Origin of the sequence: Pseudarthrobacter sp. lyk4-40-TYG-27, assembly GCF_030209295.1 — a bacterium.
Classification (GTDB): Bacteria; Actinomycetota; Actinomycetes; order Actinomycetales; family Micrococcaceae; genus Arthrobacter.
In genome coordinates this window covers 110,983-166,589 of record NZ_JARVSH010000010.1, presented here as the reverse complement: position 1 = coordinate 166,589, position 55,607 = coordinate 110,983, and the positions used below count along the sequence as shown (strand labels likewise).

Sequence of the window (55,607 nt, the reverse complement as noted above, 5' to 3'; positions counted from 1 at the left end):
AGATCACAGCACGTGTCAATGTGGACACTGAGGAGAACCATGAGCGTTGAGCACAGCCAGGCAAACGAAGCCAGGTATGCACCCAAAGGAACCGGACTGAAGAAGATCGTTGCCGCCTCCATGGTGGGCACGGTGGTGGAATGGTACGAGTTCTTCTTGTACGCCACCGCCGCCACCCTGGTCTTTGGCAAGTACTTCTTTCCGTCCACCGGCAATGACCTGGACGGAATCATCCAAGCCTTCCTGACCTACGCGGTGGGCTTCATTGCCCGGCCGCTGGGTGGCATCGTCTTCGGCCAGATCGGCGACAAGCTCGGCCGCAAGCCCACGCTGCAGTTGACCATCGTCATCATCGGCGTGTCCACCTTCCTGATGGGCTGCCTCCCCGGCTTCGCCGACATCGGATATTTGGCTCCAGCCCTGCTGGTGGCGCTGCGGTTCATCCAGGGCTTCGCGCTCGGCGGTGAATGGGGCGGTGCCGTCCTGCTGGTGGCTGAACACAGCCCGAACAAGACCCGCGCCTTCTGGTCCAGCTGGCCCCAGGCGGCCGTCCCCGTGGGCAACCTGCTGGCCACCCTGGTCCTCTACATCATGTCCACCACCCTCAGCAGCGAGGCCTTCCTCGGCTGGGGCTGGCGCGTGGCCTTCTGGCTCTCCGCGGTGATCGTGTTCGTGGGCTACTACATCCGCACCAACGTCAGCGAATCACCCATCTTCCTCGAAGCCAAGGAACTGGTGGAGAAGGAACAGGCCGTCAGCTACGGCGTGTTCGAGGTTGTCCGCAAGTACCCCAAGGGCATCTTCCAGGCCATGGGCCTGCGGTTCGCCGAAAACATCATGTACTACCTGGTGGTCAGCTTCGCGATCGTCTACCTCAAGAGCGTGCACAAGTACGACACCTCTTCGCTGCTGCTGGCACTGCTGATCGCACACGTCATCCACTTCGCGATCATCCCGCAGTACGGCCGCCTGGCGGACCGGATCGGACGCAAACCCGTGTACCTGGCCGGCGCCATCCTCGGTGCCACCTGGCCGTTCTTCGCTTTCCCCATGTTCGATACCCGCAACGCCGTGGTCATCGTCCTCGCCGTCACCATCGGCCTGTGCCTGCACGGCCTGATGTACGCCGGACAGCCTGCCATCATGGCCGAAATGTTCCCCACCCGCATGCGGTACTCCGGTGCATCCCTCGGCTCGCAGGTAACGTCGATCTTCGCCGGCTCGCTGGCGCCGCTCCTGGCCACCCAGTGGCTGAAGGACACCGGCTCGTGGGTGCCGACGGCCATCTACCTGCTCGTCGCCTGTGCCATCACCGCGGTGGCCGTGCTGAGCCTGAAGGAAACCAAGGGCATCGCCCTGGAGGACGTGGACAAGGAAGACGCCACCCGCGAAGGACTGCTCCCAGCCGGCCAACGCTAGGCTGCCGGAGCCGTTGGACCGTTTGGGCGCATGAAGGAGAACTGCAATGGATAACACGTTGAATGGACGCAAGGCACTGGTCACCGGCGGTGCCAGCGGAATCGGTGCCGCCTGCGTGCGCGCACTCGCGGCCCAGGGCGCGAAAGTGGTGGTGGCCGACGTCGACTCCGCCGCAGCTGCCAGGCTCGCCGACGAGGTGGGCGGCACCGCCTGGGCCGTGGACCTCCTGGACGTGGACGCCCTGGCCACCCTCAGCCTGGATGTGGACATCCTGGTGAACAACGCGGGAATCCAGCGCATCAGCCCCATTGAGGACTTTGATCCGGCGGACTTCCGCAGGATCATCAGCCTGATGCTGGAGGCGCCGTTCCTGCTGGTCCGGGCCGCCCTGCCGCACATGTACGCCAACCGCTTTGGCCGCATCATCAACGTGTCGTCGGTGCACGGTATCCGTGCTTCCCCGTTCAAGAGCGCGTACGTATCCGCCAAGCACGGCCTCGAGGGCTTGAGCAAGGTGACGGCGCTGGAGGGCGGGGAGCACGGTGTTACCTCCAACTGCGTGAACCCGGGCTACGTCCGCACGCCCCTGGTGGAGAAGCAGATCGCGGACCAAGCCCAGGTGCACGGGATCGACGAGTCTGAGGTCCTGGCCAGGGTGATGCTCACCGAATCGGCCATCAAACGCTTGGTGGAACCGGAGGAAGTGGCGTCCCTGGTTGCGTGGCTGGCCTCCGACAGTGCCGCTATGGTCACGGGGGCCAGCTACACCATGGACGGCGGCTGGTCTGCCCGGTAGGTTACCCCGCTAGTCCATCGGTTTGACCACGCGGTGATCGTAGAAGAAGACGCCATGGGTGGTCTTCAGCCCCACTGACCGGCGATCATGCCATACGACGACCCCTTCGCGCCTGCCGCTGAAGGGGTCGTCGCCAATCACGGTGTCGCCCACCCGGTAGGGGCATCGTGGGCTGACGGCCCCCTTGGCCCGGCGCCATACTGTCACCAGGGCATCGCGCAGGCTGACGGGCCGGCCCATGCCGGAAAGGTCCCGTACGTAGCCCTTGGCCATGTGAGCCTCCCCTTCAGGCGGCAGCCGGCCGCCTGCTAACGGTGTTGGTCGGCGGAACGCTCCCAGCGGAGGATGGTCCTCCCATTCCGGCCGGCACCGTACGCCTACGCTATGCGCTATTCACATCAGCAACACCAGTAACAAGTACTTGTTTTGTCCAGTGGAACTACTTGCCTGTTGGGTGCGGTACATCCCCCAGCGGTCCGGCGGAGCATCAGCGGCTGCTGTTAATGATGTCCTCCGCGTTCTCGAAGGCCCACGCCACCAGGGGCACCAGCAGCCCGCTCAGCTCGTAGCCACGCTCGGTGAGGCTGTAGTCCACCCGGGGTGGAATGACCGGTTGGGCATTCCTGCTGACAAGGCCGTCCCGCTCGAGGGTCTTCAGGGTCTGGGCCAGCATCTTCTCGCTGATGCCCTCGGCCCGGCGCCGCAAATCACTCCATCGCTGCTCGCCTTCGGACAGGGCGATCAGGATCAGCACTCCCCACTTGCTGGTGATGTGGTCCAGCAGGGTCCTGCTGGGGCATCCGGCGGGGAACACGCCGTCGGCGAAGGCGAGGGGCAGCGGTGCGGCCTGCGGAACAGCTTCCATGTCACTAGCTTACCTAAAGGTCAGTACCTTACTTCAAAGTGCGTACTCTCTTTGAGGAAGTATTCTCCATGGCTCGCGGTTGTGCCCTTCGACAGATCAAATTCCTCGAAAGGATCCATCGTGAGCATTGTTGTTACAGGCGCCACCGGACAGCTGGGCCAGCATGTCATCGAAGCCCTTCTTGAACGTGGGGTGCCCGCAGCCGGAATTGTGGCCGCCGGACGTTCCGTGGAAAAGCTGGCCGGCTTCGCCGCGCGCGGAGTCAACGTCAAGGCCATGGACTACGCCGACGCAGGCTCAGTTGCCGCCGCGCTCAAGGGGGCAACCCGGGTGCTGCTCATCTCCGGCAGCGAAGTGGGCCAGCGCGTCGAACAGCACCGCACCGTCATCGAAGCAGCCCGGGCCGAAGGCGTGGAACTGCTGGCCTACACCAGCATCGCCAACGCGGACACCACCGGCATGCTGCTGGCCGGGGAGCACAAGGCCACGGAGGCCCTGCTGCGGGAGTCAGGTGTTCCCTTCGCCTTGCTCCGCAATGGCTGGTACCTGGAAAACTACACGGAGCAGTTGCCCGGTACCCTCGCCCAGGGTGCGGTCGCAGGCAGCGCCGGGGACGGCAAAGTCAGTGGCGCTGCACGGGTGGACTACGCCCACGCCGCCGCCGCGGTCCTGGTGGCCGAGGACCAGGCCGGCAAGGTGTACGAGCTGGGCGGAGATGAAGCCTTCAGCATGGCGGACCTCGCTGCTGAGATCAGCGCCGCCACTGGCAAGGCCATCACCTACAACGACCTCCCCGCCAAGGACTACGCCGGCCTGCTCACCTCCGTGGGGGTGCCGGAGGATTTCGCCGAGGTCCTGGCGGACTCGGATCTCGGCATCGCCCGCGGTGACCTCCTGGTCAGCACCGGAGACCTCCGGCGCCTCATTGGACGCCCGACGACGTCCCTCGCCCAGGCCGTCCGGTCCGCCGCGGCTGCGGCGTAAGGCAGCGGAAGACAGTACGGCGCCGGACGGCGACAGGTGCCCGGCCCCGGCGGGGCCGGGCACCTGTCGCCGATGACGGGCCTACCCGCTGTGGCGGGCGGTCCCGACCACGGGCAGCGGCGAGGTTTCGTCCTCAAGGTGGGCTCGGCGTCGTCCGTCACCTCTCACCCACAGCCGGTATGCCAGGACCAGCAGGCCCAGCCAGGCGGCGCCCACGTAGAGGGCCACCCGGGTGTCCTCGAAAGCGCCCAGGATGGCGATCACCAGCGCCATGAAGGCAATGGTGAGGACTGACGCGGCCGGCCACCACGGTGAGGGGAATTCCGACGCCGGCAGGCCCTTCCGGGCGATTTCCAGCTTCATTGCCACGTGGGAGGCCAGGATCATCACCCACACCCACACCGTGGCGAAGGTGGCGACCGAGGCGATGACCAGGAACACGTCCTCCGGGATGACCGCGTTGAGGACCACGCCCACCAGCAGGATCCCGGCCATCATGACCACCGTCATCCAAGGGACGCCGTGGCGGGAGACTTTGCCGAACGCCGCCGGTGCGTGGCCCTGATTGGAGAGTCCGAAGAGGATGCGCCCGGCGCCAAAGATATCGCTGTTGATCGCGGAGAGCGCGGCGGTGATCACCACGGCGTTGAGGATGTGGGGCGCCGCGGGAATACCCAGGCCGCTGAAGATCTGGACGAAGGGGCTGCCGTCACTGCCCACCTGGTCCCACGGGAAAAGGCTCATCAGGACGCCCAGCGTCAGGACGTAGAAGAGCAGTACGCGGACCGGGACGGTGTTGACGGCCTTGGGGATGACCTTCTTGGGGTCGGCCGCTTCACCGGCGGTGATGCCAAGGGTCTCGATCCCGCCGAAGGCGAACATCACCACGGCAAAGGATGCCACCAGGCCTTCGAAGCCGTTCGGGAACAGTCCGCCGTGGTCAACGAGGTTGCCAAGGCCCGGTGCCACGGTTGAACCGGCGGCCTGGAACCCGAACGTGATGATCGCGGCACCGCCTGCAATCATGGCGATGATGGCGGCGACCTTGATCAGCGAGAACCAGAATTCGAGTTCGCCGAAGACCTTGACGCTGAGCAGGTTCAACGCCGCCAGGAAGCAGATGACGGCAAGGACCCAGATCCAGCGGTCCACCTGCGGGAACCAGAACCCCATGTAGATACTGAAGGCAGTGACGTCGGCGATGGCCACGATGGCCATCTCGAACACGTACGTCCAGCCGGTCACGAAGCCGGCGAGGGGCCCAAGGTACCGGCCGGCGTATTGGCTGAAGGAACCGGACACAGGGTGCCTCACCGCCATCTCGCCGAGGGCGCGCATCACCATGAACACGGCGGCGCCGCCGATGATGTAGGCGAGCAGGACGGCTGGTCCGGCTTTCTGGATGGCGGAAGCGGAGCCGTAGAAGAGGCCCGTGCCGATCGCCGATCCCAGGGCCATGAAGCGGATGTGCCGCACGTTCAAGCCGCGGTTGAGGACGTGTCCGACGACGGCAGCCGGCTTGTGCGTTTCCGCCGCGGTTTCGGTCCGGGTTGGGGTTGAAGCTGGTTGCATGCAAATACCTTCTCGTCATTGGGAGGGGAGCCGCTAACCAGCAGACCATTTTCGCAGGCATCGTGATGAGGCTCACGGCTGGTTGCTGTCTTCGGTTCCAGACTGTCCGGGAGGTGATCAGTCGAAACCTGGCCGGGTTTGAATGTCGTACCCCCTTGCCATAGTTGGGTCATGGGGAAAGCGGCGGCGGTGAGGGCATTCGAGGAGATCAAGGCTGCCCTTGCCGCGCTGGACACCGAGGTGGACAGAGCTGGACGCGGATCGGTTGCCGCCACGAAGGAGTGTGCTGACCCGTTGGCCACCCTTGTTGATGGGTGCCTCGACATCCTGGCGGGCGTCAGGGCCGTGGAGGCCATGATCGCAGGGCTGAAAGCGAAGGCCGCGGTCGCTTATGCGGAAAGTGCTTCTGCTGTTGCGGGGCCCGACGTGCCGGTGCAGGCCCATGAGATGGCGGTCGCGGCGGAAGTTGGCTGCGTCCTGGCGGTTGGACCGAGGGCGGCATCGACATTCCTGGCTACCTCGCACGCCGTTGTTACCTCGTTGCCGCGGACCCTTGCGGGGCTGCAGGCAGGGACCCTGTCCTGGGGCCACGCGGTGGTGATGGCGGATGAGACGGCGAGCCTGGATGTGAACGGGGCTGCGGCGTTGGAGGCGCATTTCCTGGACCCGGATGCCCCCGATCCGGCGCGGGGCTGTCCCCCCGGGGAGATGCCGGCGCACCGGTTCAGGGTGAAGGCCCGCACGTGGCGGGAGCGTCACCATGCCGGGAGTATCGAAGCCCGTCACTCCAAGGGAGTGGCAGAACGGCGGGTGGAGTACAGGCCGGACCGGGACGGCATGGCCTGGCTGTCCGCATACCTGCCCGCCGGCCAAGCCTCGGCAGTCTGGGACCGGCTCACCTCCGAGGCTCGCAGCATGCAGGGTACTGAGGAAGGTCGCACGCTATCCCAGTTGCGGGCTGACAACTACGCCTCGTCGCTGCTGGCTACCTTCCCCGCAGGCAGCGGGGGATGCCAGGCCGCTGAGCGCCCTTTCTCCGGGATCCGCGCTCAGGTGCTGGTCACTGTCCCGGTGTTCTCGCTGATGGGCTTCACCGATGAACCGGCGGTCCTGGACGGGTACGGTCCCATTCCGCCGTCGATGGCACGGGCCCTGGTGGCCGAGGGGGCGGGGTCGTTCTACCGGGTGCTGGTGGATCCGAGGGACGGTGCACCGCTGGAAATCGGGCGGACCAGCTATCGGCTGACCAAGGCCATGCGGGCTTGGCTGCGGATGCGGGACGGAAAATGCCCGTTTCCCGGGTGCAGCAACCATTCCCTCGACAACGACGCCGACCATCTCCTCAGCTGGGCCAAGGGCGGTGCCACCGGGATCAGCAACCTCGGTCAGCCCTGCCCCAAACACCACAGGCTCCGGCATACCACGGCCTGGAAACCCACGACTGCCGGCAAAAACAAACCACCCGGCTGGATTTCACCCTCCGGTCGTCGCTACAGCAGCGAGCACCAGGACTGGGAACCACCCCACTGGCCAACCCATTGTCCGCCCTCACAGGGAACGTCGTTGGCGCGGGCGGGAACCATCGATATAGTGCGCCACCACGGATCTCCCTGGGAAAACGCGTTGTCCCGCTACCTCGAGGCTCCACCCTGACCAGGCTGGAACCGGCCCCGTGCCTTGCCTCCTCCGAGATCAGTGTGCTCCTCCGTGACCGCAGATTCGGGACCCGTTGCGGTCAGACCCTGCACTTTTCGGGCGCTTCCTCTTCAATACCCTGTGCTCTTCACGCTGGCATCAATTCCGCCAGGTACCGGCTGCGTCCCGCGCTGCACCTTCGATTTCGGCGCGGTGCGCCGCCCACTCTTCGGGTGTCCTGGACGTCAGGTTCGGGTCCCCTGGACGCTGGCCCACGGTCGCGTCAATCAGTTCACGGAGTATGTCCGCGTGGCCCAGATGGTGGGCACGTTCAGCAACCATATGGACGAGAATCTGCTGCAGGGTAACCTGGCGGCGCTCCTCCGGCCACCACGGCACGGAGCCTGGAGCGTCGAGCGGCAGAGCCTCGATGGTCGCGTCGCTGTGCGTTCCTGCGAAGCGGTGGAGTTCGACGATGTCTTCGAATGACTCGCCAGCCGTTACCCACATGTCTGCGTCCGGGCGGCCGCCGTCCTCGAGCCACGGCAGGTGGCGCCCACTGGGCCGGCCGAAGACCACGCCGAAGTAGTCCAACTCCACGCTGGCAACGTGTTTGACCAGTCCCAACAGGTTGGTGCCCGTTGGCGTGAGGGGCCGGCGCATGTCGTAATCGCCCAGTCCGTCCAGCTTGCCCAACAGGTTGTCCCGCCGGATCCGGAGGTACGTGTGCAGGGTTTCTTTCCCGTCCATGGTCCGGACTCTACCGAAACGTGGATGATTCGGCACCGTAAGCTGCGCTGGGCAGGCCAGCGTCTGGTATACCGGACACATTGAATTGCGGCGGTGCCGTAAGCGGAAAGGGCAGCCGTCACACTGAAGTACGGGATACCGGACAGAGCTAGCCAGAAAGACCATTTGAGCCCATGAGCACTGCACTAAGCGCCGCATCACGGGGCGCCGAAAGACCGGGCGCCGAAACACGAGCCGAAGCCCACGCGCCCCGCGCTGCGGTCAAAGCATCCTCAAAAGTCCCTGCTGCGGAAAATACCCTCCGCATCCTCAAGTTGCTGGCCTCCCGGCGCGGGCCAATGGCGGCCTCCCAGATCGCCTCCAGCCTGAACCTTCCCCGGTCGAGTGTTTACCACTTGCTGGGCGTCATGGAGGCGAACGGCTTCGTCCTCCATTTGCATGAGGAGCAACGCTACGGGCTGGGCATCAGCGCCTTCGAACTCAGTTCCGCCTATTCACGGCAGGAACCTTTGTCGCGGCTGGGCCGCCCCCTCCTCGCGAGCCTCGTGGATGCCATCGGTGAGAGCGCCCACCTGGCAGTGCTGCACGGCCGCGATGTCCTGTACATCGTGGAGGAACGGGCCAAGAACCGTCCGTCGCTGGTGACCGACGTCGGCGTCCGCCTTCCCAGCCACCTCACCGCCAGCGGGCGCGCCATCCTTGCCGCGCTGCCCAAATCGCAAGTACGCGCGCTCTACCCGAACGCCGCCGCCTTCACCGCCCGGCATGAGGTGGTGGGGGCCATCATGAAATACTCCGCGTTGTCCTCGCACCTGGACCAGGTCCGCCAGCGGGGGTACGCCACCGAACACGGAGAGGTTACGCCGGGTTTCGGCTCCATTGCCGCTGCCGTGACAGACCACTTGGGATGGCCAACTGCGGCCGTGGCAGTGACCTTCCTCGAGGACAAGCTGCCTGCGCAGGAGTGGCCGGTCCTGGCCGCCCGCGTCCGGAAGGTGGCTGACGAACTGTCGGTCCGGCTCCACGGCCGGCCCGGCAAGTAGTCCAGCCTGCTGCCGCCCGGCAGGCCGGCCAGGCAGCCGCCGCCCGGCAATCCCCAGGCGTTCCCGGGGCCCCGGAGCGCCCCTGTTTGTTCCGCTCCGCAAACCCTTGCAACTGGATGCCGCGCATGTCTGGAATACCGGACAGTACCCCATCAAAACCCCTGTGAAGCCCGTCCGCCAAGGGCTTTAGTTGATACAGAACTTCTTTCCTCCAACAGACACCACCCGAAGGAGCCCACCATGGCACCCGCCGATTTCACCACCGGTGCCCGCCCGGTCAAAGCAGCCCGCGGCACCGAGCTCACCGCAAAGTCATGGCAGACCGAAGCGCCGCTGCGCATGCTCATGAACAACCTGGACCCCGAGGTCGCCGAGCGCCCGGACGACCTGGTGGTCTACGGCGGCACCGGCCGCGCCGTCCGCTCCTGGGCCGCGTTCGACGCCATCACCCGCACGCTGGAAACCATGGAAAAGGATGAGACCCTCCTGGTCCAGTCCGGCAAGCCGGTCGGCGTCTTCCGCACCCACGAATGGGCCCCGCGAGTGCTGCTGGCCAACTCCAACCTCGTCGGCGACTGGGCCAACTGGCCCGAGTTCCGCCGGCTCGAGGCCGAGGGCCTGATGATGTACGGCCAGATGACCGCCGGGTCCTGGATCTACATCGGCACCCAAGGCATCCTGCAGGGCACCTTCGAAACGTTCGCCGCGATTGCCCGCAAGCTCACCGGGGACGAAAACGGAACTCTCGCCGGCACGCTGACCCTCACCGGCGGCTGCGGCGGCATGGGTGGCGCCCAGCCGCTCGCCGTCACCCTGAACGACGGCGCCTGCCTGATTGTCGACGTCGACGAAACCCGCCTGCGCCGGCGGGCCGGCAAGCGCTACCTCGACGAGGTCGAAACCGACCTCGATATCGCCATCGCCAAGGTCCTCAAGGCCAAGGAGGAACGCCGCGGCTGGTCCGTGGGCTATGTTGGCAACGCCGCCGAGGTTTTCCCCGAGATCCTGCGCCGCCACAAGGCTGGCGAGCTCACCGTCGATATCGTCACCGACCAGACCTCCGCGCACGATCCCCTGAGCTACCTGCCCGAAGGAATCACGGTCGAGGAATGGCACCGCGAGGCAGCCGCGGACCCGGAAGGCTTCACCAAGAAGGCCCAGGCCTCCATGGCCCGCCACGTCCAGGCCATGGTCGAATTCCAGGACGCCGGCGCCGAGGTCTTTGACTACGGCAACTCCATCCGTGATGAGGCCCGCAAGGGCGGCTACGCGCGGGCCTTCGAGTTCCCCGGCTTCGTTCCGGCCTATATCCGGCCCCTGTTCTGCGAGGGCCTGGGCCCGTTCCGCTGGGTGGCCCTCTCGGGCGACCCTGAGGACATCCGCGTTACGGACGAGGCCATCAAGGAACTCTTCCCCGAGAACAAGCACCTGCACCGCTGGATCGACGCCGCCCAGGAGCGGGTGGAATTCGAGGGCCTCCCCGCCCGCATCTGCTGGCTCGGCTACGGCGAACGCGCCAAGGCCGGCCTGCTGTTCAACCAGCTGGTCAAGGAGGGCAAGGTCAAGGCGCCCATCGTGATCGGCCGCGACCACCTGGATTCCGGCTCCGTTGCCTCCCCGTACCGCGAGACCGAGGCCATGGCTGACGGCTCGGACGCGATCGCGGACTGGCCGCTGTTGAACGCCCTGCTCAACACTGCCTCCGGAGCCACCTGGGTGTCACTGCACCACGGCGGCGGAGTGGGCATCGGCCGCTCCATCCACGCCGGGCAGGTGTCCGTTGCCGACGGCACCGACCTCGCAGCCGAAAAGCTTGAGCGCCTCCTCACCAACGATCCCGGCATGGGCGTGATCCGCCACGCCGACGCCGGCTACGAACGAGCCCTTGACGTCGCCAAGGAACGCGGCGTCCGAATCCCCATGCAAGAGTCCGCCGACTCCGCAGCAGCAACGAACTAGGACTATCCGATGACCCTAACGACCCACTCACCGCTGACCGTCACCCTCGGCTCCAACGGCGTCACTGCCCAGGACGTGCTCGCCGTCGCCCGCCATGACGCCAAAGTGGCCATCGCTCCGGATGCCCTGGAGGCCGTGGCCCAGGTCCGCGCCCACATCGACAGCCTCGCGTCCAGCGACATCCCGGCTTACGGGATCTCCACAGGCTTCGGTGCCCTGGCCAACCGCCACATCCCCAATGACCTGCGCACCCAACTGCAGAAGTCCCTGATCCGCAGCCACGCCGCCGGCATGGGCCCGGCCGTGGAACGCGAAGTGGTCCGCGGCATCATGTTCCTGCGCGCCAAGACCCTCGCCTCCGGCCGAACCGGCGTCCGCCCCGTGGTGCTGCAAACCATGGTGGACGTGCTGAACGCCGGGATCACCCCGGTGGTCCGCGAGTTCGGCTCGCTCGGCTGCTCCGGCGACCTCGCTCCGCTGTCCCACTGCGCCCTGGTGCTGATGGGTGAAGGCGAAGCGGAAGGGCCCGACGGCGTCACATACGGCGGGCGGGGAGAGCGGACTGTCGCCGAGCTGCTTGCAGACCACGGCATCGAGCCGGTCACCCTGGCCGAGAAGGAAGGGCTGGCGCTGGTCAACGGCACCGAGGGCATGCTGGGCATGCTCCTGATGGCCATTGCCGACCTCCGCCAGCTGCTGGCGACGGCGGACATTACCGCCGCGCTCAGCGTTGAGGCGCTGCTGGGCACCGACCAGGTGTTCGTTCCCGAACTGCACGCCGCGCTGCGCCCGCATCCCGGCCAGGCTGCCAGTGCCGACAACATGCTGCGCGTGCTCTCGGACTCGCCGATTGTCGCGTCCCACAAGGAGGGTGACTCCCGTGTGCAGGATGCCTACTCGCTGCGCTGCGCCCCGCAGGTTGCCGGTGCCGTCCGTGACACCGTCGATCATGCGGAACTCGTGGCAACCCGCGAACTGGCCGCGGCTATCGACAACCCGGTGGTCCTGCCCGACGGCCGCGTGAGCTCAAACGGCAATTTCCACGGCGCCCCGGTGGCTTATGTCCTGGACTACCTTGCCATTGCCGTCGCGGACCTCAGCTCCATCGCCGAACGCCGGACCGACCGGATGCTTGATCCCGCCCGTTCGCACGGCCTTCCCGCGTTCCTGGCCTCCGATCCCGGCGTGGACTCGGGGCTGATGATTGCCCAGTACACCCAGGCAGGCCTGGTGTCGGACAACAAGCGGCTGGCTGTGCCGGCGTCGGTGGATTCCATTCCAAGCTCCGCCATGCAGGAGGACCACGTCTCCATGGGCTGGCACGCGGCGCGGAAGCTGCGCAAGGCAGTGGAGAACCTCCGGCGGGTCCTGGCCATCGAGCTGGTGACGTCTGCGCGGGCCTTGGATATCCGCACGCAGCTTTCCGGTGGGGAGCTCACGCCGGGCCCGGCGGGCACCGCCGTCGTGGCCGCCCTTCGCGCCGTGGTGGAGGGCCCGGGGACGGACCGTTTCCTGTCTCCGGAACTGGAGGCGGCGGACCGGCTGGTTGCCTCCGGGGAAGTGCGACGGGCGGCCGAATCCGCCGTCGGCTTCCTGGCCTGAAAACCGAAGGATCTTCAGTACCTGCTGCACTCCGGTCCGAAGTGCGGAATATCCGGCGACACTGCCAGTAGCGGGGTCCGGAGTGTAGTAGAACTGATGGTGTAGCGAAAGTCACATCAACGACGCTGTGGCAGCAGAACAATACAAAGGGGTAGAAGTTCACATGAAAGCACGTGGGGCAGTCCTGTCCAGGCGCAACGCCCATTCCGCCGCGGTATCCAACTGGAAGGCCCTCAAGGCCGGGGACCGCGTCGAAATCATCAAGCATGCGCATGTGGTGGCAGCCGGGGAAGTGGAAGAGGTGTCGCAGAGCGGCAACGTCCTCTGGCTGGTGCCGGCCGGACCGTCAGACCTGTCGGAAAAGCAGCTCTTCCTTAAGTCCGACGGCGTCCAGGTCCGCCTCGCCTGAAGGCCGCACCCGCTAGACAAAAGAATCCCCGCAGCGCCTTACGGCACTGCGGGGATTCTTTCTTTGGCTCCAAGCGTTCGTCCGGTGGCCCGGGGGCCGCGCAGCCGGGAAATCAGGCCGCGACGGATTCGTAGGTCTCGCCAAAGGGGACGGATTCGTCCAGGGCCACCGTGTAGCGTCCCGGATGCAGCCTGGTCACCAGGATGCCGCAGGCGGCGTCCTTCGCTGCCACCTCAATCAACTCGGCTACCGCCTCTTCCAGCCCGGAGTGGACCTCGCTGGCGCTGGAGAACTCGAGGCTGATGGACCGGAGTTCCGGGCCTTCGGCGGTTTTGGCAGCGGCGGGGACGCGCTCCAAAGTGCTTGTGATCATGTACTGAACTTTCTGTGTTTCGTGCCGGGTGGCTCCGCTATTCTAACGATCAGTATCCATATATGTCAGATGACTGCCCTCCTGAACCACTGGAGAGGCAGTCACAAAGCGTTCGTTCCGCGGCGCCGGACGGAATCAACGACCATGGAAGCGGGCACCGCCAGGGCCCCATCCAGCAGTCCCGCCCCCACACCTTGAGGAGATTCGGTATGAAGATCATGCGCCTGGGCAACAGCGGCAGCGAACAGCCCGCAGTGCTCGTTCCCTCAGCGGACGGCACCGGCCGGTACTTCAGCCTGCTGCCCCTGACGGATGACGTCGACGGCGGGTTCCTCGCTGCCGGCGGCCTGGACAAGGTCCGGAAAGCCTTGGCCGCAGGTGACCTGCCGGTCCTTGAGGGTGCGGAAGCGCTGCGGGTCGGACCGCCAGTGGCCAGGTCCGGCTCAGTGGTGGGCATCGGGATGAACTATGCCGCCCACGCGGCCGAGTCGGGAGCCGAACCGCCCACGGTTCCGGTGGTCTTCCTCAAGCCAAGCAATACGGTCGCCGGCCCCTTCGACCCGGCCCCGATCCCTCCGCATTCCGCAAAGTACGACTGGGAGGTGGAGCTGGGCATCGTGATCGGCAGGGAGGCCTGCTACCTGGGCTCCCCGGAAGAAGCAGCCGCGTGTATCGCCGGCTACGTCACGGCCAACGACCTCTCCGAACGGGAATACCAGTTGCCGGGAGCCGCGGGCCAGTGGACCAAAGGCAAGTCGCTTCCCGGGTCAACGCCCCTTGGCCCGTGGCTGGTTCCGGCCGAGGATATCGACGGCGGCAACCTCCCGCTGCGCAGTTGGGTCAATGGTGAACCACGCCAGGACTCCTCGACCTCAGAGCTCATCTTTGACGCAGCCACCCTGGTCCATCATTGCAGCCAGTACATGCGGCTGGAACCAGGCGACGTGATCCTCACCGGGACGCCGCAGGGTGTTGCCCTCAGCGGCCGTTTCCCCTACCTCCAGCCGGGCGACGTGGTGGAGGTGGAAGTGGCAGGCCTGGGCCGCCAGCGCCAGGAGTTGTTCCGGGCCTCGGCGGCCGCAACGGCCTAGGTTTACCGGCCCGCTTTTACGGCCAGCACAGGGCAGTCCGCCTCCAGCAGGATGCGCTGGGACGTGCTGCCCATGATCAGCTTGCCCACCGGCGTGCGGCGGCGCAGGCCGATCACGATCAGGTCGGCGTTGTGCTCCTCCGCGGCGTCCAGCACCTCGGCTGCGGCATCATGGCCGCGGACGGGCCGTTTGATCAGGTACTCGATGCCCTGGCCGGCCAGCCGCTGCTCGATGTCCTGGATGTCGCCTTCTTGCGCAAACCGGCTGTCCACTGCCGCTTCACCCTTGGAGGAGTTGATCAGCACCAAGGTGCTGTTGGCCTTTCGGGCCTCGGTGATGGCCTGCGTCAGGGCAGCTTCGCCCTCCGGGGTCGGGACGTATCCCACAACGACGGTCATGTTGTTTCCTGTTCTGCTGGGCGTGGGTGGGGGAGCTGTTCAGTCACTGTAGTCCGCTGCGCCCGAATTGGCTGGAACCAGGGGCTTGTGCGCCGGACGGTTCCGGCGGAACAGCTTGTAGGCAAACGGCCAGAGCAGGATGATGCCGATAATCACGTAGATGCCGACCGCGATCGGCTCGCTGAGGAGACCCGCGGGGTCGCCCGCACTCAGCTGCAGGGTCTTGCGGAGCTGCCCTTCAATGCGAGGGCCCAGGATCACGCCAAGGATCAGCGGCAGGACGGGAAGCCCGAAGCGCCGCATCATGAAGCCGAGTGCGCCCAGGACCAGCAGGATCACCAGGTCGAACGCCTGCAGGTTCACCGAGTAGGCGCCCAGCGTGGCGAAGAACAGAATGCCGGCATACAGGTAGGGGCGGGGCAGCTGCAGGAGTTTCGCCCACATCGGTGCCAGCGGCAGGTTGATCAGCAGGAGCAGCAGGTTGCCAATGAAGAGGCTGGCGATCAGCGCCCACACAAGGGGCCCTTGGCTTTCGAAGAGCTGCGGGCCCGGCTGGATGCCATAGGACGTGAAGGCGGCGAGCATGACGGCAGCGGTGGCGTTGGTGGGCAGGCCCAGGGCCAGCATGGGGGTCAGGGTGCCGGCGGCCGCCGCGTTGTTGGCTGCTTCCGGGCCGGCAACGCCCTCGATAGCACCCTTGCCGAACTCTTCGGGGTGTTTACTGAGGCGCTTTTCGGTGACGTAGGAGAGGAAGGTCGGGATCTCGGCGCCGCCTGCCGGCAGTGCGCCGAACGGGAAGCCAAAGGCAGTCCCGCGCAGCCAGGGCTTCCATGAGCGCTTCCAGTCGGACTTGCCCATCCAGGGCTGGCCCACGGGAATGGCATGCAGGGGGGTGCGGCGCAGGTGCGCGGCCACCCAGAGGGCCTCTCCCACGGCGAAGATGGCCACGGCCACCACCACGATGTCCAGGCCGTCGGCCAGGAGCGGCTGGCCGAAGGTGAGTCGCCGCTGGCCGGTCACGGAGTCCATGCCCACCAGGCCAATGGCCAGGCCGAGGCCCAGGGAAGCAAAACCGCGCAGGCGGGACGAACCGAGTACGGCCGTGACCGCCAACAGCGCCAAGACCATGATGGCGAAGTAGCTGGGTGCACCAAGGCTCACGGCGAACTTCACCACGATCGGCGCGCAGACGGCCAGCAGCGCCGTGCCGATGGTGCCGGCGACGAACGAGCCGATGGCCGCCGTCGCAAGCGCCTGCGCCGCCCTGCCCGCCTTGGCCATCTTGTTGCCCTCGATGGCGGTGACCACGGAGGACGATTCGCCGGGGGTGTTGAGGAGGATCGAGGTGGTGGAACCGCCGTACATGCCGCCGTAGTAGATGCCGGCGAACATGATGAAGGCGCTGGTGGGTTCCAGGGCGTATGTGACGGGAAGCAGCAGGGCAACGGTCATGGCCGGGCCCAGGCCGGGGAGGACACCGACGGCGGTGCCCAGGACGACGCCGATGACGGCGTACAGGAAATTCATGGGGGTCAGGGCGGTGGCGAAGCCGTCCATCAGGGAGGACCAGACGTCCATTTAGAGGATTCCTTCCAGGAGGCCGGCCGGCAGCGCGATGCCCAGGCCGAGGTAGAAGCCGTAGAAGGTCAACAGGGACAGGGCCACGGAGATCAGGCCGTCCCGGACGTAGCGGCGGCTGCCGAGGGCCAGCACGCTGCCCCAGAACAGGACCGTTCCGGAGATCACCCAGCCGGCCCAGTCGATCAGCAGGATGTTCAGGATGAAGGCGCCGGCCAGCGGCAGGACGGTCTTCCAGTCGGCGGGGTGCGTGAGGTCGACATCCTCGCCGCCCTCAGCCTCGCCCTTGCCGCCGCGCAGGACGTTGACGGCCAGCAGCACGGCGCAGACCACCAGCATTCCGGCCACGATGAACGGAACGGTTTTGGGGCCTACCGGGTCGGACTTCGAATATGGGGTGACCAGGCCGTTGGCATCCAGGAAGACCAGGACGCCGGCCGCCCCGAGCAGGAGTGCAACTCCCAGCTCGGAGCGGCCTTTGAGGCCTGTGGTCAGGGAGGTCACGCCAACCCAAGCTTGGTGAGGACGTCCGCCACCCGCTTGTCCTGCTCGGTGAGGAAGGTCTTGAACTGGTCACCGGTGATGAAGGCATCGGTCCAGCTGTGGGTCTTGAGCGCTTCCTTCCAACCGGCCGTGCCGTGCATCTTTTCGAGGGCTGCGATCAGCGATGCCTTGTCCTTGTCGCTGATTCCCGGAGGGGCCACCACGCCGCGCCAGTTGGTGAACACCAGGTCGATGTTGGATTCCTTGAGCGTGGGTGAGTCCACGCCGTCCAGGCGCTTCTCGCCGCTGGTGGCCAGGACCCGGACCTCGCCGGATTCGATCTGCTTGAGGTACTCGCCGGCACCGGAGGCGGCGAAGCCGAGCTTGTTGCCGAGGATTGCGGGCAGGAGGTCGCCGCCGCCGTCGTAGGCAACGTAGTTGACCTTGGTGGCGTCGATGCCCACGGCCCCTGCCAGCTGCATGGGCAGCAGGTGGTCGGGGCCGCCGGGCGAGGAGCCGCCGCCCACGGCGATGGAGCCGGGATCGGCTTTCCAGGCCTTCACCAGGTCATCGATGGTCTTGTACGGGGAGTCCTTGCTGACCATGATGGCGCCGGGCTCTTCGATCAGCCGGGCCAGCGGGGTGGTGTCGGTCAGCTTGGACTCTGACTTGTTGGTGTAGCTGGCGCCCACCACACCCAGGCCCATGAGCATGGCAAGATCGCCGTTGCCCTTCTCGTTGACCACGCGGGCCAGGCCCACTGTGCCGCCGGCCCCGGCGAGGTTGAAGACTTCGGTGTTGGTGGAGATCTTCTCGTCGTCGAGGACCTTCGCGGCGGCGCGGGCGGTGGTGTCGTAACCGCCGCCGGGGGTGTTGGGGACCATGATCTGCAGGCCGGTGATGGGTCCGGCGGCGGCGCCGGAGCTTTCCGAACCGGTGGAGCTCTTGCTGGTGGCACCGCAACCGGTGGCCATCAGGGCGATGCCGGCGGCAACGGCGGCAATTCGCAATGCGCGGATCTGGCGCATGTGTTCCTCTTCTCTCGAACAAATCTTGATCGGCGCCGGCTGCCTTGCAGTTCCGGTGCCTTGTGGTTCCGATGCTAGGGGCGGCCGTGACGGCGATCACTCTTGTGTACGCAGAGAAAGTTGTGTTCATTGCGTTCACGTTTCCAAACCCCCACGACGGCCCGGCCGCGGGCTTTGGGATATAGTTCCCGGGTATCGCCCCCGGAACACCAGGAAGACCATTGTGACTCGACGACGAGGAATGTCCCTTGCGGGGCAGTACCTTCTGCTGCAGTTGCTCATTGTCCTGGCGGTGCTGGTGGGCGTGGTGGCCATTTCCCTGGCCCAGTCCGCGGCGGCCTTCGAACGGACCGAGGGCAGGCGTGCCCTGTCGGCGGCGGAAGCGCTCGGCGGCAACCCGGTGGTGCGTGAGCTGCTTCCGGACACAGAGCCGCGTGGCGGTGCCGTGCTTCCCGCGGTGGCGGAGTCCGTGCGCATTGTCTCGGGCTCGTCCCGGGTGGCGCTGGCGAAACTGGACCGTACCGTGGTGGCATCCTCGGATCCCAGCCTGCTGGGCCGGCCGCTGGAGCTCGGCGCGAGCCGGGTGATGGAAGGCCGGGCCTGGACAGGAGTGGTGGGCGGCACGCCCGCACCGCTCCTGTCCGCCCATGTTCCGGTCCTGGACGATTCCGGCCGCATGATCGGGATCGCCTCCATCAGCCGCAACTATCCCACCGTCCTGGAACGGCTGGGCGACGCCGTCCCCAATCTCCTTACCTACCTTGGGGTTGCCAGTGTCCTGGGCATCGCCGGGTCCCTCCTGCTGTCGCGCAGGGTCAAGCGGCAGACCCTCGGCATGGAACCCAGCGAAATCACCAGCCTGGTGGAAAACCGGGAAGCCATGCTGCACGGCCTCAAGGAGGGCGTGGTGGCCCTCGACCTGCACGAACGGATCACAGTGGCCAACCACAGTGCACGGGCGCTGCTGGGCCTCCCCCCGGATTGCGTGGGCAAGCGGGTGTCCGGCCTGGCTGTCGAGCCGGCCCTCAAGCAAGTCCTCACCCAGGACCAGCCCGGACCGGACCAGCTGGTGCTCGTCGGGGACCGCCTGGTGGTGATGAACCGGGTGCCCATCCGGTCCCGCGGCAAGGTGATCGGATCGGTGGCCACGCTCCGCGACCGGACGGAACTCTCTGAACTTGAGCAGGAGCTGGGCGCCACCCGCACCGCCACGGACACCCTTCGGGCCCAGGCCCATGAGTTCGCCAACCAGCTCCATGTCATTTCCGGCCTGATCCAGATCGGCGAGTACGAGTCCGTGGTCCAGTTCGTCAACGGCGCCACGGTGGACCGGACCCGGCTCAACGACGAGGTGACCGGCCGGATTGCCGATCCCGCGCTCGCCGCCCTGCTGATCGCCAAATCCAGCCTGGCCGCCGAGCGTGGCGTGGCACTGCAGCTGGACCCGGGTTCAGGGCTGGACAAGGTGGATGACGCGCTGTCCCGGGACCTCACCACGGTGGTGGGGAACCTCGTCGACAACGCGTTCGACGCCGTCACCGGGCTTCCACAGGCAGCCGTCACGGTGCTGGTGGAGGGCAGAGCCGGGGAGGACGTGGTGGTCACAGTCCGGGATAACGGGCCCGGCGTCCCGGGCGGCTCGGCCGACCACATTTTCCGCCAGGGCTTTACCACCAAAGAACCAGGGCCGGCGGGCAGCCGCGGCTTTGGCCTGGCGATGTCCCGGGTTGTCTGCCGCCGCGGCGGCGGGGACCTGACGGTGGCCAATGACCACGGGGCGGTCTTTAGGGCCGTGCTGAAACGAGGGAGTACCCAGGCATGATCAAAGTCCTGATCGTCGACGACGACTTCATGGTGGCCAAAGTGCATGCCGGATTCATTCAGCGCACGCCCGGCTTCACCGTGGTGGGGGCGGCCCACACCGGGGCACAGGCAGTTGCCGAGACCCAACGGCTCCGGCCCGACCTGGTGTTGCTGGACATCCACCTGCCCGACGTCAACGGCCTGGACCTCATGCACCGGCTGCGCAGCGTGGCCCCCGAACTGGACGTCCTCGTGATCAGTGCCGCCCGCGAGGTCGAAACGGTACGGAAGGCGCTCCGGGGCGGCATCGTGCATTACCTGATCAAGCCGTTTTCCCAGTCGGACCTGCAGGAGCGGCTGGAACATTACCGCAGCGCGTACCAGGGCCTGGATGCCGCCAAGGACGTGGCCGAGCAATCGGACGTCAACCGGGTATTCGGCCTGGACCGCGGCGAACGGCCGCTGCCCAAGGGGTGCAGCATCGAGACCCTGAAACTGGTGGAGGCCGCCCTCAACGCTGCCGCCGGCGACGTGTCCGCCGCGGAGGTTGCCCAGGAGCTCGGAACGTCCCGCGTCAGTGCCCGCCGCTACCTGGAATACCTGCATGACGCAGGCGCCCTGGACGTACGGCTCAAGTACGGCGTGGGGCGGCCGGAACGGCGTTATGTCTTGAAGGCGTGACCCGGCCTGACCCGGCCGGCCGGCCGCCAAGGACTGTCAGCGCAGCAGCGTGTCAACCAATCGGGCGGCCGTTCGCGCGGTCCGTCCGTCAATGTCGAATGCGGGGTTCAGTTCCGCCACGTCCAGGTGCAGCAGCTTCCCGCTCGCGGCCACCTGCCGGCACACGGCCGTGATCACGGGAAGTGGCACGCCGTAGGCTGCGGGGGCGCTGACGCCCGGGGCCACCGAGGCGGGAAGTACGTCCAGGTCGATCGTCAGGTACAGGATGTCGGTTTCCGCCAGGAAGTCCGCCACGAACGCCTGGACGCGTTCTGCCTCGCAGTCTTCGTCCAGCAGGTAACGGACGCCGAGTTTTCCCGCGGTGTCGAACAGGGCCCGGGTGTTGTTTGGCTCCGAAATGCCGACGACGGCGTAACGGAAGTCGCGTCCGGCGTCCGTTTCCGCACGGGCCATTTGCAGGAACGGCGTACCCGAACTTGGAACCGCTGCGTCGCGGAGGTCGAAGTGGGCGTCGAGGTTCAGCACGCCCAGCCGCTGCCCGCTCCGGACCGCGGCCGACGCACTGACGCCAAGGTAGCTGGCGTAGGCGGTTTCGTGGCCGCCGCCCAGGACGACAGTCTGGTGGCCGGCGTCGAGCATGGCTGCCAGGGCATGGCCCAGCCGTTCCTGGCCGGCCTCAAGCCGGTCTCCGGACACCACCACGTCACCGCAATCGGAAACGGTGCGGTCCAGATGGAAGGCAAGGGGTCCGAGCGCCGTCCGCAGCGCTGCGGGGGCGGCGGCAGCCCCGGTCCGGCCCTTGTTTCGGCGTACTCCCTCGTCGCTGGCGAAACCCAGCAAGGCCACCGGCTTCCGGCCCGAGGCCACTGGGTGCCCGGCACCCTGGCCGCCCTCCGCGTCCGACGGACCGGGCTCAAGCGCCTGGTTCACTGCCTGCCACCAGCGGCGGTGGGCCGGGCCGTCGCCGTCGTACCTCCCTGTCCAGGGCTGCGGCGGGACGTCGACGGCTGGGGACTGGAAAGGCATGCATCAAGCTCACCGTACGCCGGGCAGAAAAACCAGCGACGCCGCCGTCGTCCTGTCCGGGATCCAAGAACCAACCCCGCGGGGCGGGGCAGGGGTAGGGTGGGATCGGTCGGCCAGATCCAAGCGTGACGTGCCTGTGCCGGAACCACGCATCTTTCCAAGCCGGAGGCCGCCCATGTTCGACGCCGCTAACATCATCTTTGCGGCCGCCGGCGCGGCCGTCTTCGTCGCCGCCGTCTTGCCAAAACTGCTGCGCAACATGCCCTTGTCCATGCCCATGGTCTTCCTCGGTGCAGGCATGGGGGCCTTTGCGCTGATTCCCTCGCTCCCGGATCCCAACCCGGTGGAGCACAGTGGTTTCGTGATGCACCTGGCGGAAATCTGCGTCATCATTTCGCTGATGGGCGCCGGGCTTGCCTTGGACCGGCCGGTAGGGCGCAAGCGGTGGTCCACCACCTGGCGGCTGCTGGGCATCGCCATGCCGCTGTGCATCGCCGCCCTGACGCTGCTGGGCATGTGGTTCCTGGGCCTGGGCCTTGGCGCGGCACTGCTGGTGGCCGCCAGCCTGGCCCCCACGGATCCGGTCCTTGCCTCGGAAGTGCAGGTGGGCGAACCGGCGGACGAGGAAGAAGGCGTCGAAAAGGAAGATGAGGTGCGTTTTGGCCTTACCTCGGAGGCCGGCCTCAACGACGGGTTGGCCTTCCCGTTCGTCTACCTGGCCATCGCCATCAGCGTGGCAGGCGCCTCGCCGTCGGCCTGGTTTCCCGAATGGTTCGGGGTGGACGTGCTGTGGCGGCTGGCGTTGGGCCTGCTGGTGGGTTTCCTCACCGGAAAACTCCTGGCGAAGCTGTTCTTTTCAGCGCGCCGCGACAGCCTGCGGCTTTCCAACCACTCGGAGGGCTTCGTGGCGCTGGCAGCCACCTTCCTGGCGTACGGGCTGACGCAGTTGGCGGAGGGCTACGGGTTCATCGCGGTCTTCGTGTGTGCCGTGACCATCCGCGCGGCCGAGCGCAGCCATGGCTACCACCGGGTGCTGCACTCATACGTGGAGCAGCTCGAACGGCTCCTGACCGTGGTGATCCTAGTCCTGCTCGGCGGCGCCATAGCCCGTGGACTCCTCGCCGGCATCGGGCCGGCGGAGGTGCTGGTCGCTTTGGCGTTCCTGCTGGTGGTCAGGCCCGTGGCGGGTTGGCTGGGGCTGTTGGGCGGCAAGACCGGGCCGCGCGAACGGGTGGCGCTGTCCTTCTTCGGCATCCGCGGTATCGGGTCGCTGTACTACTTGGCCTTTGCCCTGGGGGAGGACCATTTCGCGGACCAGGCGCACTGGCTCTGGTCGTTTGTGGGGCTGGTGGTGGCGTTGTCCATCGTGATCCATGGGGCCACCACCTCGCCGCTGATGAACCGGCTGGACCGGCTGCGCGAGAAACGGGCGCTGGCCGTCTCCGGGGACGAAGGACTCGCGCCCAACACGCCGGTATAGCCGGCCGTAAAGACAAAGGGCTGGTACGGCAGGCGCCGCACCAGCCCTTCCCGTCCAGCGGGTGGCTACATGCTGAGGGCGGCCTCGATCGGGCCGATGGCGAAGAACAGCAGGAATGCCGCGGCCACGGCCCACATCAGCGGGTGGATGTCCTTGACCTTGCCCTGGACCGTGCGGATCAGGACGTAGGCGATAAAGCCGGCACCCAGGCCGTTGGCGATCGAGTAGGTGAACGGCATGAGGGTGAAGGTCAGGAACGCCGGGATGGCAATGCCCCAGTCCTGCCAGTCAATCTTGCCCACCTGGGACACCATCATGAAGCCCACCACCACCAGGGCCGGGGCTACGGCCTCGAACGGGACCAGGTTGATCAGCGGGGTGAAGAACATGGCCACCAGGAACAGCAGTCCGGTGACGATCGAGGCGATGCCGGTCCGGGCGCCTTCGCCAATGCCGGCGCCGGCTTCGACGTAGATCTGGTTGGAGGAGACGGACGCGCCGCCGCCGATGATGGCACCGAGGGCGTCCACCTGGAGCACGCGGTCCACGTCGGGAATGTTGCCGTGTTCGTCGACCGTGCCGGCTTCGTTGGCCAGGCCCACCATGGTGCCCATGGCGTCGAAGAAGATGCTGAGCAGGATCACGAAGGCCAGCAGGGTGGCGGCCACGAAGCCGAGGTCGGAGAAGGCGCCGAACGGGTTGGCCTTGCCGATCAGGGAGAGGTCCGGGGCGGCCCAGCCGCTGAATGTGGGGGCCACCAGGGACCAGCCCTGCGGGTTGGAGGTCTTGCCGTCAAAGCTGGGGCCGATGTGGAGGGTCGTCTCAAGGATGACGGACAGTACGGTCGAGGTGATGATGCCGATCAGGATGGCGCCCTTGACCTTCCGGACCACCAAGGCGATGGTGAGGATCAGGCCGAAGACGAACACGGCGGTGGGCCAGCCCAGCAGTTTGCCGTCGAAGCCCAGGCCCACGGGCACGGTGGTTCCTGCCACGTCCGGGATTCGCCGGACGAACCCGGCATTGACCAGGCCGATCAGGGCGATAAACAGGCCGATGCCCACCACTATTGCTGTCTTGAGCCCCTCGGGCACGGCCTTGAAGACGGCGGTCCGGAAACCGGTGAGGACCAGGATCAGCATGGTGATGCCGGAAAGGACCACCAGGCCCATCATGTCCGGCCAGGTGAGGCCCGGGTTCCTGGCGACCGTCACGGCCACGAAGGCGTTGACGCCCAGGCCGGTGGCCAGTGCGAAGGGGTGCCGTCCCCATGCGCCCATGAGGATGGTCAGCACCCCGGCCACGAGCGCGGTTACCGCGGCAACGGCGGTGAAACCGAGCGTTGCGCCGGTGGAGTCGGGACCGGACAGGATCAGGGGGTTCAGCACCACGATGTAGCTCATGGCGAAGAAGGTGGCGAAACCGCCGCGGATCTCGCGGGAAAAGTTGGAGCCTCGCTCCGTGACCATGAAGTACCGGTCCAGGGCAGAGCCTTGCTTAAGCATTAGTCCTCCGGGGGAATGTGTGGGGATACCTGCATCCTAAGGGTGCTGCACCGTGGGGGCGGCCAAATTCGCCTAGTCTGTAAGGAAGCCAACATGAGGAGCAGCCCATGCGCCCGGTCCGCCGGCAGTTGCCGAGCGTGATGCTCGGTTTGTTCGTCCTTGCAGTCGCCACCCTTGGCCTGGTGGGGCCGGCCTCCGCGCATGATGCCGCCGAATCCACCAGCCCGGCACAGGGAGCGTCGGTGGCGGCCCCGCCCGAAGAAGTGTCGGTGACCTTCAGCAACCCGCCGCTGGGTATTGGCTCCTCGTTCTCGGTCAAGGACGCGTCCGGGACGGAGTGGGCTGACGGTTCCGTCCGCATCGTTGACAACGTTGCCACCCAAAAGCTTCGTTCGGGCGGCCCGGCGGGGGCGTATAAGGTGGCGTGGCGCGTGGTCAGCTCAGATTCACACCCGATCGAGGGGACGTTCACGTTTACCGCGGCATCGGGATCCGCCCCAGCCGGCGCTGCGGCCTCAGTCGCTGCCCCGTCGGGAAGTTCGACGGCGGCCGGCGCCGTCCCCGGCATGGGCACGGCGAGGCCGGGGGTGACGGAGGAACCGTCAGCACCTGCCGGCGCAACCGAGCCCTTCCAGTGGAGCATCGTGCTGTTTGCGGCGGTGGCCGTTGGACTGCTCGCCGCCTTGGGCGTCCTGGCCCGGCGCCGGCTTTCCGGTGACGGGGACACGCTTGACGACGGGCACCAGCGCGACGAGGAGGACCGGCCCGACGACGGGGACACAGTTGGAGAGGGCCGGCGGTAGCGGCCGCTTGGCCGAACAGGCGGATCAAGGCCGGCGGTCAAGAGGATTGCCGTCAGCAGGTCAGCGCCGCAAAGCTGCCCGTTGCGGGGAAGGCGCCGGCCGATGGCTGGACGTTGCCAAGGTTGACCTTGGCGGAGATCGCCTGGCCTACGGTCTTGGCCTGGCGCAGCACCTCCTTGGGTGACGGCGTGATCAGTTCACCCACCCCCACCAGGTAGATGCCGATCGCCCGCATGGCTGCTGCCACGTTCTTGCCTACGGCAATGCCGAAGTCGCTGAGCATGCGCCGCAGTTGGCTGTGGGCGCAGCGCGTCAGGACAATGTGGTCTGCCACCAGGATGCCCGTGGGCGTGTGGACCTGCCACTGGGGGGCTGCGGTGTCCTCGGGCCCCTCAAGCATGGTCAGCTGCACAGCCCGGGTGGTGTTCCGTACGTCGACGCTGTGGCTCGCGGCGTAGTTGCGCAGGTGCCGCAGGATCTCGTTCCGCTCCCTCAGGGTGTCACTGTCAGCGGCGTCGCAGCGCTGCAGCGACGACGTGTTCGCCGGCTGCGCCGCGCCCAGGATATCCAGGCCGTCCACCACGATGGACTCCACTCCGTGCCGCCGCAGTTCAGCGGCCACGGCCAGCCCGGACAGGCCGGTGCCAATGATCACAGTGGTGGTCTGTTCGGTCCCGGCACTCCCAGGCATGCTTGACACTACAGTTTCCCTCCTTCGAAGCTTCGGCAGGTTGCCGGCGACCTCGCCGGCTCGCGTCCCGATGCCCCCAAGCACGGTCGCAGCGCATGGCCGGGCCGCCCCCACAGGAAGTTGCAGCTGGCGTCCCGGACCAACAATGTCCTGAAGACTACAGAACAATTGCGGCCGTGAATAGCCCATGGGAGAAAACATTCGCGCGGTGGTGAAGGCGCTTTCCAGGAGCGCCGGGAAAGCCTGTGGATAACCCTCGTTCGCGCCCCTGAACAGGCTTGCTAAGCCGCGGGGGACGGAGAATAGTGGGAAATGGAAGCGGCCTGTTCCCTGCCGTTGCAGCAGGGGGACGGGGTGCACGGACCCGGGGCCGTTTTCTGGCAGAATAGCCGCAACATCAGGCAGTATCGCGAGGAGGCGGCCCCCATGGGCTCACAAGAGTTGCATCCGGACCCCGCTCGGGACGGCGGTGGTTCTCCGGCCGCTCCCGAAGGCATCGTGGTGGGGGTCGATGGCTCCGAGCACGGCCAGTGCGCCCTGGTGTGGGCCGCGCGGGAGGCCCAGCGCCGTCGTCGTCCCCTTCATATCGTCACCGCCTACTCGGTGCCGATCTTCGCCGCGTCCGGCCTGGACGGCGGCTACGCCACCGTGGACGACTCGGTCATCCGGGAGGGGGCCGAGGCCATCGCCAAACAGGCCCTCGAGAAGGTTTCAACGTACGACGTCGAGGCCAGCTCCTCGGTGGAGAACGGTGACGCCGCCGGTGTGCTGCTGGAGATCTCCGAAACCGCCGAGCTCCTGGTGGTGGGAACCCGCGGCCGCGGCGGCTTCGTGGGCCGGCTCCTGGGTTCGGTCAGCAGCGCGCTGCCCGCCCACGCGAAATGCCCCACGGTGACCGTGCCGCTGTTCTGCTCGGAGCGGCTCGGTGAGACCACCGAAGACCGGCGCATCAAGGCAGAGCAGGCCAAATCCGGCCACCGGCCGGTGGAGAACGTGGTGGTGGTCGGCGTCGACGGTTCCGAGCAGGCCAGGGTGGCCGTGCTGGAAGCAGCTGACCAGGCCGAACGGCTCGGCGCCGCGCTCCGTGTGGTCTGTGCCGTGCCGCAGTACAGCGGTTCCTTGGCGTGGGTTCCCGCCCCGATGGACCGGAAGGCCTTGTTTGAGGACATCCGCGTCACCCTGGACGCGGGCATGGCCTGGCTTCGCAGCCACTATCCCCACTTGCGGGCCGATTACGAGCTCAAGGACGGTTCGCCTGTCGACGTCCTCGTGGAGGAGAGCAGGCACGTGGAACTGGTGGTGGTGGGCACCCGCGGCCGCGGTGGCTTCACCGGCATGCTCCTCGGCTCAACATCGGACGGCGTACTCCATCATGCCAGGGGACCGGTCATGGTGGTGCCGGACCGGGAAGACCCGCGCCTGGCAGACCGGGCACGGTTCGGGCCCATCCTGGGCGACGCAGCGTAGGCACACCAGGTCCGCCGGCAGGCCAGCCACGCCATGGGGCAGCAGGGGATACCGTCATCGGGCACCAGCGCAGGCGCCGGTCCCGTCCTGCCGCTGGAGGCCCTCGACGCCGGAATGCTGGCCCTCGTGGGCGGCAAGGCGGCGAACCTCGGCGAGTTGATGTCCGCCGGGCTGCCCGTCCCGGAAGGTTTCTGCCTGACAACAGAGGCATATTGGCAGGTGGTCGGCACCCCTGAGCCCGTCCTTCCCGGACTTGCCGATGCCTTTGCGGCCCTGCAGGGAGCAGCACGGGCCACAAGCCATGATTTTGCCGCCAGCGGGTCAATCGACCTGGCCGGACCGGCCGGAACCGCGCGTGCCGCAATCCTGGCGGCGCCGCTTCCGGCAGCAGTGTCCGACGCCGTCCGGCAGGCGTACGCCGCGATGGGACCGGACGTTCCGGTGGCGGTACGGTCCTCCGCTACCGCCGAGGACCTGCCGTTTGCGAGTTTCGCCGGCCAGCAGGACACCTACCTCAACGTCATCGGAGGGGACGCGGTCCTTGAGGCAGTGCGCAATTGCTGGGCATCGCTCTGGACCGACCGTGCAACTGCCTACCGGGCAAGCCTGGGCATCGACCCTGCCGGAGTGGCCATCGCCGTAGTGGTGCAGCGGATGGTGGATGCAGACACGGCGGGAGTCATGTTCACGGCGAACCCACTCACCGGGCGGCGCCGGCAGCTCGTCATCGATGCCGGCCGGGGCCTCGGCGAAGCAGTGGTCTCCGGCGCGGTCAACCCGGACCACTTTGTGGTGGATGGCCTGACCGGCAGGGCAGTGGAGCAGCGGCTTGGCGGGGAAGGCGTCGAGGTCAGGTCCCTTCCCGGCGGCGGCACGGAGACGAGGAAGTTGCCGGGCAGCACCGGAACGCCCTGCCTGACGGAACCCCAGCTGGCCGCCCTGGCGAGGCTTGGGCTGCAGGCCGAAGACCACTTCGGCGCCCCGCAGGACACCGAGTGGGCCATCGACAACGCCGGGGCCTTGTGGCTGACCCAATCCCGGCCCATCACCACCCTCTACCCGGTCCCGGAAAGCAACGGGGCCGCCCACGTCCGCCACGGCGGGCCCGGCGCCGGCGGCACCAGGGCGTACCTGTGCTTCAGCCTGGCGCAGGGACTCACCCGGCCGCTTACCCCCATGGGGCTGGCCGCCTTGCGCCTTGTCGCCTCGTCCGTGGCCACGGCCGCACGGTTCCCTGTTCCCGAACCCCGGCGGGGGCCGTCCCCGTACGCCGAGGCAGGGCAGCGGATATACATCGACTTCACCACGCCCCTTCGCAGCGCCGTGGGCCGCCGCATCGTTCCCCGGGTCTTTGACGTCATGGAGGCACGGACCGCAGCGGTCATGCGTCAACTGTTCGAGGACCCTGCCTTTTCGGTGACCGGCAGGACGCCCCTCGGGCTCCTCCGGCACGCCGGCCCGGCAGCAGTGCACGCCAAGGTTCCGCAGGCAGTACTTCGGGCCCTGCTCCGGCCCGGGGCGGCGCTCCGCCGGCTGGACCGATTTACCCGGGACTTCGAGGGATCCTTGGCCCCCACCGATGGTCCCGGGGCCCTGGCCAGGCTGGACCATGTCGAGGCCCTCCTGGGAGCCCGCCTTTTTCCGATTGTTCCGGCCATACTTCCCCTCCCCCTGGTGGGCTTTGCGATGCTGGGCCTCGCCGGAAAGCTCCTTGGCGACGACGCGTGGGACGAACTCCAGCCCGTGATCCGGGGCCTGCCGAACAACGTCACCACCGAGATGGACCTTGAGTTGTGGCGCCTCGCCTCGGCCATCAAGGGTGATGGCGAATCGGCAGCCGCCCTGATGGGATCGGATCCAGCGGCGCTGGCGGAAGACTTCAAGGCCGGGCGGCTGCCCGCTCGCCTGGACGCCGGGCTGGGGCGGTTCCTGGAGCGGTACGGGCACCGGGCGGTGGCTGAGATCGACGTCGGGCTGCCGCGGTGGTCGGAAGAGCCCGCACACATCCTGGGCATCCTGGCCAATTACCTCCGGCTGGAAGATCCCGCCCTCGCGCCGGACCGGCAGTTCAGCACAGCCGCCGAGGACGCTGAAGCCCAGGTCGAGCGGCTCGTAGCCCGCGCAGCCGGGCGCGGCAGGACCAGGGGAGTGTTGGTGCGGGCCGCCCTGCGCAGGGCACGGCTCTTCGCCGGCCTGCGCGAACTGCCCAAGTACCAGCTTGTGCTTGGCCTTGTAGAAGTCCGCAGGCAACTGCTCCTGGTGGGCGCCGAACTCGCGGAGGCAGGAGCCCTCGACCGCCCGGACGACGTCTTCTTCCTGGACTTCGCCGAGGTGCGGCAGGCCCTTTCCGGCGGAACAGCGGACCCGGGAGCAACGTTGCCGGACGTCCGGCAGCTTGTCGCCGGCCGGCGGGCGGACTACCGCCGGGAGCTTGATCGCCGGCATATACCCCGGGTGCTCCTCTCGGACGGCACCGAACCCGAAGCGGTCCGTACCGCCGCCGGCATGGCGGACGGAACGCTGGCTGGAAGTCCTGCCTCGGCAGGGACGGTGACGGCAGCGGCACGGGTGGTCCTGGACCCCGTCGGCGCCCGCCTCGAACCGGGCGAGATCCTCGTTGCCCCTTCTACTGACCCCGGGTGGACGCCGTTGTTCCTTACTGCCGGAGGGCTCGTGATGGAAATGGGCGGCGCCAACTCCCACGGCGCTGTGGTGGCCAGGGAATACGGGATCCCCGCGGTCGTCGGGGTGGCGGATGCCACCAGGCTGATAACCACCGGCCAAAGAGTAACGGTCGACGGCGGTCAGGGAACCGTCGTGCCCGAACGTCCTGCCGGTACCGAAGTTTTAGGGACCCATGCCGGCACGGACCCGGCCGCGCGGGCGTAACCTTGATCTATGGGTTCCAACACGCTGGATTCCAGCGGAGAGTTGCAGCAGAGCAGCACATTGCAACAGCGCAGCACATTGCGCCGACGGACATGGCTTCGGTGGATGCCGGCCGCCGCAGCCCCGGTGGTGATCGCTGTGGGCGCGCTCACCGGGTCCCTGCCCGCCAGCGCCGGAGACCCGCTGCCCGCGAAAACCCCCGCACAAGTCCTGGAACTGGTGGGCACCCATCAGGTGCACTCTTTCTCGGGAACCTTGGAGCAGGTGTCGGAGTTGGGCCTGCCCGAGCTTCCGGCCGCCGGCAAGACCTCCGCCCCTGCATCAGCCGGGAGCGCAGCCGCCGTGATCGAGCTCCTGTCCGGCCGGCACAGCGCCCGCATCTACGTTGACGGCAAGGACAACGCCCGCGTGCAGGTCGTGGACCAGTTGGCAGAACGGGACGTGGTCCGGCACGGCAATGATGTCTGGTTTTACTCGTCGAAGGACAACACCGCTGAGCACCTGACGCTGCCCGCAAAAACCCAGGATTCGATGCCCTCGAGGGACATGCAGGGCACACCCGGCGTCCCCGCGCCGGGCGACCTGGCGCAGCAGCTCCTGTCCAAGGTCGATCCCACCACCGCCGTCACCGCGGGACCGGACGTCGTCGTTGCCGGCCGCAGCGCTTACAACCTGGTGATTGAGCCCCGCACCGATGCAACGCTGGTGGGCAAGGTGGCCATCGCGGTCGATGGCCAAACGGGCATGCCGCTGTCCGTCCAGGTGACCGCGCGCGGAGCCGACAAACCGGCATTTCGTTCCGGTTTCACCGCCTTTTCCCTGGACACGCCGGATCAGTCCCTGTTCAGCTTCACGCCACCGCCGGGCAGCACGGTGAAGGACGTTCCGGTTCCGGACAAGTCCCATGAGCCGGCAGATGCTCCACATCCGGGGCCCATGGCCAACCCGGACCAGCTGCTTCCCCAGCTCGAAGCGAAGGCGCACCTCTCCGTGGCCGGAACCGGCTGGGAAACGGTAGTGGGCACGGCAGCGGGCGCTTCCGGTTCAGCTGCAGCGTCCCTGCTGGCCGATCCGCTGCTGGCACAGGCCGCAGTCCCCGTCCCGGGCGGCCGGCTTCTCTCCACAGCCCTGGTGAACGTACTGGTCACTGACGACGGCCGGATGTTCGCTGGCATGGTGCCGCCGGAGGCACTGCAGGCCGCAGCGGCAGCGGCTCGGTGAGTACGGGCCTGGCGGGCGCTGGTCCGGCGGCTGCCGGGCTTGCGATCGAGACCCATGGCCTGAGTAAGCGGTTCGGCCAGCAGACCGCCGTCGATGCTGTGGACCTCGCCGTCCCGCACGGGGCGGTGTTCGGTTTCCTTGGGCCCAACGGGTCCGGCAAGACCACCACCATCCGCATGCTGCTTGGCCTGGCGGCCGCGTCCGCCGGAACCGTGAACCTGCTCGGCAGGCAGATGCCGGATGAGTTCCACGACGTGCTTCCGCGGGTCGGTGCCTTGGTGGAAGGACCGGCGTTCTATCCCTTTCTCTCCGGGGCCGCCAACCTCCACCGGCTTGATGCCGCCGGCCGGCACACCGTGCCGGCCACCCGCAAGGCCAGGGTGGAACGGGCCCTGGAGCGCGTGGGATTGGAACACGCGGCCCGGAAGCGGGTCCACGCGTACTCACTGGGGATGAAGCAGCGGCTGGGCATTGCCAACGCGCTGCTGTCTCCCCGGGACCTGCTGGTGCTGGATGAGCCCACCAATGGATTGGATCCTCAAGGTACGCGTGAGGTGCGCAACCTGGTCCGGTCCCTGGTCCACGAGGGCACCACCGTGTTCGTCTCCAGCCACCTGCTGGCCGAGGTGGACCAGATGTGTACCCACGCCGCAGTGATGAGCGCCGGCAAGCTCGTGGCGCAAGGGCCGCTGGCTGAACTCCGGCAAGCCGGCAGCACCCGCCTCCGGCTGGTCACCCCGGATGGCGGCGCGGCGCGGCGGGTCCTCGCGCGGCTGGGGCTGCCACCCGCACCTGTGGACGGGGAATCCGGCAAGCCGTCGCCGGACGGCGAGACCATCGTGGCGGCCTTGGTTACCTCAGTGCAGCCACCCGCCCCGCTCCCGGAAGAAGTCGTTGCGCACCTGGTCCAGGCCGGGGTGCGTGTCCGGGGCTTCGCCGTCGAACGCGAAAGCCTCGAAGACCGCTTCGTTGCCCTTACCGGGGAAGGATTCGACGTTGCCCAGTAGCGTGCCTGCCGACATCCCACAGCCTGCGGGAACCGCCCGGGCCGCGACCCCGCAGAGCACGTCCAGGCGGTCCGGTTCCAGGACGTCGGGTTCCGGGTTTTCCTTGCTGGCCTCTGAACTGAGGGTCCTGTTCACCCGGCGGCGCACCTGGGCGCTGTTGCTGGCCCTGGCCGCCATTCCGGTGCTCATCGCCGTCGCGGTCAAGGTCTCGTCCGCCGTCCCGCCCGGTCGCGGCCCTGCCTTCCTGGACCGGATTACCCAAAACGGACTGTTCGTGGCCTTCACCGCCATGCTGGTGTCCGTCCCGCTGTTCATGCCGCTCGCGGTGGGGGTGGTGGCCGGCGACACCATCGCCGGGGAAGCGAGCCTGGGAACCCTCCGCTATTTGCTGGTGGCCCCGGCGGGCAGGGTGCGCCTGCTCCTGGTCAAATATGCGGGCGCCGTGGCCTTCTGCATCGTGGCACCGTTGACCATCGGCCTGGTGGGGGCAGCCATCGGCGCGGCGCTCTTTCCAGTAGGGCCGGTGACCCTGCTGTCCGGCGGGGTCGTCCAGCCTGCTGAGGCCGCCGTGCGGATAGTGCTCATCGCCGCTTACATTGCCGTATCCCTGGCGGGCCTCTCAGCGATTGGGCTGTTCCTGTCAACCATGACCGTGGTCCCCGTCGGTGCGATGGCGGCCACCGTGGTGGTCTCGGTCGTTTCCGAGGTCCTGGACCAGCTTCCCCAGCTGGAATGGCTGCATCCGTGGTTGTTCAGCCATTACTGGCTTGGTTTCGGTGACATGTTGCGCCAGCCGGTGCTGTGGGACTCGTTCGCCGCGAATGGACTGCTCCAAGCAGGCTACGTGGCGGTGTTCGGGGCGCTGGCGTACGGCCGTTTCGTCACCAAGGACGTCTTGAGCTAAGCGGCGGGCGGCCCCGAAGTACGGCTCAGTAGCGGGCGGCGTACGGGTAGAGGTCCATTCCCACCATGGAACTGATGCTGGAGACGGTGATGCCTTCCTGCGGATTCAGCGCCTGCACCACCTGGCCGTTTCCCAGGTAGATGGCCACGTGGTAGAAGTTCGGAGCCGAGCCCCACACCAGGAGATCGCCGCGGCGCGCCTGGGAGATCGGGACGTGGACAGGGGCGGCAGCGTACTGCTGGGACGCGGTGCGCGGGAGGTACTTTCCGGCAGCGGCGAACGCATTCTGCACCAGGCCGGAGCAGTCAAAGCCGTACACGCCGGTACCGCCCCACTGGTAGTAGTACGGCGCGCCAACCTTCCCCAAAGCGACGGAAATCGCCGTCTCGTAGGTGCCTGCGCCGGTTGACGGCGGCGCGGGAGCGGGCGCCGGCGCCGGCGCGGGGTTGGCAGGAGCAGGGGCCGGTGCGGGCGCAGCGGGGGCCGGGGCCGCGGGAGCGGGTGTGGCGGGTGCCGGAGCTGCAGGCGGCTGGGCTGGAACCGGGGCCGGGGCCGCCGGTGCCGGAGCGGCGGGAGCAGGTGCCGTGTCCTGGGCCGGCGTGTTCCGGGCCGGGGCGTTCTGCGCAGCGGACTGGTCCTGTGACGCTTGGTCCTGGGCTGCCTTGTCCTGTGCCGCTTTGTCGGCAGCGGCAGACAAAGCCGCAAGCCGCGCTTCTTCACGCTGCTTGTCCAGGGCATCAACCCGGGCCGATTCCAGCGCAACGGTGGTGTTCCGGAGCTGCGCCAGCTGGTCCACCAGGATGCTCCGCTGCGCCTTCGCGTCGGACACGGCTTTGGCCTGCGCGGCGTTGGCCTCTTCGGCCTGGGACTTCCGCTGCTCGGCGGTTTTCGCAGCATCGTCGGCGGCCTTGGTGGCATCGTCGGCGGATGCCGTCAGGGAGCGGTACGCGGTGGCCGCGGCACCCGCAGCTTCAAAAGCGCGGCTCCGGCTGGCGGACAGGGCTTCGAGCGTGGCGGCCTGCTGCAGGCTGTCCCCACCGCTGGCCAGGGTTCCGAGCGTGGGGTTCAGTCCGCCGTTGCGGTAAAGGTCTCCGGCGAGTTGCCCTACCTGTTTCCGGGATTTGTCCAGCTGCTCCTTCGCGGACGAGGCGCGGGCGGAGGCCGCGGACGCAGCCTGGGTCCGTTGCTGCAGCTCAACCAGCGCTTCGCTGTAGGAGTTGTTTGCCTGCATCGCCACGGCGAAGGCCGCCTGCTGGGCCGTGGATGCGTCGGCGAGGATGCGTTCGATCGCGGTGACCTGGTCCGCCGTCGCGGTTTCGCTGGCTTTTGCCGCGGCAATATCTTCCGCGGACGGGATGTCCGGCGATGCTGGAACGGACAGCGGCGCGGAAGGCGCCGGTACGGCTGCTGCGGGTGTGGCAACGGAGGCAAAGAGTACGACGGCGGCGCACAGCACGGCCGTTGTACGGCCGGATCCGGGTAAAGCCATGTGCAGAGACCTCGCAACAATTGGGCTGGGAGTGAGGTTCTGGATGCGACACGACGGTGCCCCTCAGCTGCTCGCCAGCAGTCCGAGGTTACGTGACTCGATGCACATTGGCAACAGCAGTCACAGCAATAACATAAACCACAAGAATGTCATTTGTGGTGCTGGCCGATAGGGCGTGTCGCGGAATCGGTCGCAGGCCGGAGCCTGGTCAGCCCCAACCCAGCTCGTGCAGCCGGGCATCGGAGATGCCGAAGTGATGGGCGATTTCATGGACGACGGTCACGGCCACTTCGTGGATCACATCATCCCGGGAGCGGCAGATCTCCAGGATGGGTTCGCGGAAGATGGTGATGCGGTCCGGCAGGGAACCGGCATCCCACCACGAGTCGCGTTCCGTCAGCGGCACCCCTTCATAGAGGCCCAGCAGGACGGCGTCCGGATCTTCCCCGGGGCCGGGAACATAATCGTCTTCGATGAAGACGGCCACGTTGTCCATGGCGCGGGCCAGGCGGTCGGGAATACTATCCAGGGCATCCTGGACGGCGGTCTCGAACTCGTCCGGGGACATGGCGAATCCGGAGGGCGCGTCCGCAACCGGTTCGTTAGGGGCTGCTCCGTCCGGACTCGAGGGGACAATCGGCAGGCCCGGTGGCAGGCTGGCTGGCATAGTTCGACTCTAGCCCCGATGCGGGCGGCGCCGCCCGCCGGGCGCCCGGGTCCTGCGCCGGGTCAGGCCGACGCCCACGAGGCACACCAAGCCACCTGCCAGTCCCCAGGCGGTAGGAATCTCGCCCAGCAACAGCCAGGAGATAAGGACGGTGGTTCCGGGTACCAGGTACGTGGTGGCGGCCAGCTTGCCGGCATCCACCAGGGACAACGCGTAAGCCCATGTGGTGAAGGCGATAGCGGTGGGGAAGACCCCCAGGTACACCAGCCCCCAGGTGGCCTGCGGCGGAGCTGCCTGTACTTCGGCCGCGAGCTGCCCGGCGAAGGGCAGGCAGCACACGGCACCCACCACGATTCCGAACCAGGTGGCCTGGGCCGCGGGAAACTTCCGCACCACCGGCTTCTGGATGATGACGCTGACTGCGGCGAGCACCGCGGCAAGGAGGCACAGCGCCACGCCGGCGAGGTCCGCCGTCGTACTCCCGCCCGGGGTGCGCGGCTGCCCGGAACCGATGGCAATCATCGCGACACCGGCAAAGGCCACCGTACTGCCGATCAGCAGCCAGCGTGGAAAACCTTCCTTGAGGAAGATGCCGGCCATGATTGCCACCAGGATGGGATTGACGTTGATCAGCAGGGCGCTGGTGCCTGCGTCCAGGATGTGCTCGGCAGCGTTCAGCGCCACGTTGTAGCCACCGAACCACATCACTCCGTAGGCAAGGATGGGCAGCCACTCCCGCCCCCGGGGCACCACGCGGCTTCTGAGGAGTTGCGGCAGCACCAGGATGGCCAGGACGACGGCGGCAACCGCCAGCCTGCCCAACGTCAGGGAGCCGGGGGAGAAATGCGGGCCGATCGCGCGGATTCCCACGAATGCCGAAGCCCACAGCAGCACGGTGACCGCCATGGCCGCCACGCCGAGGGCCCTCACCGGGACAGCTGCGGGAGCTGGGGGAGTGAGTGCTTGGGGTCCGGGGCTGGATGAGGGCATGAACCAAATGTAGCGGCGGCGGAGGTGCCCGGCTGGCGGGAATCGGACAACGAGGTACGGCGGTTGGGGGACTCCCCGGTGCCCGGCGGGGCCGGCCCTACGGGGCTGCGGCCCAGGCCAGCAGCTTGTCCGCCGGCCAGGTGGTGATGATCCGCTCAACGGGTACGTTGTTTCGGGCCGCCCGTTCGGCGCCGTACTGCAGGAAATCCAGCTGCCCGGGTGCGTGGGCATCGCTGTCGATCGAGAACAGGCAGCCGGCCTCCAAAGCCAGCTGGATCAGGGCGTCGGGCGGGTCCTGCCGCTCCGGCCGGGAGTTGATCTCCACGGCGACGTTGTGCTCTGCGCAGGCGGCAAAAACTTCCTTGGCATCGAATTCCGACGGCGGCCTGGTCCCTCGCGAGCCCTCCACCAGCCGGCCGGTGCAGTGGCCCAGGATGTTGGTCCGCGGGTCGGTGATTCCGCCGAGCATCCGCGTGGTCATGGTCTTGCGGTCAGCACGCAGCTTGGAATGGACGCTGGCCACCACGATGTCCAACCTGTCCAGCAGTTCCGGTTCCTGGTCCAGCTCTCCCGATTCGAGGATGTCCACCTCGATGCCTGCCAGGAGCCGGGTGGGTCCGCCCTTGCCGTTGATGCCCGCCACCACGTCCAGCTGGTCGCGCAGGCGTTCGGGCGAGAGGCCGTTGGCGATCGTGAGGTTGGGGGAGTGGTCTGTCAGGGCCACGTACTCCCGGCCCAGCACCTGCGCGGCGGCAAGCATCAACTCGATGGGGGAGCCGCCGTCGGACCATTCGCTGTGGCTGTGGAGGTCGCCGCGCAGCGCCTCCTGGATGTCGCTGCCGCCGGGCGCCAGCGGCTGCGCTCCCTTCTCCCGGAGGTCCGCCAGGTACTCGGGAACTTGTCCGTCCACGGCCTCCCGGATCACGGCGTAGGTCCGGTCGCCGATCCCCTTCATGGACTTCAGCCGCCCGGACCGTGCGCGGGACGCCAGTTCGTCCGGGTCCAGGGCGCCGATGGTGGCGGCGGCCTTGCGGAAGGCCTGCACCTTGAAGGTGGCAGCGCGCCCGCGCTCCAGCCAGAAAGCAATCTCGTTGAGGGCTGCGACGGCATCCATCCGTCCATCTTGGCCCCTGCAATGGCGGAATGGCGGTGTTTTTGGCCGATTTTGGATAATTCCTGCGAAGGCCCTATAGTTGTTGAGTCCAGTTCGGAGAAACGCAAAGGGCAAAGACGGAAAGCATCGCTTGACGCCTTTTATTTTGTGCCGAACGGGTTCTGGCCCCCATCGTCTAGCGGCCTAGGACACCGCCCTTTCACGGCGGCGGCACGGGTTCGAATCCCGTTGGGGGTACGCAAGGAACTGGTCAGGCAGGCAGAAAAAGTCTGGTAGGCTGGAAGCCTTGAAAAAAGCGGTAGAGATACTGTGAAAGCAAGAAACGCAAGGCCCTGTAGCGCAGTTGGTTAGCGCGCCGCCCTGTCACGGCGGAGGTCGCGGGTTCAAGTCCCGTCAGGGTCGCTCTGATTGTTGGAAGAAATTCCGGCTCTCATGGTGACTAGTCACCTAGGCTCTGTAGCTCAGTTGGTAGAGCGTTCGACTGAAAATCGAAAGGTCACCGGATCGACGCCGGTCGGAGCCACCACTGGGAAGCATCAGTTCTTCGGAACTGGTGCTTTTCTTCGTTTAAGGCGTGGCATCGTGCGCCATCCACGGGCATCAGTGCGACCCGCATCTTCGCGTCGCCAAGGGCCTATGGGGCGTGCAGATAAAGATCCGCGGCCCGTATGGGGCCCGGCCCGGAATCCCGGCCTCGAACGCTGCGCCCAAGTGTCCGGCATTGCCCCACTGGCTGCCCGGCCTCGAACCCGGCACGCGATTCTCCCCCAAGGGGCCCGCCGCAGAGGCGCTCTGGCTTCGGCTCAGCCAGTGGCCTGCGCAACATCCGGGCAGGTTGAAACAAAAAAATCGACCATGCCACGAAACATTTGACCTGCGCCAAACCGTTGTGGCACGCGCGCGCATTGGATTGCGTAAGCGCTTGCACCTTACCCGCCGGTAAGTCATTCGGAGCGCTGAAACAGGGTTTGAAATGGCTGCGGGATGCCCCATAGCGTGGATCGCGGCAAGGGGAAGCATGCTTCCCATCTGCCCGGGGCCCTACCCAGGCCCTGTTGATTCCCGACACACAAAGGCGTCTCCGACGGCACCTGAGGTGTTGCCGGGGCCGCGGATGTTCTCGGGGCAATGGGCATATGCCCGTCTTCCACGAACAGTTACAACTCCGCGAGAAGAGCAACAATGCACAAGCACCCCCAAAACCGGATGCTGCGGTGGCGCCCCGCCGCCGCAGCATTGGCCGCGGCCGTCGCCGCCTCGGCCTTCCTGGCCGTCCCCTCGGCACAGGCGAACGAGCCGTCCGATCCGCCCGCCGTGCAGCAGATGCCGGCACCCGCTCCAGGCTTCCCCCTCCCGACCGGACATACGCAGCAGGCGTTCGATCCGGCGTCGGACTTCACGTCCAAGTGGACCCGTGCCGACGCCAAGCAGATCATGGCCCAGAGCGACTCGACGGTCACTCCGGGTGAAAACTCCATGAGCCCCGACGTCACCATGCCCGAGATTCCCCAGGATTTCCCCACCATGAACGACGACGTCTGGGTCTGGGACACCTGGTCCCTGACCGACGAGAATGCCAACCAGATCAGCTACAAGGGCTGGGATGTCATCTTCTCCCTGGTGGCTGACCGCCACGCCGGCTACGGCTTCGACCAGCGCCACTGGAATGCCCGGATCGGTTACTTCTTCCGCAAGACCAACGCTGACCCGGCCAAGGACAAGTGGAACTACGGCGGCCACCTGTTCCTGGACAACACCTCCATCGGCAACACCGAGTGGTCCGGCTCCACCCGCCTGATGCAGGGTGACCACGTCAACGTGTTCTACACGGCCACCACGTTCTACGACATCGCCCAGCGCAATGCCGGTGGCGGCGGCATTGCCCCCGATGCTGCGATCGCGAAGGCCCTGGGCAACATCCATGCTGACAAGAACGGCGTCACGTTTGATGGGTTCCAGCACACCAAGCTGCTGGAACCGGACGGCAAGATGTACCAGACCAAGGCGCAGAACCCCGGTTTCGCGTTCCGCGACCCCTACACGTTCGTTGACCCGGCCCACCCCGGCAAGACCTACATGGTCTTCGAAGGCAACACCGGCGGCACCCGCGGCGATTACAAGTGCAAGGACGAGGACCTCGGCTATAAGCCGGGCGATCCCCACGCCGAAAACGTCAGCGACGTCCAGAACAGCGGCGCCTACTACCAGACCGCAAACGTTGGCCTCGCTGTGGCCGACAACAAGGACCTGACCAAGTGGTCCTTCCTCCCGCCGATCCTTTCGGCGAACTGCGTGAACGACCAGACTGAACGGCCGCAGATCTTCATCCAGAATGAGGGTGGGAAGAACAAGTACTACCTCTTCACCATCAGCCACCAGTTCACCTATGCAGCCGGTATGCGCGGTCCCGACGGCGTTTACGGCTTCGCGGGTGACGGCATCCGTTCCGACTTCCAGCCGATGAACAACAGCGGCCTTGCCCTGGGATCCCCGACGGACCTCAACCTGGCAGCCAACGCACCGGAGAGCCCCTCCGCGAAGCAGAACGGCCGGCAGTTCCAGGCCTATTCGCACTACGTGCAGCCCGGCGGCCTGGTGCAGTCGTTCATCGACAACGTCAACGGCGTCCGCGGCGGCTCGCTGTCGCCGACCGTGAAGATCAACTTCCGCAACGGCGTCTCGCAGGTTGACCGCAGCTTTGGCCGGAACGGCCTTGGCCCGTTCGGTTACCTGCCTACCAACGTGCGGGTAGGCGGCGAGGGCCTCTACAAGTAGGCCTTTTTTGATCCACCGCCGGTAAATTCCGGCCGTATACCGCCCAGGCGGGGATGTCCTTGGGGGCTTCCCCGCCTGGGCCTTTTCCGTCGGGCAGAAGCTTGGGCGCGGCGCCCCGCAGTGTTTCCGGCGCATCTGCCGCAGGCTGGGGATAGGGTGGAATCAACAGAAGGGGGAGTGCCTGATGGAATACCAGAACCCACAACCCGTGGTGCCAAGCCGTCCTGCCGCCAGCCCGGTGACGAGTCCGGGGCCCGGGCGCACCGTAATCTCCGAAACCGCCGTGGCCAAGGTGGCGGGAATCGCGGCACGGTCCGTTCCCGGCGTCTATTCCCTTGGCTCGGGTCCGTCCCGTGCGCTGGGTGCCATCCGTGATGCCGTCGGCAGTTCGGACCATGCAGCCGGAGTCCACGCGGAAGTGGGCGAAACGCAGGTAGCCGTGGATATCACCCTGGTGGCAAGTTACGGGACCCCCTTGCACTCGCTGGCCAATGACGTCCGCGCCGCCGTTTACCGCGCCGTCGAAGAACTGGTTGGCCTGCAGGTCATTGAAGTGAATGTCGAGATCACGGACGTGTACGTGCCACCGCCGGTCAAGCCGGCGGCGCCGGCGGCTGTGGACCGGGAGGCGTTGCTGTGAACCTCACCGTTGCGGGTACGGCCATGGGCGCCTTCGTGGCCTTCATGTCATTGCAGTTCGGCTTGTGGGGATTCATCGCGTCCCTGCTCTTCATGGCTATCGGTGCCGTCCTGGGCCGCGCCGCCGAGGGGAAGCTGGATCTGCGCGGCGTGATCGATGCCATCATCGGCCGGCGTTCATCCTCATGAGTTCACCAGCGCCCGTTGCGAGTGGGCAGGCGCTCAGCGGCCACAACCGGATCAGTACACAGGCATTGACCAGCCTCGCCAAGGCGGCCGCCGCACAGGCCCTGGGCGTCGAGGCGCAGGACGTGCGGGCGGATTGGACGGACGACGACGGCCTGCTGGCCTTGTCCCTCGTGGCGCCCATCAGCATCCCGCCTTTGGAATCGATTGTGCTTGATCCCGCGCGGGTCCAGGGATCCGGTGGATCCATCTGGGATCGCACGGTCAAGGCGAAGGCGGCCATTCTGCAGACGGTCTCGGAGCTCAGCGGTTCCAGGCTGAGCCGGGTGGATATCCGCATCAGCGGGGCAAAGATCAGCACAGGAGGGCGGGTGCAATGAGCGGCAGCGTGGAAAACCGCCGTGCAAGGGCTGGTGCCCGGGGGAACGACGGGCCGGACATGCGCCGGATCACCTACCGCGAGACGCATTCGACGCGCGCCGCGGTCTCGATCGCAGCTGCCGTCCTGGTCCTGGTGCTGGCCGGTTACGGCGTCCTCGAATCCGGTGTCCATGCCGTCGGGCAGCCTGCCTGGCTGATTGAGCCGCAGGTGGCGGCCCAACGGATCGTGGATCTGCCGTCCGGCGTACCGCCACTGCTGCTGGGAGCGATCGGCGGGGTGCTGGGCATGCTGGGTGTGATTTTCTTGCTCAACGGGATACTTCCGGGACGGCGGGCGCGCCACCAGCTGGCCGGCGTCCGTCGTGGCGGGTCCTCGGCCGCGGTGGTGGACGACGAAGTCGTGGCGTCCTCGATCGCACGCCGTGCCCGGCTGGCGGCGAACGTCACGCCGGAGCAAGTCATGGTGGTGGTCTCCCAGCGCCAGGTCCTGGTGAACGTCCGGCCCACCTCCGGTGTTGCGGTGGACCAGGGCCGCGTCCTTGCCGCAGTCAGCGATGAACTGGACCAGATGCAGCTGGAACCTGCCCCCGTTGCCCGCGTCAACGTGGCCCCGTCCGGGGTGATCGGCGCATGACCAGTACCCCTGCCCTGCTGAACCGGATCCTCCTCACCCTGCTGGGCGTTGTCCTGCTGACGGCGGGCCTGCTGCTGGTCTTGCTGGCAATTGTGCCCGCAATCGGTCCGTGGTGGCACGCTTGGGCCTCCGGGGCGTGGGAAGGCATTACCCAGGCCTTCAATTCCACCCGTTTCCCCGGACAGCAGGAGAGCTGGCTGTGGATCGCGGTGGCCTTGGCGCTGCTGGTCCTCATGGGACTCATGGTGGGCTGGATTGCGCAACAGGGAAAGGGCCGGGCCAACGTCCTCGCGGCCGAGTACGACCCCGGTGATGTTCCCGGCGATGTCCGGATCGGAGGCGGCGTCGCCGAACAGGCGCTCAAGCAGGCCCTTGAGGGGCGTCCAGACCTTGCCGGTTCCACCGTCACCACCTATGACGTGAAGGGCTCGCCCGCGCTCAAGGTCCGGCTCTTGCCCCGCCAGGGTGTGGCACCACACCTGTTGGCTGCCGAGGTATCGGGGCTCCTGGACGCCTTGGAAGCCGTGGTGGGCAAGGAGATTCCGGTCCTCATCCACATCGGTGCCGGGGCGCGGACGCGCTTCAGCCGGGCTGAGCGGGTCCGCTGAACTGCATGCGGGCCCGACTGTCAGTCCTCCTGCGGGTCAGTCCTCAAGGAGGTAGACGGTGCAGTCCACGGGAACTTCCCGCATCGCTGCCCGGTCGCTGGCCGGTTCAGGCCCGCTGGACAGCGCTACGGTGTAACCGTTGGGCACAGGTGCCGAGGCGAAGCCCAGGTTGGACAGGACTATGACATCTCCGTTCCGGAATGCCAGCAGCCCACTGTCCGGCGCGTGCTCCTCTGTCCATTCAACGGTTCCCCTGCCAAGGTGGCGCGCCGACCTGAACGCAAGAGCGGCCCGGTAGAGCTCAAGGGTTGAACCTTCCTCGCCGTCCTGCTGGTCCGCAGCCAGGGGGCCGAAGCTGTCCGGCTGCGGGAGCCAGGGCGCCTGGCCGGAGTCCCCGCCGGAGAACCCGAACCCCGGTTCGCCCTGGGCCCATGGCAGCGGGACGCGGCACCCGTCGCGGCCGATCTCGGCGCCCTGGGTCCTGAAGAATGTCGGATCCTGCCTGGCCGCGTCGGGAAGGGTGGTGTGCTCCGGAAGCCCCAACTCCTCCCCCTGGTAGAGGTAGGCCGAACCCGGCAATGCCAGCGCAACCAACGTGGCGGCGCGGGCGCGGGCAAGGCCCAGGGCAGCGTCCGGTTGTTCGTCACCGGCGCCTATGCCCTTCGGGAACGTGGTCGGATCCTTGAGTCCAAACCTTGTGCTGTGCCGCACGGTGTCGTGGTTGCTGAGCACCCACGTGCACGGAGCGCCCACGGACGCGGCCGCTGCCAAGGACGCATTGATGGCGTCAGCCATCCGCCCGGCATCCCAGCCGGCCAGCAGGAAATCAAAATTGAAGGCCTGTTGCATCTCATCCGGCCTGACGTACCTGGCCAGGCGTTCGGCGGGTTCAACCCAGGCTTCCGCCACCATCATCCGGTCCCCTCCGTATTCGGCCAGGACCCGGTTCCAGTCGCGGTAGATCTCATGCACGCCATCCTGGTCGAAGAAGGGCGATGGCGGGTACATCGGCGAGACGGCCCGGTGCGGCTCCTCGGCATCGGTGTGGGCGTGGGGAGCATCCCCGGGCAGGTGGCTTTCCCTGCGCGGACCCGTTGTTCCTTCCACCATGGCCGCGGCTCCGTCCCAGTCAGGAAGGCCTGCCTCTTTGACCAGTCCATGGGCCACGTCCACCCTGAAGCCGTCCGCACCGCGGTCCAGCCAGAAGCGCAGCACGGAGCGCATCTCCTCCTGTACTTCCGGGTTTTCCCAGTTCAGGTCGGGTTGCCTGGTGTCGAACAGGTGCAGGTACCACTGGCCGGGTGAGCCGTCAGCGTTGGTAAGGCGGGTCCATGCCGGTCCGCCGAAGATGGATTTCCAATTGTTGGGCGCCAGCCGGCCATCCCCCGATCCCGGCACTTCGTCCTTGCCGTCACGGAAGATGTACCGTTCCCGTTCTGGGCTTCCCGGGGCTGCCCGCAGCGCCGCCTGGAACCAGGTGTGTTCGTCGGAAGTGTGGTTTGGGACCAGGTCCACGATGACCTTCAGGCCGCGGCGATGAGCTTCCTGCAACATCGCGTCGAAGTCCGCCAAGGTGCCGAAGAGCGGATCCACCTGGCGGTAGTCGGCGACGTCGTAACCGCCGTCGGCCTGGGGCGACTTGTAGAAGGGGGAGAGCCAGACAGCGTCCACGCCCAGCTTTTCCAGGTAGGGGAGCCGCAGCAGGACGCCCCGCAAATCGCCCATCCCATCGCCATTCCCATCGGCGAAGGACCGGGGGTAAATCTGGTAGACCACCGCGTCCGCCCACCATGCGGAGGGTACGGGACGGGGTACCGGAACGGATAGGTTGGGCATTTGGTTCCCCTAAGATAACTTTTTGATGTAAACGCTTGCATTCGCGACAGCAACCTTACTAGTGTGATGGTCACCACATCAACCTCACCTACAAGCGCACTGTCGACTTACTTGTCACTCAGCGAGGAGCTTCAAGCTAATGAAAACCCCGAGATTCCTGCTTCCGGCCGCCACGGCCGGCATTCTGGCCCTGACGTTGTCCGCCTGCGGCGGCGGCGGAGGGGGCACCACCGGCGGGGGAGGCAGCGATGCTGATGCCAACCTCGACGGCCGCGGCCCCATCACGTATGTCCAGGGCAAGGACAACAGCAACGTCGTCCGTCCGCTCATTGACAAGTGGAATGCCGCGCACCCGAATGAAAAGGTCACCTTCAAGGAGCAGACCGACCAGGCCGACCAGCAGCACGATGACCTGGTCCAGCACTTCCAGGCCAAGCAGTCCGACTACGACGTTGTTGACGTCGACGTTGTCTGGACCGCGGAGTTCGCGGCCAAGGGCTGGTTGCAGCCGTTGAAGGACAAGATGGCGATCGACACCAGCGCCATGCTGAAGCCCACCGTGGACAGCGCCACCTACAAGGGCACCCTTTACGCGGCCCCGCAAACCTCTGACGGCGGCATCCTGTACTACCGCAAGGACCTGGTTCCCACGCCTCCCAAGACCTGGGACGAGATGATGAGCATGTGCTCCATCGCCAAGCAGAACAACATTGGTTGCTACGCCGGCCAGTTCAGCAAGTATGAAGGCCTGACCGTCAACGCATCCGAGGCCATCAACTCCGCCGGCGGCTCAGTCCTGGACAAGGACGGCAAGCCCAGCGTAAACACGGCGGAAGCGAAGGCCGGCCTGGGCAACCTGGCCAAGGCCTACGCTGACGGGAACATCCCCAAGGAAGCCATCACCTACAAGGAAGAGGACAGCCGCCAGGCGTTCCAGAGCGGAAAGCTCCTGTTCCTGCGCAACTGGCCCTACGCCTTCAACCTGATCACCACCGAAGGATCTTCGGCTGTGAAGGACAAGACCGGCCTTGCGGCACTGCCCGGCAAGAGCGGCCCTGGTGCGTCCTCGCTGGGCGGCCACAACCTCGCCACCAGCGTGTACTCCAAGAACAAAGCCACCGCACTGGACTTCATGAAGTTCATGACCTCTGCGGAGACCGAGAAGTTCTACGCCACCCAGGGTTCCCTGGCTCCGGTCCTCGGCTCGCTCTATGAAGACCAGGAACTGGTTGCCAAGCTGCCCTACCTGCCGGTCCTGAAGACGTCCATCGAGAACGCCGTACCGCGTCCCGTAACGCCTTTCTACCCGGCTGTCACCAAGGCAATCCAAGATAATGCCTACTCCGCTATCAAGGGAGAAAAGACAGTGGACGCTGCACTTTCCGACATGCAGAACGCCATTCAATCCGCCGGTGCAGGATCGTAGTCCTGCCATGGCAACCGAACTAGGCCCGACGCCGGTTAAGTCACCGGCGTCGGGCGCTGCCCCTGTCCATCACGCGCCCAAGGGCGTAGGGGAAGACAACAGGATCGCAAGCCAGGGTCGCTGGGCGTCCTGGCTGCTCGCCCCGACCATCGTGGCCTTGGGCATTGTGATCGTATACCCCATCATCAGCGCGATCGTGATGTCCTTCCAGAAGGACGCCGGCCTCGATCCCGCCACCGGCCTGTTCACGGCAGGCGGCTCGGCCGGCATCCAAAACTACGTCAACTGGCTGGCGCAACAGTGTTCCGCGCCCGCCGGCGGTACCGTCGCCTGCCCGCCGGGCACCTTGGGCGGCCAATTCTGGTCCGCCACTGCCACCACGTTCTTCTTCACAATCGTGACGGTGACGCTGGAAACGGTGCTGGGTTTCTGGATGGCTGTGATCATGGCCCGCACCTTCCGGGGCCGGAGCCTCGTCCGCGCGGCCGTCCTGGTGCCGTGGGCCATCCCCACGGCTGTGACGGCAAAGCTCTGGTTCTTCATCTTCGCTTTCGAGGGCATCGCCAACAAGCTGTTCAACACCACCATCCTGTGGACCGGCAGCGAGTGGCCGGCCAAGTGGGCCGTCATCATTGCCGACGTCTGGAAGACGACGCCGTTCATGGCACTGCTGATCCTTGCGGGCCTGCAGATGATTCCGGCCGAAGTCTATGAGGCGGCCAAGGTGGACGGTGCGTCCGCGTGGCAGCGCTTCCGGCTCATCACCTTGCCGCTGGTCAAACCGGCGCTGATGGTGGCGATCCTGTTCCGTACCCTGGATGCACTGCGCATGTTCGACCTGCCGTACATCCTTACCGGCGGCGCGAACAACACCACCACGCTGTCCATCCTGGTCATCAACCAGATCAGGCAGGGCTTCAATTCCGCGGCGGCGTTGTCCACCATCACGTTCATCATCATCTTCCTGGTCGCTTTCATCTTTGTCCGCTTCCTCGGGGCAAATGTGGTTGAGCAGAGCGGCGCAACCGGAAAGGGGAAGAAATGACCACGGCAACGGCAGACGCCACCGCCCTGCGGGCACGCCAGGACAAGGGTCGCAAAACTGCCCAGAACCGGGAGAAGTGGGCCCAGGGCAGGACCTACATCAGTGCCGTCGTCGTCCTGATCTGGTGCCTCGCACCGGCCTACTGGATGGTGGTCACCGCCTTCCGCGAGGTCGGGTTCACGTACGACACCTCGATCCTGCCCACCCATGTCACCATGGACAACTTCATCACCGCCTTCGATACGTCCTTCGGCAACAGGTTCGGACAGGCACTGCTGAACAGCGTGTTCATTGGCGGCGTGGTGACGGTCGTATCGCTGGTGATCGGCGTGTTTGCTGCCTACGCCCTGGCCCGGTTGAATTTCCGGTTCAAGTACCTGGTGCTCGGTTTCATCCTGGGTGCTTCCATGTTCCCGGGCGTTGCCCTGATCACCCCGCTTTTCCAGCTGTTCACCAACATCGGCTGGATGGGCACCTACCAGGCGCTGATTATCCCCAACATCTCCTTCGTGCTCCCGCTGACGGTCTACACCATGACCTCGTTCTTCCGGGAAATGCCGTGGGAGCTGGAGGAATCGGCCCGCGTTGACGGCTGCACCCAAGGGCAGGCATTCCGCAAGGTCATCATGCCCCTGGCGGCGCCGGCAATCTTCACCACGGCAATCCTGGCGTTCATTTCATCCTGGAATGAGTTCCTGATTGCCAGCCAGCTGTCCAGCGACGCAACCCAGCCGGTCACGGTGGCAATCGCCAACTTCGCCGGTGCACAGCCCAACCAGATCCCGTACACGGCCATCATGGCCGCCGGCACCATTGTCACCATTCCGCTGGTGATCCTGGTCCTGGTCTTCCAGCGCAAGATCGTCGCCGGCCTCACCGCAGGTGCGGTCAAGTGACGGATCACGGTGCCCGCCCCCGCACACCAGCGGGGGCGGGCAACCGCAGCCGGCTGGTCAGGTCGGGCGAGGATTTCGACATCATCATCGGTTTCCTTGGTTTTTGGGCAGTGGTCCTCCTGGTGGTCACTGTGTGGATGGAAATTACCGCGCAGCCGGCCATTGGCTGGGCCTTGGGCCTGCTGGCAACCCTGCTGGCCCTGTACGGAATGGTGCGCCTGCGGCGTAGGCTGCCGGCCCGCAAGTAGGCGCACTTAAAAACAGCGGTCCCCGCCACAGTTACCACTGCCCGGCCGCGGAATGGAAAAATACGAGGCTTGGGGGTAGACGCAGGGCCAGCCGGCTCTGCGCCGCGCAGGAGTTATGAGGGGACACGGTGGCACGGACAACGGAAAGGTCCCAACGGGGCGGCCATAATGGCGTCAGCATCGAGGACGTGGCAGCGGCCGCCGGAGTCTCTACCGCAACCGTCTCCCGCGCCGTCCGTGGGTTGCCCCGCGTCTCGCCGGCCACCAGGGAGAAAATCCTCGAAGTCGCGGGAAACCTGGGCTACGTGGCATCGTCCTCTGCTTCCGGACTGGCCACGGGGCGCACCAAGACCATTGGCGTCCTGGCGCCGTTCGTGAGCCGCTGGTTCTTCTCCAAGGCCATTGAGGGTGCGGACCGCGAGCTGCACGCCCGGCATTACAACCTCTCCCTGTTCAACCTCGGCGGCCACGGCAGCAACCGCGAGCGGCTCTTCAGCAAGACCATGGTCTACAAGCAGATCGATGCCCTGCTGGTGCTCTGCATGGCGCTCAGCCACGAAGAAATCGAACACCTGCAAAAAATCGACATCCCGCTGGTGGTGGTGGGCGGCCACGTCGAAGAGTGCCCCTACATCGGCATTGACGACTACGCGGCAGCCTCAACGGCGGTCCGGCACTTGATCGACCTGGGCCACCGGGACATCGCGTTGCTGCACGGCGACGACGAGACCGACCTCAACTTCGACGTCCCGAGGGTGCGCATCCTGGCGTTCAAGGACGTCATGGCCGCCGCAGGCCTTGCCACCCGGCCGGAGTGGGACGAATGGGGCGACTTCACGGTGCGCAGCGGCCAGGAAGCCTTCCGCCGCCTTTGGTCCGGTTCCGGGCCGAAGCCCACAGCAATCTTCTGCGCGTCTGACGAAATGGCCATGGGGGTCATCTTCGAAGCCAACCGCCTCGGCGTTAACATCCCCGGCGAACTGTCAGTGGTGGGGATCGACAACCACGACTTCGCGGATGCCATGGGCCTCACCACCGTTGGGCAACGCCCGGATGAGCAGGCCGAACTGGCCACCAAGATGCTCCTGGACGAACTGGACGGGGACATCGGGTCCGTCCGGTCCGCCGTTGCTCCGCATGAACTGATTATCCGGCGCACCACCGCGCCGCCCAAGGCGTGAAACGGCCTCAAGAAGCGCGGGCAAGCTGCCGGATAGGGATCCAGCGCGAGGCGAGCCTGCGATAGGCGGCCGCGGCGCCGGTCATGTCGCCCTCAGCCAGGCACTCGATGCCCAGCCTGATGTCCATGGGTGATTCGTCCGGGTACACCTTGTCTGCGACGGCACCATAGTCCAGCTCCACCATGGAGTTCACGTGGAACAGCTCCAGCCATTCGGTCAGCTGTGCCAGGTCGTCAAGCATGTCAAGGTCCGGGGCGGCCAGCGCCAGGTTGGCCACGGCGTAGCGGGCCCGCTCCAAGGCGTCTGTGATCGGGGCCCAGACGCGGACCGTAAGGATGCGGCCGGCGGCTTCCACGACGTCCTTGCGGTCGGACTCCATGAACAGCGAGAACCAACTGAACGGGATGCCCCAGGTGGAGGCCCGCGTGTGCACGCGGACGGATCCGTCCCGTGCCTTCACCAGGTCGATCCGCTCCTGGTGCCGGTCGCGCTGTTCCTCAGGGATCAGCAGCTCCGCCAGCGGGCCGTGGATCCCTTCCATCAGGGCGTTGGCGGCCAACCCGGCGCGCAGGACGAGCTGGCTGGGGCAGTACAGCAACACTGGCGCGGTGCCAGCGGCAGCGCCGTCGTCGGCCGTTCCGCCGTCCGGTGCCGGCGCGGTGGTGACGCGCACCAGGTCGGTGCGCCCGGTGGGAAACGGATCACCGCCGGAGCGGGTGATCCGCCCCAGCGAGGCCAGCAGTTCAGCGTTTTCGACGGCGGCACGGGACGCGGCGCGCTCGCCGGCGGCCTGGAGGGCGGGTCGTTGTTCCGCCGGAAAGGCGTCCAAGGGTTCGTAGACGCGCAGCGTGGAGGAAAATGGCAGGCCTGCCTGGCCCCGGTAGAGGTTTCCCGTCATGACGGTCTCCTTGGATGGGCGCAGGGGGCTGTCATCAGTCCGCCAGCTCCACCAGCACGGGAGCGTGGTCCGAGGCGCCTTTGCCTTTCCGTTCCTCGCGGTCGATCGAGGCGCCGGTGACCCGGGCTGCCAAGGCGGGGGAGGCCAGGATGAAGTCGATCCGCATGCCTTCCTTCTTGGGAAACCGGAGCTGGGTGTAGTCCCAGTACGTGTAGACGCCCGGGCCGGGGGTGTAGGGGCGCACAACGTCGGTGAAGCCGGCGGACTCGAAGGCATGGAACGCCGCACGCTCCGGCGGACTGACATGGGTGTAGCGGTTGTTGACGAACAAGTCGATGTCCCAGACGTCGTCGTCGAATGGGGCGATGTTCCAGTCGCCCATCAATGCGACCTGCGCCTGCGGGTTGTCCGTAACCAGGCCCTGGGCGTGCGTTTTCAGGCTTTCCAGCCACTTGAGCTTGTAAGGCATGTGTTCGTCGTCCAGGGAACGCCCGTTGGGGACATACAGGCTCCAGACCCTGACGCCGCCGCAGGTGGCAGCCATGGCGCGGGCCTCCTGGACGGGGTCCTTGCCGGCCTTGCCGAACGAGGGCTGGTCCAGGAATGTCCGCTCCACGTCCTCAAGTCCAACACGGGAGGCGATGGCCACGCCGTTCCACTGGTTTACGCCGAAGTGGGCAACCTCGTAGCCCATCCGTTCAAAGAGCTCCCACGGAAAGTTCTCGTCCTTGCACTTGGTCTCCTGGATGGCCAGGACGTCGCAGTCGCTGCGCTGGAGCCAGGCTTCAACACGGTCGGCGCGGGCACGGAGCGAATTCACATTCCAGGTAGCTATCTTCACGGTTCCTAACTTACCTTGGCAGCTGCGCGCCGGGTAAAGCCTCCCGCCAGTCCGGGCGGCACCGCACGCGGTTGGTCCCCAGCATGACGCGGCGGGTATATTCGCAACCAGAATGACCTGGATCACTCGTCCGGCCACCATGCGAAGGAGCAGCCAGCCGATGACCGCAGCCAAGGGAATGGATGGTGCCGCCGGCAACGGGCACCCGGAAGTACTGTTTGAGCGCCGCGGCCGGCTGGGCCTGGTCACGCTCAACAGGCCTAAAGCCGTGAACGCACTCACCGCCGGAATGGTGGACCTGATGCTCCGGCAGCTCACCGCGTGGGCCGGGGACGATGACGTCGCCACCGTCCTGGTGCAGGGCGCCGGGGAACGCGGCCTCTGCGCCGGCGGCGACATTGTGGCCATATACGAGGACATGTTGCACGGCGGACACCGGACGGCAGGTTTCTGGCAGGCAGAATACCGGCTGAACTCCCTGATCGCCCGGTATCCCAAGCCGTACGTGGCCCTCATGGATGGCCTGGTCCTCGGCGGCGGGGTGGGGATCTCCGCGCACGGGAGTGTCCGGGTGGTCACGGAGCGGACCAGGACGGGCATGCCGGAAACCACCATCGGATTCGCCCCGGACGTTGGTGGCACCTACCTGCTCTCGCACGCACCCGGCGAGGCCGGAACGCACGCTGCCCTGACCGGCGCGCATCTTGGCGCCGGCGACGCGGTGTTCCTTGGCCTTGCGGACCACTACGTACCGTCAGGATCGCTGACGGACCTGGCGGCCGCCCTTGTGGACCATGACGCGGAAGACGTCGTCGAACGGTATACCCAGCCGGCCCCGGACTCGCTGCTCGCCGGGCACCGTGACTGGATCGACGCCTGCTACGCCTCGGATGACGCAGCCCGGATCGTCCGGCGCCTCCGGGAGTGGGCGGGGCCCGGGAGGGAGGCTGCGGTGGAGGCGGCCGACACGATCGAAGCCAAGTCACCCACCTCTGTCAAGGTCACCCTGGCGTCGCTGCGCCGGGCCGCTGGACTGACCCTGGATGAAGCGCTTGCCCAGGAGTACCGTGCCGGAATCCGGTTCCTGGCCGGTCCCGACTTCCGCGAAGGCATCCGCGCCCAAGTTGTGGACAAGGACAGGAATCCGCAGTGGAAACCGGCAACACTGGCTGACGTGCTTCCAGGACAGGTGGACAGGTTCTTCGAACCGCTGGAGGGCCGGGAGTTGGACCTGCACCCGGAACGCGCACCCGAGGAGGCGGACCATGCCTGAGACGGGAACCGTGGCTTTCCTCGGCCTGGGGCACATGGGCGGTCCCATGGCCGTGAACTTGGTCCGGGCCGGCTATGCGGTGGTTGCTTTCGATGTGGTGCCTGTCGCCGTCCAAGCGGCACGGGAACATGGTGTGCCGGTCGCGGCCAGCGCGGCTGGCGCCGTAGCGGAGGCCGACGTCGTGCTGACCATGTTCCCCAGCGGTGGACACGTCCTGGACGCCTACCGCGGCAACGCCGGACAACCCGGATTGCTGGCTGCGGCTCCGCCAGGCACCATGTTCCTTGACTGCTCCACCATCAACGTCGATGAGGCACGGGAGGCCGCGCGCCTGGCCGGTGAAGCAGGCCACCGTTCGGTCGACGCGCCCGTTTCGGGCGGCGTGGTGGGCGCCGAAGCAGCGACGTTGACATTCATGGCCGGCGGCGAAGCGCAGGACTTCGAGTCGGTGCGGCCGCTCCTGGAGGTGATGGGCAAACGCGTGGTCCATTGCGGCGGCCACGGTGCGGGCCAGGCTGCCAAGATCTGCAACAACCTCATCCTGGGCGTTTCCATGATCGCGGTCAGCGAGGCGTTTGTCCTCGGCGAAAAGCTGGGCCTGAGCCACCAGGCCCTGTTCGACGTCGCCTCCGCCGCCTCGGGCCAATGCTGGGCGCTCACCACCAACTGCCCGGTACCCGGACCCGTCCCCGCCAGCCCGGCCAACAGGGACTACCAGCCGGGTTTTGCGGCGGCGCTGATGGCCAAGGACCTCAACCTGGCGGTCAATGCCCTCAACAGCACGGGAGTGGCAGGACAGATGGGGGCGCTCGCCGCCCGCATCTACGATACGTTTGCCGCGGAGGGCGGCGCCGGCCGCGACTTCTCCGCCATCATTACTGATATCCGCGGCAGCGCGGAACCGGCTGCCGCGGACACCACGGCGGCGGCAACAGGAACGGACGCAACGGGCCGGAGCCGGACCACGGCAGCACACGACGACGGGAGCCCCGAATGACTGAATACGCCAACATCCTGGTGGAGCAACAAGGCAGGGTTGGGCTGGTGACCCTCAACCGGCCATCGGCGTTGAATGCGCTCAACAAGGCCACCATGGAGGAACTGGTCGCCGCCGTGACCGCGATGGACGCCGATCCGAACGTAGGCGCCGTGGTGATCACCGGCTCGGCCAAGGCGTTCGCGGCGGGCGCCGACATCAAGGAAATGGCCGATCAGGGCTACATGGACATGTACACCGCGGACTGGTTCCGCGGCTGGGAGGACTTCACCCGGCTGCGGATCCCCACCATCGCGGCGGTGTCCGGGTTTGCCCTGGGCGGCGGCTGCGAGCTCGCGATGATGTGCGACCTCATTATTGCGGGGGACAACGCCAAGTTCGGCCAGCCGGAAATCAACCTTGCCGTACTTCCCGGGATGGGGGGTTCGCAACGGCTCACCCGCGCGATCGGCAAGGCCAAGGCCATGGACCTGATCCTCACCGGCAGGTTCATCGGTGCCGAGGAAGCGGACCGGTGCGGCCTTGTCTCCCGGGTCGTACCGGCGGAGGAAGTGGTGTCCGAGGCCCTCAAGGCAGCCGGGCTGATCGCCGCCAAGTCGAAGCCCGCTGCCATGGCGGCAAAGGAAGCCGTGAATGCAGCCTTCGAAACCGGGCTGGCCCAAGGGGTCCTGTTTGAACGGAGGCTCTTCCACTCGCTGTTCGCCACCGAGGACCAAAAGGAAGGGATGGCGGCGTTCGCAGAAAAGCGTGAGCCGCAGTTCAAGCACCGGTGACCCCGGGACGCGCTTCCGGGGACCTTGGGGCGCTCGACGAATTCCGCGGCCCGTATTGTGGACATGACGGGTAACGGACGGCCATGCCAGCGAACGGGGACAGACGTATGTGGACAACCATGACCGGTGCAGCCAGCCCCACCGACGGACTCACGGGCATCGTGGGCTTCGCGGCGAGGGCTATCGACACCCTGGGCGAGTGGGGCGTGGGTGCCTTCACGCTCGCGGAGACGGTGGTGCCTCCCATCCCCAGCGAGGTGATCCTTCCCCTGGCGGGCTACCTTGCCAAGCAAGGTTCCCTCAACCTGCTCCTTGTCTTCGCCACCAGCACCCTGGGCGCCTACCTGGGTGCCCTGCTGCTCTATTGGCTCGGCGCAAAACTGGGCCTGGAACGTTCAATCCGCTGGCTGTCCAAACTGCCCTTGGTGGACCGGGAGGACTTTGAACAGGCAGCGGCCTGGTTCCGCCGCCACGGAAGATCGTCCATTTTCTTCGGCCGCCTCCTCCCAGGCATCCGCAGCCTGATCTCGCTGCCGGCCGGGGCCGCGGCGATGCCACCGGCCACCTTCAGCCTCTTCACCCTCGCCGGCAGCGGGCTGTGGAATGGAGCCCTCATTGGCCTCGGCTACCTGCTGGGCACCCAGTACCAGCTCATCGAGAAGTATTCACACGTCCTGAACTACGCTGTCTACGCTGCGCTCGCCGTGGCCGTGGTCCTGCTCATCGTCCGGCGGGTCAAGAGGGCCAGGCGGGTCAACGCCAACCGCTGACAGGTGCCCTCAGAGGTGCTTCTCCGCAAAAATGCGCAGGGCGCTCCGCACGAAGGCGGCCCCGTCCATGCCCCCGTAGTTGGCGGCAAAACGCGGATCCGCAACATACATGTCAGCGAGTCCGGTGACATATCCCTTGATGTCGCCGCCGGCGGCCGCAGCGGGAGTTCCGGGAATGGACTGGAGCCAGGCCACGTGCCTGCGTGCCAGGTCCTGGGCCTCCGGTCCATCCGCCGTCACCCCTGAAGCGCCGGCCGCGTTCCAGTCCCTGCCCAGCTCCTCCACCCTGGACTTCCACGCCCGCTTTTCCGCGGCGTCCATCCCCCGCCACCACGCATCAGATGCGGCGTAGGCGTCCTTGCCCCAGCGTTCCTCGACCTCCTCCCGGTACTGGGTATGGTCGAAGCCGTCAAACATGTTCTCAGCCATCAGTTGGCCTCCTGCCTTCACTGTTTCGATGGTTTGCTGCACGGACTGC

General features: G+C 66.7%; 53 protein-coding genes and 3 tRNA genes (1 of these 56 running past the window's edge). 36 read left to right on the top strand and 20 right to left on the bottom strand.

All coding sequences use genetic code 11. From position 1 onward, the window contains the following. Positions 1 to 39: 39 nt before the first annotated feature. Positions 40 to 1,419 carry an MFS transporter gene (locus tag QRM96_RS17945; RefSeq protein ID WP_109045808.1) on the top strand — a complete coding sequence of 460 codons (1,380 nt, stop codon included), beginning with the start codon at positions 40 to 42 and terminating at the stop codon, positions 1,417 to 1,419. 46 nt (positions 1,420 to 1,465) lie between these two features. Further along, complete coding sequence (locus QRM96_RS17940) at positions 1,466 to 2,215, top strand: 3-hydroxybutyrate dehydrogenase (protein WP_285320473.1); 750 nt, start codon at positions 1,466 to 1,468, stop codon at positions 2,213 to 2,215. 9 nt (positions 2,216 to 2,224) lie between these two features. Here the strand turns inward: QRM96_RS17940 and QRM96_RS17935 are convergent, their stop codons facing one another. Further along, a complete protein-coding gene (locus tag QRM96_RS17935) occupies positions 2,225 to 2,488 on the bottom strand; it encodes a hypothetical protein (RefSeq protein ID WP_285320472.1) in 264 nt (87 codons plus the stop codon). Between the two features lie 214 nt (positions 2,489 to 2,702). Then, complete coding sequence (locus QRM96_RS17930) at positions 2,703 to 3,080, bottom strand: winged helix-turn-helix transcriptional regulator (RefSeq protein ID WP_109045806.1); 378 nt, start codon at positions 3,078 to 3,080, stop codon at positions 2,703 to 2,705. Between the two features lie 120 nt (positions 3,081 to 3,200). Here QRM96_RS17930 and QRM96_RS17925 point away from each other — a divergent pair, with 120 nt between their 5' ends. Further along, positions 3,201 to 4,064 (top strand): SDR family oxidoreductase, encoded by an 864-nt coding sequence (locus QRM96_RS17925; RefSeq protein ID WP_285320471.1) that lies wholly within the window; start codon positions 3,201 to 3,203, stop codon positions 4,062 to 4,064. An 81-nt stretch (positions 4,065 to 4,145) separates the two neighbouring features. Here QRM96_RS17925 and QRM96_RS17920 read toward each other — a convergent pair whose 3' ends face one another. Then, positions 4,146 to 5,636 carry an amino acid permease gene (locus QRM96_RS17920; protein ID WP_285320470.1) on the bottom strand — a complete coding sequence of 497 codons (1,491 nt, stop codon included), beginning with the start codon at positions 5,634 to 5,636 and terminating at the stop codon, positions 4,146 to 4,148. 171 nt (positions 5,637 to 5,807) lie between these two features. On the opposite strand from QRM96_RS17920, the gene QRM96_RS17915 reads away from it, so the two are divergent. Beyond that, a complete protein-coding gene (locus tag QRM96_RS17915; protein WP_285320469.1) occupies positions 5,808 to 7,289 on the top strand; it encodes an HNH endonuclease signature motif containing protein in 1,482 nt (493 codons plus the stop codon). A gap of 141 nt (positions 7,290 to 7,430) precedes the next feature. Here the strand turns inward: QRM96_RS17915 and QRM96_RS17910 are convergent, their stop codons facing one another. Next, complete coding sequence (locus QRM96_RS17910) at positions 7,431 to 8,021, bottom strand: DinB family protein (protein WP_018763062.1); 591 nt, start codon at positions 8,019 to 8,021, stop codon at positions 7,431 to 7,433. 173 nt (positions 8,022 to 8,194) lie between these two features. On the opposite strand from QRM96_RS17910, the gene QRM96_RS17905 reads away from it, so the two are divergent. The 4 genes from QRM96_RS17905 (at position 8,195) to QRM96_RS17890 (ending at position 13,034) form a co-directional block, all read left to right on the top strand. Continuing rightward, positions 8,195 to 9,064: an IclR family transcriptional regulator gene (locus tag QRM96_RS17905; RefSeq protein ID WP_285320468.1), complete on the top strand. Its 870-nt coding sequence runs from the start codon at positions 8,195 to 8,197 to the stop codon at positions 9,062 to 9,064. 240 nt (positions 9,065 to 9,304) lie between these two features. Further along, complete coding sequence (gene hutU / locus QRM96_RS17900; RefSeq protein WP_133831160.1) at positions 9,305 to 11,023, top strand: urocanate hydratase; 1,719 nt, start codon at positions 9,305 to 9,307, stop codon at positions 11,021 to 11,023. Between the two features lie 9 nt (positions 11,024 to 11,032). After that, complete coding sequence (gene hutH / locus QRM96_RS17895; protein ID WP_109045824.1) at positions 11,033 to 12,625, top strand: histidine ammonia-lyase; 1,593 nt, start codon at positions 11,033 to 11,035, stop codon at positions 12,623 to 12,625. Between the two features lie 163 nt (positions 12,626 to 12,788). Then, positions 12,789 to 13,034, top strand: a complete 246-nt coding sequence (locus QRM96_RS17890) for a hypothetical protein (protein ID WP_018763066.1) — start codon at positions 12,789 to 12,791, stop codon at positions 13,032 to 13,034. 112 nt (positions 13,035 to 13,146) lie between these two features. Here the strand turns inward: QRM96_RS17890 and QRM96_RS17885 are convergent, their stop codons facing one another. Then, a complete protein-coding gene (locus QRM96_RS17885; protein ID WP_018763067.1) occupies positions 13,147 to 13,407 on the bottom strand; it encodes a hypothetical protein in 261 nt (86 codons plus the stop codon). Between the two features lie 209 nt (positions 13,408 to 13,616). On the opposite strand from QRM96_RS17885, the gene QRM96_RS17880 reads away from it, so the two are divergent. Beyond that, complete coding sequence (locus tag QRM96_RS17880; protein WP_285320467.1) at positions 13,617 to 14,498, top strand: fumarylacetoacetate hydrolase family protein; 882 nt, start codon at positions 13,617 to 13,619, stop codon at positions 14,496 to 14,498. Between the two features lie 2 nt (positions 14,499 to 14,500). On the opposite strand, the gene QRM96_RS17875 is transcribed toward QRM96_RS17880, so the two are convergent. Genes QRM96_RS17875 through QRM96_RS17860 form a run of 4 tightly spaced genes read right to left on the bottom strand, consistent with a single transcriptional unit; the run spans position 14,501 to position 17,985 of the window. Next, positions 14,501 to 14,896, bottom strand: a complete 396-nt coding sequence (locus tag QRM96_RS17875; RefSeq protein ID WP_018763069.1) for a universal stress protein — start codon at positions 14,894 to 14,896, stop codon at positions 14,501 to 14,503. 39 nt (positions 14,897 to 14,935) lie between these two features. Then, positions 14,936 to 16,474, bottom strand: coding sequence for a tripartite tricarboxylate transporter permease (locus QRM96_RS17870; protein ID WP_109045826.1), 1,539 nt, complete (start codon positions 16,472 to 16,474; stop codon positions 14,936 to 14,938). Further along, positions 16,475 to 16,978: a tripartite tricarboxylate transporter TctB family protein gene (locus QRM96_RS17865; protein WP_018763071.1), complete on the bottom strand. Its 504-nt coding sequence runs from the start codon at positions 16,976 to 16,978 to the stop codon at positions 16,475 to 16,477. Continuing rightward, positions 16,975 to 17,985 carry a Bug family tripartite tricarboxylate transporter substrate binding protein gene (locus QRM96_RS17860; protein ID WP_018763072.1) on the bottom strand — a complete coding sequence of 337 codons (1,011 nt, stop codon included), beginning with the start codon at positions 17,983 to 17,985 and terminating at the stop codon, positions 16,975 to 16,977. Before QRM96_RS17860 ends, QRM96_RS17865 begins: the two co-directional genes overlap by 4 nt. A gap of 241 nt (positions 17,986 to 18,226) precedes the next feature. Here QRM96_RS17860 and QRM96_RS17855 point away from each other — a divergent pair, with 241 nt between their 5' ends. Continuing rightward, the gene (locus tag QRM96_RS17855; RefSeq protein WP_018763074.1) at positions 18,227 to 19,807 is read left to right on the top strand and encodes a sensor histidine kinase; all 1,581 of its coding nucleotides are present in this window, start codon (positions 18,227 to 18,229) and stop codon (positions 19,805 to 19,807) included. Further along, positions 19,804 to 20,469, top strand: a complete 666-nt coding sequence (locus QRM96_RS17850) for a response regulator (RefSeq protein ID WP_018763075.1) — start codon at positions 19,804 to 19,806, stop codon at positions 20,467 to 20,469. The genes QRM96_RS17855 and QRM96_RS17850 overlap by 4 nt, the downstream gene beginning before the upstream one ends. A gap of 36 nt (positions 20,470 to 20,505) precedes the next feature. Here the strand turns inward: QRM96_RS17850 and hutG are convergent, their stop codons facing one another. Next, on the bottom strand, positions 20,506 to 21,495 hold the full coding sequence (gene hutG, locus QRM96_RS17845) for a formimidoylglutamase (RefSeq protein WP_285320466.1): 990 nt from the start codon (positions 21,493 to 21,495) through the stop codon (positions 20,506 to 20,508). Positions 21,496 to 21,670: 175 nt separating this feature from the next. Here hutG and QRM96_RS17840 point away from each other — a divergent pair, with 175 nt between their 5' ends. Continuing rightward, a complete protein-coding gene (locus QRM96_RS17840; protein WP_018763077.1) occupies positions 21,671 to 22,975 on the top strand; it encodes a cation:proton antiporter in 1,305 nt (434 codons plus the stop codon). A 65-nt stretch (positions 22,976 to 23,040) separates the two neighbouring features. Here the strand turns inward: QRM96_RS17840 and QRM96_RS17835 are convergent, their stop codons facing one another. Further along, positions 23,041 to 24,480: an NCS2 family permease gene (locus QRM96_RS17835; RefSeq protein WP_285320465.1), complete on the bottom strand. Its 1,440-nt coding sequence runs from the start codon at positions 24,478 to 24,480 to the stop codon at positions 23,041 to 23,043. A 107-nt stretch (positions 24,481 to 24,587) separates the two neighbouring features. Between QRM96_RS17835 and QRM96_RS17830 the strand changes: the two genes are divergently transcribed. Further along, positions 24,588 to 25,283, top strand: coding sequence for a copper resistance CopC family protein (locus QRM96_RS17830; RefSeq protein WP_285320464.1), 696 nt, complete (start codon positions 24,588 to 24,590; stop codon positions 25,281 to 25,283). A 52-nt stretch (positions 25,284 to 25,335) separates the two neighbouring features. Here QRM96_RS17830 and QRM96_RS17825 read toward each other — a convergent pair whose 3' ends face one another. Next, a complete protein-coding gene (locus QRM96_RS17825; RefSeq protein ID WP_285320486.1) occupies positions 25,336 to 25,974 on the bottom strand; it encodes an NAD(P)-binding protein in 639 nt (212 codons plus the stop codon). Positions 25,975 to 26,400: 426 nt separating this feature from the next. On the opposite strand from QRM96_RS17825, the gene QRM96_RS17820 reads away from it, so the two are divergent. The 5 genes from QRM96_RS17820 to QRM96_RS17800 are packed head-to-tail and all read left to right on the top strand — an operon-like array spanning position 26,401 to position 33,462. Next, complete coding sequence (locus tag QRM96_RS17820) at positions 26,401 to 27,441, top strand: universal stress protein (RefSeq protein ID WP_026264955.1); 1,041 nt, start codon at positions 26,401 to 26,403, stop codon at positions 27,439 to 27,441. A 33-nt stretch (positions 27,442 to 27,474) separates the two neighbouring features. Then, positions 27,475 to 30,330: a PEP/pyruvate-binding domain-containing protein gene (locus QRM96_RS17815; RefSeq protein WP_285320463.1), complete on the top strand. Its 2,856-nt coding sequence runs from the start codon at positions 27,475 to 27,477 to the stop codon at positions 30,328 to 30,330. Positions 30,331 to 30,339: 9 nt separating this feature from the next. Continuing rightward, positions 30,340 to 31,551 (top strand): LolA family protein, encoded by a 1,212-nt coding sequence (locus tag QRM96_RS17810; protein ID WP_502934903.1) that lies wholly within the window; start codon positions 30,340 to 30,342, stop codon positions 31,549 to 31,551. Beyond that, complete coding sequence (locus tag QRM96_RS17805) at positions 31,548 to 32,558, top strand: ABC transporter ATP-binding protein (RefSeq protein WP_285320462.1); 1,011 nt, start codon at positions 31,548 to 31,550, stop codon at positions 32,556 to 32,558. The genes QRM96_RS17810 and QRM96_RS17805 overlap by 4 nt, the downstream gene beginning before the upstream one ends. Then, positions 32,548 to 33,462, top strand: a complete 915-nt coding sequence (locus tag QRM96_RS17800) for an ABC transporter permease (RefSeq protein ID WP_206073939.1) — start codon at positions 32,548 to 32,550, stop codon at positions 33,460 to 33,462. The genes QRM96_RS17805 and QRM96_RS17800 overlap by 11 nt, the downstream gene beginning before the upstream one ends. 25 nt (positions 33,463 to 33,487) lie before the next feature. On the opposite strand, the gene QRM96_RS17795 is transcribed toward QRM96_RS17800, so the two are convergent. From QRM96_RS17795 to QRM96_RS17780, 4 genes are all read right to left on the bottom strand, one after another. After that, a complete protein-coding gene (locus QRM96_RS17795) occupies positions 33,488 to 34,951 on the bottom strand; it encodes a C40 family peptidase (RefSeq protein ID WP_285320461.1) in 1,464 nt (487 codons plus the stop codon). A gap of 208 nt (positions 34,952 to 35,159) precedes the next feature. Next, on the bottom strand, positions 35,160 to 35,618 hold the full coding sequence (locus tag QRM96_RS17790) for a metallopeptidase family protein (RefSeq protein WP_285320460.1): 459 nt from the start codon (positions 35,616 to 35,618) through the stop codon (positions 35,160 to 35,162). Between the two features lie 9 nt (positions 35,619 to 35,627). Next, on the bottom strand, positions 35,628 to 36,608 hold the full coding sequence (locus tag QRM96_RS17785; protein ID WP_285320459.1) for a DMT family transporter: 981 nt from the start codon (positions 36,606 to 36,608) through the stop codon (positions 35,628 to 35,630). A gap of 97 nt (positions 36,609 to 36,705) precedes the next feature. Then, positions 36,706 to 37,722 (bottom strand): PHP domain-containing protein, encoded by a 1,017-nt coding sequence (locus QRM96_RS17780; protein ID WP_285320458.1) that lies wholly within the window; start codon positions 37,720 to 37,722, stop codon positions 36,706 to 36,708. A 164-nt stretch (positions 37,723 to 37,886) separates the two neighbouring features. Between QRM96_RS17780 and QRM96_RS17775 the strand changes: the two genes are divergently transcribed. The 9 genes from QRM96_RS17775 (at position 37,887) to QRM96_RS17735 (ending at position 42,945) form a co-directional block, all read left to right on the top strand. Further along, positions 37,887 to 37,959: transfer RNA gene (locus tag QRM96_RS17775), tRNA-Glu, on the top strand. A 91-nt stretch (positions 37,960 to 38,050) separates the two neighbouring features. Beyond that, a tRNA-Asp gene (locus QRM96_RS17770) sits at positions 38,051 to 38,124 on the top strand. 48 nt (positions 38,125 to 38,172) lie between these two features. Next, a tRNA-Phe gene (locus QRM96_RS17765) sits at positions 38,173 to 38,248 on the top strand. Between the two features lie 656 nt (positions 38,249 to 38,904). Further along, positions 38,905 to 40,497, top strand: coding sequence for a glycoside hydrolase family 68 protein (locus tag QRM96_RS17760; protein ID WP_018763090.1), 1,593 nt, complete (start codon positions 38,905 to 38,907; stop codon positions 40,495 to 40,497). A 184-nt stretch (positions 40,498 to 40,681) separates the two neighbouring features. After that, entirely contained in the window at positions 40,682 to 41,137 is a 456-nt protein-coding gene (locus QRM96_RS17755; protein ID WP_018763091.1) for an Asp23/Gls24 family envelope stress response protein, read from the top strand. Next, positions 41,134 to 41,325, top strand: coding sequence for a membrane protein (locus QRM96_RS17750; RefSeq protein ID WP_018763092.1), 192 nt, complete (start codon positions 41,134 to 41,136; stop codon positions 41,323 to 41,325). The genes QRM96_RS17755 and QRM96_RS17750 overlap by 4 nt, the downstream gene beginning before the upstream one ends. Beyond that, positions 41,322 to 41,702, top strand: a complete 381-nt coding sequence (locus QRM96_RS17745; RefSeq protein ID WP_109045839.1) for a hypothetical protein — start codon at positions 41,322 to 41,324, stop codon at positions 41,700 to 41,702. The genes QRM96_RS17750 and QRM96_RS17745 overlap by 4 nt, the downstream gene beginning before the upstream one ends. Next, on the top strand, positions 41,699 to 42,337 hold the full coding sequence (locus tag QRM96_RS17740) for a hypothetical protein (protein ID WP_109045840.1): 639 nt from the start codon (positions 41,699 to 41,701) through the stop codon (positions 42,335 to 42,337). Before QRM96_RS17745 ends, QRM96_RS17740 begins: the two co-directional genes overlap by 4 nt. Further along, entirely contained in the window at positions 42,334 to 42,945 is a 612-nt protein-coding gene (locus tag QRM96_RS17735; protein WP_285320457.1) for a hypothetical protein, read from the top strand. Before QRM96_RS17740 ends, QRM96_RS17735 begins: the two co-directional genes overlap by 4 nt. A gap of 36 nt (positions 42,946 to 42,981) precedes the next feature. On the opposite strand, the gene QRM96_RS17730 is transcribed toward QRM96_RS17735, so the two are convergent. Then, positions 42,982 to 44,781: a glycoside hydrolase family 13 protein gene (locus tag QRM96_RS17730; protein WP_285320456.1), complete on the bottom strand. Its 1,800-nt coding sequence runs from the start codon at positions 44,779 to 44,781 to the stop codon at positions 42,982 to 42,984. Positions 44,782 to 44,920: 139 nt separating this feature from the next. Here QRM96_RS17730 and QRM96_RS17725 point away from each other — a divergent pair, with 139 nt between their 5' ends. The 5 genes from QRM96_RS17725 to QRM96_RS17705 all read left to right on the top strand — a co-directional run bounded on the left by QRM96_RS17725 (position 44,921) and on the right by QRM96_RS17705 (position 49,577). Beyond that, on the top strand, positions 44,921 to 46,207 hold the full coding sequence (locus QRM96_RS17725) for an ABC transporter substrate-binding protein (RefSeq protein ID WP_018763097.1): 1,287 nt from the start codon (positions 44,921 to 44,923) through the stop codon (positions 46,205 to 46,207). A 7-nt stretch (positions 46,208 to 46,214) separates the two neighbouring features. Further along, positions 46,215 to 47,252 (top strand): carbohydrate ABC transporter permease, encoded by a 1,038-nt coding sequence (locus QRM96_RS17720; protein WP_018763098.1) that lies wholly within the window; start codon positions 46,215 to 46,217, stop codon positions 47,250 to 47,252. Beyond that, complete coding sequence (locus QRM96_RS17715) at positions 47,249 to 48,148, top strand: carbohydrate ABC transporter permease (protein WP_018763099.1); 900 nt, start codon at positions 47,249 to 47,251, stop codon at positions 48,146 to 48,148. Before QRM96_RS17720 ends, QRM96_RS17715 begins: the two co-directional genes overlap by 4 nt. Beyond that, positions 48,145 to 48,396: a hypothetical protein gene (locus QRM96_RS17710; RefSeq protein WP_018763100.1), complete on the top strand. Its 252-nt coding sequence runs from the start codon at positions 48,145 to 48,147 to the stop codon at positions 48,394 to 48,396. Before QRM96_RS17715 ends, QRM96_RS17710 begins: the two co-directional genes overlap by 4 nt. Before the next feature lie 128 nt (positions 48,397 to 48,524). Next, positions 48,525 to 49,577 carry a LacI family DNA-binding transcriptional regulator gene (locus QRM96_RS17705; protein ID WP_285320455.1) on the top strand — a complete coding sequence of 351 codons (1,053 nt, stop codon included), beginning with the start codon at positions 48,525 to 48,527 and terminating at the stop codon, positions 49,575 to 49,577. Between the two features lie 7 nt (positions 49,578 to 49,584). Here the strand turns inward: QRM96_RS17705 and QRM96_RS17700 are convergent, their stop codons facing one another. Continuing rightward, positions 49,585 to 50,475: a DUF8083 family protein gene (locus QRM96_RS17700; RefSeq protein WP_018763102.1), complete on the bottom strand. Its 891-nt coding sequence runs from the start codon at positions 50,473 to 50,475 to the stop codon at positions 49,585 to 49,587. Positions 50,476 to 50,509: 34 nt separating this feature from the next. Continuing rightward, a complete protein-coding gene (locus QRM96_RS17695) occupies positions 50,510 to 51,316 on the bottom strand; it encodes an exodeoxyribonuclease III (protein WP_026264965.1) in 807 nt (268 codons plus the stop codon). 160 nt (positions 51,317 to 51,476) lie between these two features. Between QRM96_RS17695 and QRM96_RS17690 the strand changes: the two genes are divergently transcribed. The 4 genes from QRM96_RS17690 (at position 51,477) to QRM96_RS17675 (ending at position 55,129) form a co-directional block, all read left to right on the top strand. Then, entirely contained in the window at positions 51,477 to 52,589 is a 1,113-nt protein-coding gene (locus QRM96_RS17690) for an enoyl-CoA hydratase/isomerase family protein (protein ID WP_285320454.1), read from the top strand. Continuing rightward, on the top strand, positions 52,582 to 53,586 hold the full coding sequence (mmsB, locus tag QRM96_RS17685) for a 3-hydroxyisobutyrate dehydrogenase (protein WP_018763105.1): 1,005 nt from the start codon (positions 52,582 to 52,584) through the stop codon (positions 53,584 to 53,586). The genes QRM96_RS17690 and mmsB overlap by 8 nt, the downstream gene beginning before the upstream one ends. After that, the gene (locus QRM96_RS17680) at positions 53,583 to 54,359 is read left to right on the top strand and encodes an enoyl-CoA hydratase (RefSeq protein WP_285320453.1); all 777 of its coding nucleotides are present in this window, start codon (positions 53,583 to 53,585) and stop codon (positions 54,357 to 54,359) included. The genes mmsB and QRM96_RS17680 overlap by 4 nt, the downstream gene beginning before the upstream one ends. 107 nt (positions 54,360 to 54,466) lie before the next feature. After that, a complete protein-coding gene (locus QRM96_RS17675; RefSeq protein ID WP_133831143.1) occupies positions 54,467 to 55,129 on the top strand; it encodes a DedA family protein in 663 nt (220 codons plus the stop codon). Positions 55,130 to 55,138: 9 nt separating this feature from the next. On the opposite strand, the gene QRM96_RS17670 is transcribed toward QRM96_RS17675, so the two are convergent. Further along, a protein-coding gene (locus QRM96_RS17670; protein WP_109045847.1) for a MerR family transcriptional regulator crosses the window boundary here: on the bottom strand, positions 55,139 to 55,607 show its 3' portion. 317 nt of this gene lie beyond the right edge of the window; the window shows 469 of its 786 coding nt (coding positions 318-786); its start codon lies off the right edge, out of view — the gene reads right to left on this strand; it ends in the stop codon at positions 55,139 to 55,141.

Bases quoted from the DNA above. Each gene is read 5' to 3' on its own strand.
- QRM96_RS17945 (WP_109045808.1), top strand. From the start codon at position 40: ATGAGCGTTGAGCACAGCCAGGCAAACGAAGCCAGGTATGCACCCAAA.
- QRM96_RS17940 (WP_285320473.1), top strand. From the start codon at position 1,466: ATGGATAACACGTTGAATGGACGCAAGGCACTGGTCACCGGCGGTGCC.
- QRM96_RS17935 (WP_285320472.1), bottom strand. From the start codon at position 2,488: ATGGCCAAGGGCTACGTACGGGACCTTTCCGGCATGGGCCGGCCCGTC.
- QRM96_RS17930 (WP_109045806.1), bottom strand. From the start codon at position 3,080: ATGGAAGCTGTTCCGCAGGCCGCACCGCTGCCCCTCGCCTTCGCCGAC.
- QRM96_RS17920 (WP_285320470.1), bottom strand. From the start codon at position 5,636: ATGCAACCAGCTTCAACCCCAACCCGGACCGAAACCGCGGCGGAAACG.
- QRM96_RS17915 (WP_285320469.1), top strand. From the start codon at position 5,808: ATGGGGAAAGCGGCGGCGGTGAGGGCATTCGAGGAGATCAAGGCTGCC.
- QRM96_RS17910 (WP_018763062.1), bottom strand. From the start codon at position 8,021: ATGGACGGGAAAGAAACCCTGCACACGTACCTCCGGATCCGGCGGGAC.
- QRM96_RS17905 (WP_285320468.1), top strand. From the start codon at position 8,195: ATGAGCACTGCACTAAGCGCCGCATCACGGGGCGCCGAAAGACCGGGC.
- hutU (WP_133831160.1), top strand. From the start codon at position 9,305: ATGGCACCCGCCGATTTCACCACCGGTGCCCGCCCGGTCAAAGCAGCC.
- hutH (WP_109045824.1), top strand. From the start codon at position 11,033: ATGACCCTAACGACCCACTCACCGCTGACCGTCACCCTCGGCTCCAAC.
- QRM96_RS17890 (WP_018763066.1), top strand. From the start codon at position 12,789: ATGAAAGCACGTGGGGCAGTCCTGTCCAGGCGCAACGCCCATTCCGCC.
- QRM96_RS17885 (WP_018763067.1), bottom strand. From the start codon at position 13,407: ATGATCACAAGCACTTTGGAGCGCGTCCCCGCCGCTGCCAAAACCGCC.
- QRM96_RS17880 (WP_285320467.1), top strand. From the start codon at position 13,617: ATGAAGATCATGCGCCTGGGCAACAGCGGCAGCGAACAGCCCGCAGTG.
- QRM96_RS17875 (WP_018763069.1), bottom strand. From the start codon at position 14,896: ATGACCGTCGTTGTGGGATACGTCCCGACCCCGGAGGGCGAAGCTGCC.
- QRM96_RS17870 (WP_109045826.1), bottom strand. From the start codon at position 16,474: ATGGACGTCTGGTCCTCCCTGATGGACGGCTTCGCCACCGCCCTGACC.
- QRM96_RS17860 (WP_018763072.1), bottom strand. From the start codon at position 17,985: ATGCGCCAGATCCGCGCATTGCGAATTGCCGCCGTTGCCGCCGGCATC.
- QRM96_RS17855 (WP_018763074.1), top strand. From the start codon at position 18,227: ATGTCCCTTGCGGGGCAGTACCTTCTGCTGCAGTTGCTCATTGTCCTG.
- QRM96_RS17850 (WP_018763075.1), top strand. From the start codon at position 19,804: ATGATCAAAGTCCTGATCGTCGACGACGACTTCATGGTGGCCAAAGTG.
- hutG (WP_285320466.1), bottom strand. From the start codon at position 21,495: ATGCCTTTCCAGTCCCCAGCCGTCGACGTCCCGCCGCAGCCCTGGACA.
- QRM96_RS17840 (WP_018763077.1), top strand. From the start codon at position 21,671: ATGTTCGACGCCGCTAACATCATCTTTGCGGCCGCCGGCGCGGCCGTC.
- QRM96_RS17835 (WP_285320465.1), bottom strand. From the start codon at position 24,480: ATGCTTAAGCAAGGCTCTGCCCTGGACCGGTACTTCATGGTCACGGAG.
- QRM96_RS17830 (WP_285320464.1), top strand. From the start codon at position 24,588: ATGCGCCCGGTCCGCCGGCAGTTGCCGAGCGTGATGCTCGGTTTGTTC.
- QRM96_RS17825 (WP_285320486.1), bottom strand. From the start codon at position 25,974: ATGCCTGGGAGTGCCGGGACCGAACAGACCACCACTGTGATCATTGGC.
- QRM96_RS17820 (WP_026264955.1), top strand. From the start codon at position 26,401: ATGGGCTCACAAGAGTTGCATCCGGACCCCGCTCGGGACGGCGGTGGT.
- QRM96_RS17815 (WP_285320463.1), top strand. From the start codon at position 27,475: ATGGGGCAGCAGGGGATACCGTCATCGGGCACCAGCGCAGGCGCCGGT.
- QRM96_RS17810 (WP_502934903.1), top strand. From the start codon at position 30,340: ATGGGTTCCAACACGCTGGATTCCAGCGGAGAGTTGCAGCAGAGCAGC.
- QRM96_RS17795 (WP_285320461.1), bottom strand. From the start codon at position 34,951: ATGGCTTTACCCGGATCCGGCCGTACAACGGCCGTGCTGTGCGCCGCC.
- QRM96_RS17790 (WP_285320460.1), bottom strand. From the start codon at position 35,618: ATGCCAGCCAGCCTGCCACCGGGCCTGCCGATTGTCCCCTCGAGTCCG.
- QRM96_RS17785 (WP_285320459.1), bottom strand. From the start codon at position 36,608: ATGCCCTCATCCAGCCCCGGACCCCAAGCACTCACTCCCCCAGCTCCC.
- QRM96_RS17780 (WP_285320458.1), bottom strand. From the start codon at position 37,722: ATGGATGCCGTCGCAGCCCTCAACGAGATTGCTTTCTGGCTGGAGCGC.
- QRM96_RS17760 (WP_018763090.1), top strand. From the start codon at position 38,905: ATGCACAAGCACCCCCAAAACCGGATGCTGCGGTGGCGCCCCGCCGCC.
- QRM96_RS17755 (WP_018763091.1), top strand. From the start codon at position 40,682: ATGGAATACCAGAACCCACAACCCGTGGTGCCAAGCCGTCCTGCCGCC.
- QRM96_RS17745 (WP_109045839.1), top strand. From the start codon at position 41,322: ATGAGTTCACCAGCGCCCGTTGCGAGTGGGCAGGCGCTCAGCGGCCAC.
- QRM96_RS17740 (WP_109045840.1), top strand. From the start codon at position 41,699: ATGAGCGGCAGCGTGGAAAACCGCCGTGCAAGGGCTGGTGCCCGGGGG.
- QRM96_RS17735 (WP_285320457.1), top strand. From the start codon at position 42,334: ATGACCAGTACCCCTGCCCTGCTGAACCGGATCCTCCTCACCCTGCTG.
- QRM96_RS17730 (WP_285320456.1), bottom strand. From the start codon at position 44,781: ATGCCCAACCTATCCGTTCCGGTACCCCGTCCCGTACCCTCCGCATGG.
- QRM96_RS17725 (WP_018763097.1), top strand. From the start codon at position 44,921: ATGAAAACCCCGAGATTCCTGCTTCCGGCCGCCACGGCCGGCATTCTG.
- QRM96_RS17720 (WP_018763098.1), top strand. From the start codon at position 46,215: ATGGCAACCGAACTAGGCCCGACGCCGGTTAAGTCACCGGCGTCGGGC.
- QRM96_RS17715 (WP_018763099.1), top strand. From the start codon at position 47,249: ATGACCACGGCAACGGCAGACGCCACCGCCCTGCGGGCACGCCAGGAC.
- QRM96_RS17700 (WP_018763102.1), bottom strand. From the start codon at position 50,475: ATGACGGGAAACCTCTACCGGGGCCAGGCAGGCCTGCCATTTTCCTCC.
- QRM96_RS17690 (WP_285320454.1), top strand. From the start codon at position 51,477: ATGACCGCAGCCAAGGGAATGGATGGTGCCGCCGGCAACGGGCACCCG.
- mmsB (WP_018763105.1), top strand. From the start codon at position 52,582: ATGCCTGAGACGGGAACCGTGGCTTTCCTCGGCCTGGGGCACATGGGC.
- QRM96_RS17680 (WP_285320453.1), top strand. From the start codon at position 53,583: ATGACTGAATACGCCAACATCCTGGTGGAGCAACAAGGCAGGGTTGGG.
- QRM96_RS17675 (WP_133831143.1), top strand. From the start codon at position 54,467: ATGTGGACAACCATGACCGGTGCAGCCAGCCCCACCGACGGACTCACG.